The 55,895-nt window shown below is 69.9% G+C and carries 58 protein-coding genes (2 of these 58 cut by a window edge); 19 read left to right on the forward strand and 39 right to left on the reverse strand.

The genetic code is table 11. The features are described from left to right. Nucleotides 1-16, forward strand: partial view of a GMC family oxidoreductase gene (locus SKC42_RS13695; RefSeq protein ID WP_330964843.1) — the end only. The gene continues 1,421 nt to the left of window position 1, outside the view; only the last 16 of its 1,437 coding nucleotides appear in the window; the start codon falls outside the window, past its left edge; the stop codon is at nucleotides 14-16. A 16-nt stretch (nucleotides 17-32) separates the two neighbouring features. Here SKC42_RS13695 and SKC42_RS13700 read toward each other — a convergent pair whose 3' ends face one another. The 7 genes from SKC42_RS13700 to SKC42_RS13730 form a co-directional block, all read right to left on the reverse strand. Continuing rightward, a complete protein-coding gene (locus tag SKC42_RS13700; RefSeq protein ID WP_330964844.1) occupies nucleotides 33-2,708 on the reverse strand; it encodes a fumarate reductase/succinate dehydrogenase flavoprotein subunit in 2,676 nt (891 codons plus the stop codon). Continuing rightward, complete coding sequence (locus tag SKC42_RS13705) at nucleotides 2,705-3,442, reverse strand: ABC transporter ATP-binding protein (RefSeq protein WP_330964845.1); 738 nt, start codon at nucleotides 3,440-3,442, stop codon at nucleotides 2,705-2,707. The genes SKC42_RS13700 and SKC42_RS13705 overlap by 4 nt, the downstream gene beginning before the upstream one ends. Continuing rightward, nucleotides 3,439-4,296 carry an ABC transporter permease gene (locus tag SKC42_RS13710; protein WP_330964846.1) on the reverse strand — a complete coding sequence of 286 codons (858 nt, stop codon included), beginning with the start codon at nucleotides 4,294-4,296 and terminating at the stop codon, nucleotides 3,439-3,441. Before SKC42_RS13710 ends, SKC42_RS13705 begins: the two co-directional genes overlap by 4 nt. Beyond that, complete coding sequence (locus SKC42_RS13715; protein WP_442932132.1) at nucleotides 4,293-5,729, reverse strand: ABC transporter substrate-binding protein; 1,437 nt, start codon at nucleotides 5,727-5,729, stop codon at nucleotides 4,293-4,295. Before SKC42_RS13715 ends, SKC42_RS13710 begins: the two co-directional genes overlap by 4 nt. A 10-nt stretch (nucleotides 5,730-5,739) precedes the next feature. Next, complete coding sequence (locus tag SKC42_RS13720; RefSeq protein ID WP_330964848.1) at nucleotides 5,740-5,967, reverse strand: 4Fe-4S dicluster domain-containing protein; 228 nt, start codon at nucleotides 5,965-5,967, stop codon at nucleotides 5,740-5,742. Further along, nucleotides 5,964-6,719: a GntR family transcriptional regulator gene (locus SKC42_RS13725; protein WP_330964849.1), complete on the reverse strand. Its 756-nt coding sequence runs from the start codon at nucleotides 6,717-6,719 to the stop codon at nucleotides 5,964-5,966. The genes SKC42_RS13720 and SKC42_RS13725 overlap by 4 nt, the downstream gene beginning before the upstream one ends. A gap of 115 nt (nucleotides 6,720-6,834) precedes the next feature. Next, entirely contained in the window at nucleotides 6,835-8,085 is a 1,251-nt protein-coding gene (locus tag SKC42_RS13730) for an MFS transporter (protein ID WP_330964850.1), read from the reverse strand. Between the two features lie 189 nt (nucleotides 8,086-8,274). Here SKC42_RS13730 and SKC42_RS13735 point away from each other — a divergent pair, with 189 nt between their 5' ends. Together SKC42_RS13735 and SKC42_RS13740 are read left to right on the forward strand one after the other, a co-directional pair. After that, on the forward strand, nucleotides 8,275-9,069 hold the full coding sequence (locus SKC42_RS13735; RefSeq protein WP_330964851.1) for a COG4705 family protein: 795 nt from the start codon (nucleotides 8,275-8,277) through the stop codon (nucleotides 9,067-9,069). Between the two features lie 63 nt (nucleotides 9,070-9,132). After that, nucleotides 9,133-9,384, forward strand: a complete 252-nt coding sequence (locus tag SKC42_RS13740) for a hypothetical protein (protein ID WP_330964852.1) — start codon at nucleotides 9,133-9,135, stop codon at nucleotides 9,382-9,384. A 7-nt stretch (nucleotides 9,385-9,391) separates the two neighbouring features. Here SKC42_RS13740 and SKC42_RS13745 read toward each other — a convergent pair whose 3' ends face one another. The 6 genes from SKC42_RS13745 to SKC42_RS13770 all read right to left on the reverse strand — a co-directional run bounded on the left by SKC42_RS13745 (nucleotide 9,392) and on the right by SKC42_RS13770 (nucleotide 15,328). Beyond that, on the reverse strand, nucleotides 9,392-12,238 hold the full coding sequence (locus tag SKC42_RS13745) for an aminotransferase class I/II-fold pyridoxal phosphate-dependent enzyme (RefSeq protein WP_330964853.1): 2,847 nt from the start codon (nucleotides 12,236-12,238) through the stop codon (nucleotides 9,392-9,394). An 84-nt stretch (nucleotides 12,239-12,322) separates the two neighbouring features. Next, nucleotides 12,323-12,706 (reverse strand): antitermination protein NusB, encoded by a 384-nt coding sequence (locus tag SKC42_RS13750; RefSeq protein WP_330964854.1) that lies wholly within the window; start codon nucleotides 12,704-12,706, stop codon nucleotides 12,323-12,325. Then, nucleotides 12,703-13,176: a transcription antitermination factor NusB gene (nusB, locus tag SKC42_RS13755; RefSeq protein WP_330964855.1), complete on the reverse strand. Its 474-nt coding sequence runs from the start codon at nucleotides 13,174-13,176 to the stop codon at nucleotides 12,703-12,705. The genes SKC42_RS13750 and nusB overlap by 4 nt, the downstream gene beginning before the upstream one ends. 2 nt (nucleotides 13,177-13,178) lie before the next feature. After that, complete coding sequence (efp, locus tag SKC42_RS13760; RefSeq protein WP_330964856.1) at nucleotides 13,179-13,742, reverse strand: elongation factor P; 564 nt, start codon at nucleotides 13,740-13,742, stop codon at nucleotides 13,179-13,181. 131 nt (nucleotides 13,743-13,873) lie between these two features. Then, nucleotides 13,874-14,134: a hypothetical protein gene (locus SKC42_RS13765; protein WP_330964857.1), complete on the reverse strand. Its 261-nt coding sequence runs from the start codon at nucleotides 14,132-14,134 to the stop codon at nucleotides 13,874-13,876. An 84-nt stretch (nucleotides 14,135-14,218) separates the two neighbouring features. Then, complete coding sequence (locus SKC42_RS13770; RefSeq protein ID WP_330964858.1) at nucleotides 14,219-15,328, reverse strand: M24 family metallopeptidase; 1,110 nt, start codon at nucleotides 15,326-15,328, stop codon at nucleotides 14,219-14,221. 34 nt (nucleotides 15,329-15,362) lie between these two features. On the opposite strand from SKC42_RS13770, the gene SKC42_RS13775 reads away from it, so the two are divergent. Then, nucleotides 15,363-16,043, forward strand: coding sequence for a B-4DMT family transporter (locus SKC42_RS13775; RefSeq protein ID WP_330964859.1), 681 nt, complete (start codon nucleotides 15,363-15,365; stop codon nucleotides 16,041-16,043). Here the strand turns inward: SKC42_RS13775 and aroQ are convergent. The 10 genes from aroQ to SKC42_RS13825 form a co-directional block, all read right to left on the reverse strand. Further along, nucleotides 16,040-16,468, reverse strand: coding sequence for a type II 3-dehydroquinate dehydratase (gene aroQ / locus SKC42_RS13780; RefSeq protein WP_330964860.1), 429 nt, complete (start codon nucleotides 16,466-16,468; stop codon nucleotides 16,040-16,042). The genes SKC42_RS13775 and aroQ overlap by 4 nt on opposite strands. Next, nucleotides 16,465-17,553, reverse strand: coding sequence for a 3-dehydroquinate synthase (gene aroB, locus SKC42_RS13785; protein ID WP_330964861.1), 1,089 nt, complete (start codon nucleotides 17,551-17,553; stop codon nucleotides 16,465-16,467). Before aroB ends, aroQ begins: the two co-directional genes overlap by 4 nt. Beyond that, a complete protein-coding gene (locus SKC42_RS13790; protein WP_330964862.1) occupies nucleotides 17,550-18,074 on the reverse strand; it encodes a shikimate kinase in 525 nt (174 codons plus the stop codon). The genes aroB and SKC42_RS13790 overlap by 4 nt, the downstream gene beginning before the upstream one ends. Continuing rightward, nucleotides 18,074-19,279 carry a chorismate synthase gene (gene aroC, locus SKC42_RS13795; RefSeq protein WP_330964863.1) on the reverse strand — a complete coding sequence of 402 codons (1,206 nt, stop codon included), beginning with the start codon at nucleotides 19,277-19,279 and terminating at the stop codon, nucleotides 18,074-18,076. Before aroC ends, SKC42_RS13790 begins: the two co-directional genes overlap by 1 nt. A gap of 66 nt (nucleotides 19,280-19,345) precedes the next feature. Then, nucleotides 19,346-19,774 (reverse strand): A24 family peptidase, encoded by a 429-nt coding sequence (locus SKC42_RS13800; protein ID WP_330965002.1) that lies wholly within the window; start codon nucleotides 19,772-19,774, stop codon nucleotides 19,346-19,348. A gap of 20 nt (nucleotides 19,775-19,794) precedes the next feature. Next, nucleotides 19,795-20,613 (reverse strand): shikimate dehydrogenase, encoded by an 819-nt coding sequence (locus SKC42_RS13805; protein WP_330964864.1) that lies wholly within the window; start codon nucleotides 20,611-20,613, stop codon nucleotides 19,795-19,797. After that, nucleotides 20,591-21,829, reverse strand: coding sequence for an endolytic transglycosylase MltG (locus tag SKC42_RS13810; protein ID WP_330964865.1), 1,239 nt, complete (start codon nucleotides 21,827-21,829; stop codon nucleotides 20,591-20,593). Before SKC42_RS13810 ends, SKC42_RS13805 begins: the two co-directional genes overlap by 23 nt. After that, a complete protein-coding gene (ruvX, locus tag SKC42_RS13815) occupies nucleotides 21,822-22,343 on the reverse strand; it encodes a Holliday junction resolvase RuvX (RefSeq protein WP_330964866.1) in 522 nt (173 codons plus the stop codon). Before ruvX ends, SKC42_RS13810 begins: the two co-directional genes overlap by 8 nt. After that, nucleotides 22,344-25,043 carry an alanine--tRNA ligase gene (gene alaS / locus SKC42_RS13820; protein WP_330964867.1) on the reverse strand — a complete coding sequence of 900 codons (2,700 nt, stop codon included), beginning with the start codon at nucleotides 25,041-25,043 and terminating at the stop codon, nucleotides 22,344-22,346. A 107-nt stretch (nucleotides 25,044-25,150) separates the two neighbouring features. Further along, nucleotides 25,151-25,540, reverse strand: a complete 390-nt coding sequence (locus SKC42_RS13825; RefSeq protein WP_330965003.1) for a secondary thiamine-phosphate synthase enzyme YjbQ — start codon at nucleotides 25,538-25,540, stop codon at nucleotides 25,151-25,153. A gap of 177 nt (nucleotides 25,541-25,717) precedes the next feature. On the opposite strand from SKC42_RS13825, the gene SKC42_RS13830 reads away from it, so the two are divergent. Next, on the forward strand, nucleotides 25,718-26,341 hold the full coding sequence (locus SKC42_RS13830) for a hypothetical protein (RefSeq protein WP_330964868.1): 624 nt from the start codon (nucleotides 25,718-25,720) through the stop codon (nucleotides 26,339-26,341). Here SKC42_RS13830 and SKC42_RS13835 read toward each other — a convergent pair. Next, a complete protein-coding gene (locus tag SKC42_RS13835) occupies nucleotides 26,338-27,711 on the reverse strand; it encodes a replication-associated recombination protein A (protein WP_330964869.1) in 1,374 nt (457 codons plus the stop codon). The genes SKC42_RS13830 and SKC42_RS13835 overlap by 4 nt on opposite strands. Before the next feature lie 91 nt (nucleotides 27,712-27,802). On the opposite strand from SKC42_RS13835, the gene SKC42_RS13840 reads away from it, so the two are divergent. The 3 genes from SKC42_RS13840 to SKC42_RS13850 all read left to right on the forward strand — a co-directional run bounded on the left by SKC42_RS13840 (nucleotide 27,803) and on the right by SKC42_RS13850 (nucleotide 34,871). Beyond that, nucleotides 27,803-28,807: a hypothetical protein gene (locus SKC42_RS13840; RefSeq protein ID WP_330964870.1), complete on the forward strand. Its 1,005-nt coding sequence runs from the start codon at nucleotides 27,803-27,805 to the stop codon at nucleotides 28,805-28,807. Between the two features lie 71 nt (nucleotides 28,808-28,878). Further along, nucleotides 28,879-32,199, forward strand: coding sequence for a transglutaminase family protein (locus SKC42_RS13845; RefSeq protein ID WP_330964871.1), 3,321 nt, complete (start codon nucleotides 28,879-28,881; stop codon nucleotides 32,197-32,199). 14 nt (nucleotides 32,200-32,213) lie between these two features. After that, nucleotides 32,214-34,871 carry a circularly permuted type 2 ATP-grasp protein gene (locus SKC42_RS13850; RefSeq protein WP_330964872.1) on the forward strand — a complete coding sequence of 886 codons (2,658 nt, stop codon included), beginning with the start codon at nucleotides 32,214-32,216 and terminating at the stop codon, nucleotides 34,869-34,871. Between the two features lie 58 nt (nucleotides 34,872-34,929). On the opposite strand, the gene SKC42_RS13855 is transcribed toward SKC42_RS13850, so the two are convergent. Then, nucleotides 34,930-35,343: a hypothetical protein gene (locus SKC42_RS13855; protein WP_330964873.1), complete on the reverse strand. Its 414-nt coding sequence runs from the start codon at nucleotides 35,341-35,343 to the stop codon at nucleotides 34,930-34,932. An 8-nt stretch (nucleotides 35,344-35,351) separates the two neighbouring features. On the opposite strand from SKC42_RS13855, the gene SKC42_RS13860 reads away from it, so the two are divergent. After that, nucleotides 35,352-35,600, forward strand: coding sequence for a hypothetical protein (locus SKC42_RS13860; RefSeq protein ID WP_330964874.1), 249 nt, complete (start codon nucleotides 35,352-35,354; stop codon nucleotides 35,598-35,600). Nucleotides 35,601-35,833: 233 nt separating this feature from the next. On the opposite strand, the gene SKC42_RS13865 is transcribed toward SKC42_RS13860, so the two are convergent. Then, complete coding sequence (locus SKC42_RS13865; RefSeq protein ID WP_330964875.1) at nucleotides 35,834-37,195, reverse strand: HNH endonuclease signature motif containing protein; 1,362 nt, start codon at nucleotides 37,193-37,195, stop codon at nucleotides 35,834-35,836. 340 nt (nucleotides 37,196-37,535) lie between these two features. Here SKC42_RS13865 and SKC42_RS13870 point away from each other — a divergent pair, with 340 nt between their 5' ends. After that, entirely contained in the window at nucleotides 37,536-38,030 is a 495-nt protein-coding gene (locus SKC42_RS13870) for a barstar family protein (protein WP_330964876.1), read from the forward strand. Here SKC42_RS13870 and SKC42_RS13875 read toward each other — a convergent pair. From SKC42_RS13875 to SKC42_RS13885, 3 genes are read right to left on the reverse strand one after another with little or no spacing between them, the layout of a single operon-like run. Next, nucleotides 37,970-38,668: a DUF6629 family protein gene (locus SKC42_RS13875; RefSeq protein WP_330964877.1), complete on the reverse strand. Its 699-nt coding sequence runs from the start codon at nucleotides 38,666-38,668 to the stop codon at nucleotides 37,970-37,972. The two genes, SKC42_RS13870 and SKC42_RS13875, sit on opposite strands and share 61 nt — an antisense overlap. Nucleotides 38,669-38,709: 41 nt before the next feature. Further along, nucleotides 38,710-39,765, reverse strand: coding sequence for a zinc-binding metallopeptidase family protein (locus SKC42_RS13880; protein WP_330964878.1), 1,056 nt, complete (start codon nucleotides 39,763-39,765; stop codon nucleotides 38,710-38,712). Next, complete coding sequence (locus tag SKC42_RS13885) at nucleotides 39,758-40,699, reverse strand: transglutaminase family protein (protein WP_330964879.1); 942 nt, start codon at nucleotides 40,697-40,699, stop codon at nucleotides 39,758-39,760. The genes SKC42_RS13880 and SKC42_RS13885 overlap by 8 nt, the downstream gene beginning before the upstream one ends. Nucleotides 40,700-40,779: 80 nt before the next feature. On the opposite strand from SKC42_RS13885, the gene SKC42_RS13890 reads away from it, so the two are divergent. Then, complete coding sequence (locus SKC42_RS13890) at nucleotides 40,780-41,169, forward strand: MmcQ/YjbR family DNA-binding protein (protein ID WP_330964880.1); 390 nt, start codon at nucleotides 40,780-40,782, stop codon at nucleotides 41,167-41,169. A 5-nt stretch (nucleotides 41,170-41,174) separates the two neighbouring features. Here SKC42_RS13890 and SKC42_RS13895 read toward each other — a convergent pair whose 3' ends face one another. Together SKC42_RS13895 and SKC42_RS13900 are read right to left on the reverse strand one after the other, a co-directional pair. Then, complete coding sequence (locus SKC42_RS13895) at nucleotides 41,175-42,209, reverse strand: FUSC family protein (protein ID WP_330964881.1); 1,035 nt, start codon at nucleotides 42,207-42,209, stop codon at nucleotides 41,175-41,177. Nucleotides 42,210-42,214: 5 nt separating this feature from the next. Continuing rightward, nucleotides 42,215-42,661, reverse strand: a complete 447-nt coding sequence (locus SKC42_RS13900; RefSeq protein ID WP_330964882.1) for a nitroreductase family deazaflavin-dependent oxidoreductase — start codon at nucleotides 42,659-42,661, stop codon at nucleotides 42,215-42,217. 286 nt (nucleotides 42,662-42,947) lie between these two features. Here SKC42_RS13900 and SKC42_RS13905 point away from each other — a divergent pair, with 286 nt between their 5' ends. After that, nucleotides 42,948-43,247 (forward strand): hypothetical protein, encoded by a 300-nt coding sequence (locus tag SKC42_RS13905; protein WP_330964883.1) that lies wholly within the window; start codon nucleotides 42,948-42,950, stop codon nucleotides 43,245-43,247. On the opposite strand, the gene SKC42_RS13910 is transcribed toward SKC42_RS13905, so the two are convergent. From SKC42_RS13910 to SKC42_RS13920, 3 genes are all read right to left on the reverse strand, one after another. Further along, complete coding sequence (locus SKC42_RS13910) at nucleotides 43,244-43,747, reverse strand: hypothetical protein (protein ID WP_330964884.1); 504 nt, start codon at nucleotides 43,745-43,747, stop codon at nucleotides 43,244-43,246. The genes SKC42_RS13905 and SKC42_RS13910 overlap by 4 nt on opposite strands. 181 nt (nucleotides 43,748-43,928) lie before the next feature. Further along, on the reverse strand, nucleotides 43,929-44,885 hold the full coding sequence (locus SKC42_RS13915) for a hypothetical protein (RefSeq protein ID WP_330964885.1): 957 nt from the start codon (nucleotides 44,883-44,885) through the stop codon (nucleotides 43,929-43,931). Between the two features lie 116 nt (nucleotides 44,886-45,001). Next, on the reverse strand, nucleotides 45,002-45,640 hold the full coding sequence (locus SKC42_RS13920; protein ID WP_330964886.1) for a hypothetical protein: 639 nt from the start codon (nucleotides 45,638-45,640) through the stop codon (nucleotides 45,002-45,004). 267 nt (nucleotides 45,641-45,907) lie between these two features. On the opposite strand from SKC42_RS13920, the gene SKC42_RS13925 reads away from it, so the two are divergent. After that, a complete protein-coding gene (locus SKC42_RS13925; RefSeq protein ID WP_330964887.1) occupies nucleotides 45,908-46,333 on the forward strand; it encodes a tyrosine-type recombinase/integrase in 426 nt (141 codons plus the stop codon). 27 nt (nucleotides 46,334-46,360) lie between these two features. On the opposite strand, the gene aspS is transcribed toward SKC42_RS13925, so the two are convergent. After that, nucleotides 46,361-48,163 (reverse strand): aspartate--tRNA ligase, encoded by a 1,803-nt coding sequence (gene aspS / locus SKC42_RS13930; RefSeq protein ID WP_330964888.1) that lies wholly within the window; start codon nucleotides 48,161-48,163, stop codon nucleotides 46,361-46,363. 46 nt (nucleotides 48,164-48,209) lie between these two features. Here aspS and SKC42_RS13935 point away from each other — a divergent pair, with 46 nt between their 5' ends. The 5 genes from SKC42_RS13935 (at nucleotide 48,210) to SKC42_RS13955 (ending at nucleotide 53,274) form a co-directional block, all read left to right on the forward strand. After that, nucleotides 48,210-49,097: an oxidoreductase gene (locus SKC42_RS13935; protein WP_330965004.1), complete on the forward strand. Its 888-nt coding sequence runs from the start codon at nucleotides 48,210-48,212 to the stop codon at nucleotides 49,095-49,097. Between the two features lie 9 nt (nucleotides 49,098-49,106). Next, nucleotides 49,107-49,985, forward strand: coding sequence for a KPN_02809 family neutral zinc metallopeptidase (ypfJ, locus tag SKC42_RS13940; RefSeq protein WP_330964889.1), 879 nt, complete (start codon nucleotides 49,107-49,109; stop codon nucleotides 49,983-49,985). Nucleotides 49,986-50,041: 56 nt separating this feature from the next. Beyond that, nucleotides 50,042-50,917: a formylglycine-generating enzyme family protein gene (locus tag SKC42_RS13945; protein ID WP_330964890.1), complete on the forward strand. Its 876-nt coding sequence runs from the start codon at nucleotides 50,042-50,044 to the stop codon at nucleotides 50,915-50,917. 129 nt (nucleotides 50,918-51,046) lie between these two features. Continuing rightward, a complete protein-coding gene (locus tag SKC42_RS13950; protein WP_330964891.1) occupies nucleotides 51,047-51,850 on the forward strand; it encodes a GntR family transcriptional regulator in 804 nt (267 codons plus the stop codon). 68 nt (nucleotides 51,851-51,918) lie between these two features. Next, nucleotides 51,919-53,274, forward strand: a complete 1,356-nt coding sequence (locus tag SKC42_RS13955; RefSeq protein WP_330964892.1) for an arylsulfatase — start codon at nucleotides 51,919-51,921, stop codon at nucleotides 53,272-53,274. A gap of 29 nt (nucleotides 53,275-53,303) precedes the next feature. Here the strand turns inward: SKC42_RS13955 and SKC42_RS13960 are convergent, their stop codons facing one another. From SKC42_RS13960 to SKC42_RS13975, 4 genes are all read right to left on the reverse strand, one after another. Further along, nucleotides 53,304-53,513 carry a hypothetical protein gene (locus tag SKC42_RS13960; RefSeq protein ID WP_330964893.1) on the reverse strand — a complete coding sequence of 70 codons (210 nt, stop codon included), beginning with the start codon at nucleotides 53,511-53,513 and terminating at the stop codon, nucleotides 53,304-53,306. Beyond that, the gene (locus SKC42_RS13965; RefSeq protein WP_330964894.1) at nucleotides 53,510-54,376 is read right to left on the reverse strand and encodes an SPFH domain-containing protein; all 867 of its coding nucleotides are present in this window, start codon (nucleotides 54,374-54,376) and stop codon (nucleotides 53,510-53,512) included. The genes SKC42_RS13960 and SKC42_RS13965 overlap by 4 nt, the downstream gene beginning before the upstream one ends. A 70-nt stretch (nucleotides 54,377-54,446) precedes the next feature. Continuing rightward, the gene (locus SKC42_RS13970) at nucleotides 54,447-54,761 is read right to left on the reverse strand and encodes a DUF202 domain-containing protein (protein ID WP_330964895.1); all 315 of its coding nucleotides are present in this window, start codon (nucleotides 54,759-54,761) and stop codon (nucleotides 54,447-54,449) included. Then, a complete protein-coding gene (locus SKC42_RS13975) occupies nucleotides 54,761-55,114 on the reverse strand; it encodes a YidH family protein (protein ID WP_330964896.1) in 354 nt (117 codons plus the stop codon). The genes SKC42_RS13970 and SKC42_RS13975 overlap by 1 nt, the downstream gene beginning before the upstream one ends. A gap of 225 nt (nucleotides 55,115-55,339) precedes the next feature. On the opposite strand from SKC42_RS13975, the gene SKC42_RS13980 reads away from it, so the two are divergent. Then, nucleotides 55,340-55,895: the start of an ABC transporter substrate-binding protein gene (locus SKC42_RS13980; protein WP_330964897.1), read on the forward strand. Its footprint extends 857 nt past the window's final position; 556 of the gene's 1,413 nt are visible here — the first part of the coding sequence; the start codon lies at nucleotides 55,340-55,342; its stop codon lies off the right edge, out of view.

The raw sequence follows: 55,895 nt of genomic DNA on the forward strand, positions 1-55,895 counted from the left end.
CGAGACGCTGGGATAGAACCTGCGAATCCCCATTAGCCCAACGCCCGGCGCGCGTAGGCCCGCACATCGGCGTCGCTGTCCTTCAGCGCGACGCCGAGCGCGTCCCGGGCCGCCGGGTGTTCCGCCCAACGCGTGAGGCTGAGCACCGCCGCCTTGCGCACGTCGAGGTGCGCGTCGTCCAGCGCCTCGGCCAGCCGAGGCACGGCGAGGTCCGCGGGTGCTCCCGCCAGCGCCCGGGCCGCCCCCTCCCGGATTTGCCAGGCGGGCGCCCGCAGCGCCGACTCGATCGAGGCGATGTCCGCAGCGTCGCAACCCAATTGGCCCAGGGCGGTGAGCGCGGCCGCGCGCACCAGGGGGTCGGGATCGGCGATCAGCGCCCGCACCGCGTCCTTACCCCCACCCAGCGTCGCCAGGCCGCCGGCCGCGGCGATGCGGACCTCGCGGTTCTCGTCCTCGCCGGCCGCGACGACGCCCGCCACGTCGTCGACCGACACCAGCGCACGCACGCCCTCGAGCCGCACCCGGGGGTCGGGATCGGCGACGGCGCGCCGGTAGTCCTCGGGGGCGCCGGCCCGGCGGGCGGCCAGCAGGTAGACGGCCGCCGCCCGCACCACGGAGTCCGGTGACCCCAGGTGACGCCGCGCGCTGGAGGGTTCGGGCAGCACCTCCACCAGCTCGCGGATCCCGCCGGCGGCCGTGCGCCGCACCGCGGCGGCGTCGTCGTTCAGCGTGGCGAACAGCGCGGACGCGTAGCCGTCCGGGATGTGCTCGGTCAGCGTCGCCACCGCGGTTTGGCGCACCCCCGGATCGGCGTCGGTCAGGTAGGGCCGCAGACCGGCAATGCTCGGCTCCTCGAGGGCGAGCACCTCGGCGATGCGCGGCGAAGGTGGCTCGAATGCCGTTGCGGACGAGGATATCCGGGACTTGGTGTTGGCCGGTGCCTGTCCACCGATCAGCGGCGGCTGCTCCACCTCTTGCACGGTCTGGTCGGCCGGTGGCAGTCCGTCCAGCTCCGGCACGGCAACGAAGTAGGGCGCCACCGGTCGCTTGAGGAACACCATCTGACCGTCGGCACCCTTGCGCAGGTTGAGGTGATAGCCCCACTGGCTGTCGTCGCGCCCGGGCAGGTCGGCGCGGTCGTGATAGAGCCCCCACCGCGATTCGGTGCGGGTCAGGGAGGACCGCGCGGCCATGTCGGCGCAGTCCCGGATGAAGGAGACCTCGACGGCACGCATCAGCTCGTGCGGGTCCCGGGCGCCCATCTCGGCGATCTCGCCCCGCATCCGGTCGAAGGTGCGCACCGCGATCGACAGCTTGGCCGCGGTCTTCGGCGGCGCGACGTAGTCATTGACGAACCGGCGCAGCTTGTACTCGACCTGGGGTTGCGGCGGCCCGTCCGGATGCCGCAACGGGCGGTAGATCAGTTCGTGCGCTTCGCGCAGCTGATCCGCCGGGAGTTGTTGCGGCGCCGCGATGTCGGCACAGGTCGACGCGGCGTCCGTGCCCGCGAGGTCGCCGAAGACGAACGCCCCGATCATGTAGTTGTGCGGCACGCACGCCAGGTCGCCCGCCGCGTACAGCCCGGGAACCGTGGTGCGGGCGTGCTCGTCGACCCAGACCCCCGAAGCCGAATGCCCGCCGCACAGGCCGATTTCGGAGATGTGCATCTCGATATCGTGGGTGCGGTAGTCGTGGCCGCGGTTGGCGTGGAAGGTGCCCCGGGTGGGCCGCTCGGTGGTGTGCAGGATGCCCTCGAGCGCGCTCAGCGTCTCGTCGGGCAAGTGGGACAGCTTGAGGTAGATCGGCCCGCGCGCGGAGTCGATCTCGTTTTTGACCTCGGCCATCATCTGTCCCGACCAATAGTCGGAGTCGACGAAGCGTTCGCCGTGCGCGTTGACCTGGTAGCCGCCGAACGGATTGGCCACATAGGCGCAGGCGGGCCCGTTGTAGTCCTTGATCAGTGGGTTGACCTGGAAGCACTCGATTCCGGACAGCTCCGCGCCCGCGTGGTAGGCCATGGAATACCCGTCACCGGCGTTGGTCGGGTTCTCGTAGGTGCCGTATAGATAACCGGACGCGGGCAGGCCAAGCCGCCCGCACGCCCCCGTCGCCAGGATCACCGCCTTGGCGCCAACGGCGACGAATTCGCCGGTGCGCGTGTGCAGCGCGGCGGCGCCCACGGCCCGCCCGTCCTGCACGAGGACCCGCACCGGCATCAAACGGTTCTCGATGCGGATCCTTTCCCGCATCGATTTCTGCCGCAGCACCCGGTACAGCGCCTTCTTGACGTCCTTGCCCTCGGGCATGGGCAACACGTACGAGCCTGAGCGGTGCACGCGGCGCACCGCGTACTCGCCGTGCTCGTCCTTCTCGAACTTGACCCCATAGCGCTCCAGCCGCTGCACCATCGCAAAGCCGCGGGTCGCGGTCTGATAGATGGTGCGCTGATTGACGATTCCGTCGTTGGCTCGCGTGATCTCGGCGACGTAGGCCTCGGGTTCGGCCTTGCCCGGTATGACGGCGTTGTTGACCCCGTCCATGCCCATCGCCAGCGCGCCGGAGTGCCGCACGTGGGCCTTCTCCAGCAGCAGGACCCGCGCGCCGTGCTCCGCGGCCGACAGGGCCGCCATCGTGCCGGCGGTGCCGCCGCCGATGACGAGCACGTCGCAGTCGAGGCGGACCGGTGTCACATCGGGCGCCTGCATCATGCGGCCTCCGAATGGTCCAGCGCGGCAATGATTTCGGCGCGCAGCGCGGCACGCGGCAGATCGGCGCGCGGATCCGGCACGTCCAGCAGCGCGCGCAGCGGCCGCCCCGCGCGTCCCAACACAGCGATCCGGTCCCCCAGCACCAGCGCCTCGTCGACATCGTGGGTGACGAAGACGATGGTGGTCGGGTGCGCACGCCAGGTGTCGATCAGCAGCCGCTGCATGGCGGCGCGGGTCTGGGTGTCCAGCGCCCCGAACGGCTCGTCCATCATCACCGCGCGCGGCGCCCCCGCCAGGCCGCGGGCCAGCTGGACGCGCTGGCGCATCCCGCCGGACAGGCTCTTGGGCAGGTAGTGGCCGAAGCCGCCGAGCCCGAGTTCGTCGATCCACCGCTCGGCCTGGATTCGCCGGGTGGCGCGCGGTTCGCCCCGCAACCGCAACGCCAGTTCGATGTTGGACCGCACGGTGCGCCACGGCAGCAGCGCGTTGTCCTGGAAGACCATGCCGCGATCACCCGACGTGGTGGTGACATCGTCGCCGTCGGCCAGCACCCGCCCGCCCTCGGGAGGCAGTAGGCCCGCCAGCGCGCGCAGCACCGTCGACTTCCCGCAGCCCGACGGGCCGGTCAATATCAAGATCTCCCCCGGCCGCACGGCCAGGCTCAGTCCGCCGATCACCGGAATCCCGGTGTACGACAGCGAAACCCGGTCCAATTCGAGGCTCATCGCCGTCATCGCCGGCCCTCCTCCGCCCGCGGGAGCCAGCGGGTCACCCGCCGGCCCACCAGCTCGACGGACGCCGACGTGACGAAGCCCAGCACCCCGATGGTGATGATGCCGACGAAGACCTGCGGGTAGGCCAGCACCGTGTAGTCCTGCCAGGTGCGGTAGCCGATCCCGAGCCGGCCGGAGATCATCTCCGCGGAGATCACGCAGATCCACGCGACCCCCATCCCGACCGACAGGCCGCCGAAGACGCCCGGCAGGATGCCGGGCAGCACCACCTGGGTGAGCACGTCGGCCCGGCCGCCGCCCAGGGTGCGCACGGAGTCCTCCCACAGCGTGGGCAGCGCGCGCACGGCGTGCCGGGTGCTGACCATGATCGGGAAGACGGCCGCCAGGAAGGTGATGAAGACGATGCCCGCCTCGTCGGTCGGGAACAGCAGGATGGCCACCGGCACAATCGCGATTGCGGGGACGGGCCGGGCCAGCTCGGTCAGCGGACCGACGATGTCGGCGAACAGCCGGGACCGCCCCAGCAGCGTGCCCGTGGCCACGCCGACCACGGCGGCCAGCCCGAAGCCGGTGAGGATCCGCAGTAACGACTGCGCCACGTCGAGCCAGTACTCGTGGGCGCCGAGCCGGTGCTGCAGCGTGGCGACGATCTGGGTCACGGTGGGCAGCGTGTCGAACCGCAGCAGCAGCCGCACCTTGCCGACGGTGAGCAGCTGCCACAGCCCGATCGCCGCGGCCACCGACGCCAGCCGCAGCAGCCGTGACCGCCACGGTGAGTCCAGTCGCCGCGGCGTCGCCGGTGCGGGCGCCGAGATGCCGCCGAGGACCTGCCCGGACACCGCGTGCGCCGTCATACCGAACCTCCCAGTGCCTGTTGATAGTTCATGGCGACGCTGCCCGGATGCCCCGTCGTGTAGCGGTGCGCGCCGGCGGGCGTGTCGAACGGAAGGTAATCGGGTCCGTCCTTGACCCATGTCGCCTTGTCGGCGAACCATCGGGTGCCCAGTTCCGCGTCGGGAACGTAGGCCGCGCGGATCTTGGCGCCGCGGCCGGTCGCCGCCCGGATCGCCTCCAGCAGGGCGGTCGGACTGGCGACGGGTTGCGTGGTGTCGGATCCCTCGACCCACAGCTCCCCGGCCAGGGCGGGGTCCCGCGGAAGCGTGTCGGGGTTGGCCTTCGCGTCTCGGGCCGAATCGTAGTCGCGGCCGCGGGCGGCGAATACCGCGCGCAGCGGCTCGTCCACGACGAAGCTTCCGATGTCGAGGTCGGCGAAGTCGCCGATCGACTTCAGGTACGGCACATCGCCTTTCAGCGCGTCGACCAGCGAGGGCTTCAGCGTGGTGTCGAACGACGTGCCGCCGGGGCCGTTGTACAGGTAGACCACCTCCTGCGGCAGCCCGCTGGCCTGGGCCACGACGCGGGACGCCTCCAGGGGCTTGGAGTCAAGGAAGTCGGTGGCGTCCAGCTGCGCCTGCAGGAAGGCAGCGAGCACCTCGGGGTGGCTCTTCGCGTACGACCGCCGGACCACGACGCCGTGCAGGGTGGGGAAGTTCAGCTCGGCGCCGTCGTAGAGCAACTTTGCCTTGCCCTGGTAGACCAGCAACGCTGGCCAGGCGACGAATTGCGAAAGCCCTTGAACCTGTCCGGATTCCAGCGCGGAAGCGCCGATCTGCGGTTGCTGGTTGAACACCTCGACGCCGGTGACGCCGCTTTTGGCCAAGGCTCGCACCAGGGTGCCGTGCCCGGCCGAGCCGACGCTGGCCGAGACCTTGGAGCCGGTCAGGTCGGCCAGCCCGGTCGCCGGCGAATCCGGCTTCACCACCACCATGTTGAGCGCGCCCCGCGGGTTGTACCCGGTAACCGACACCATCTCGGTTTTGGCCAGCGGGTTGGCCTGAGTCTTGGAGCCGTTGATGAGCAGCGGGTAATCGCCCATCGACCCGATGTCGATCTTCTCGGCGAGCATCTGGGCGGTGATGGGAGCGCCGGTGTCGTAGTCCTGCCAGCGCACGGCGTATTTGGTGCCCGTGCGGGCGGTGATATCGGCGAGCCGGTGCTCCAGGTACCCCTGGGCGCGCAGCAGCGTGCCCGCGGTGACGGTGTTGATCGTCTTGGACTGATAGCCCACCACGACGTCGACCACGCCGGAGGACTGAGACAGCGATTCGAGCGAGCACCCGGAGATCAGCCCGGTGATCGCGCAGACGATCACGAGCGTAACGCCAGCGCGAATTCTGGCCCCAGCTTTCGCCGTGACGTTACGCTCACGACCCGACCAAAAGTCCATGAAACGCCCTTCAGCGCAGGAGATACGGCATGTTGACGGTGACGGCGCCGGTCGGACAGCGGGCCGCGCACGGACCGCAGTACCAGCACTCATCGACGTGCATGTAGGCCTTGCCGGTGTCGGGGTTGATGACCAGCGCGTCGAGCGGGCAGACCTCGACACACAGGGTGCAGCCCTCGATGCAGAGCGACTCGTCGATGGTGACCGGCACGTCGGCACGCTGGGATATCAGCGTCATAGCTTGCCCCTTATCAGGCTGCCGCGCATGGTGATTCGATCGCCCCGCATCCGGATATACTCCAAGTCAACGGGTCTGCCGTCGTCGAGGCTGGTGAGCCGCTCCAACATGAGCAGCGCCGCCCCGTCGGGCACCTGCAGCGTGGCCGCCGAATGCGCGTCGGCGGAGATGGCCTCGAGCGCCAACGATGCCGAGCCCAGCCGCTGCCCGCTCACCTGCTCGATGAGCGCAAAGAGGTCGTTGGTCTCCAGTGAATGGTCGAGGATCTTCGCGCCGATGTCCGGGGCCAGGTACGTCAGGTCCAGGCTGAGCGGCAGGTCGCCGAGGTAGCGCAGCCGCTCGACGAACACCGCCCGCTCGCCGGGCGCCAGGCGCAGCCGCCGCGCCACCGACGGCGGCGCGGTGACCGCCATGGCGGCGCGCACCTCGTTGCGCACCTCGCTGAGGTGCTTGAACGTTTCCTTCAGGCCGAGCAACGCGTCCAGGCCGTGGTCGTACTTGCGTTGCGCGACATGGGTTCCGACCTTGGGCCCGCGGTCGATCAACCCCTCGTGCTTGAGGGCGGCGAGGGCTTCGCGAACGGTGTTGCGGGACACCGAGAATTCCGCCGCCAACTCCTGTTCGGGCGGCAACCCGTGTGGGTAGTTGTCGGCGTGGATCTGCTGGCGCAGCACGTCGACGACCCGGCGGGCGCGGTCGGCCCGGGGTCCCCGGGATGACGAGATCGGTACTGGTTGCGCCACGGGGGTCACGCTAACGCAGCTCAGGGGCACTTTCGGGGTGCCAGCGGGCAGGCCGCGCGGGCCCGTCAGCGCATTCCGCCGGTTTGGGTTCAGCGTCGACCAGCGAGAATTCCCGCCCGTCGCGCTATTGCGCCACCCCGGAGCGGACGGTCTCTTTCCGATCCTCGTGAGCGGAATCTTCCGCGAGCCCTAGGTCGGTCGGCACCAGCGGCACCGCGGCCAGCGGGAATAACCCGCACAGCGCCCACGCCGACGAGTACCCCGACCCCAGGATCAGCGCGCCGAACAGCGGGGGCCCGGCACCGGCCATCAGCCGCTGCGCCGTGTTCTGCATCCCCAGCGCGCGTCCGCTCCAGAACGGTCCGGCGAACTCGGTGATCGCGGTGGCCTCCAATCCGTTGTCGAGCACCGCGACGACGGACAGCGAAAGCATCAGCAGCACGGCGAATCCCGACCGTGGGCCGTCGGTGGACGCCAGCAGAAACAGGATCAGCGCCGCGGCCAGCGCGATCGTGCGGACGGGCCGCATCCGCGAGCCGACGCGATCGGACCAGCGGCCGACCACGATTCGGCCCGCGGCCCCGAGTGCCTGGGAGAGGGTCACGAGACCGCCGGCGGCCGCCACCGACCAGCCGTGGTGATTCGTCAGCCATACGAGCATGAAGGTGACGGTGATCGTCTGCGGCACCATCAGCAGCCCGGCGACGGCATGGATTCGCCACAGCACCGACGATCCGCGATAGGGACTCGCCAGTTCCTGCGCGGTGGCCGCCCGGCGTGCCTTACGCGGCGGATCGACGATCCCGATCGCGCTGGCGACGGTCGCCACCGCGCACATCACCCCGAGGAACATCAACCCCCGGTGCGGGCCACGTTCCGACAACTCGGGCACCACCAGGGCACCCAGAGCGATACCCAGGGGTTGCGCCGTCTGGCGGATACCCATGGCCAATCCGCGTTGCCGCGGCGGAAACCACGCGGAGACCAGCCGACCCCCGGCGGCGTTGCAGCTGGCCGCGGCCATGCCGCCGAGGAACAGGTATACGCCGATCATCGCCATCGAATGGGCCGCTGCGGCCGCGTAGGCGGCGGCCGCCGTCAGCGCCGAACCCACCGTCAGCACGGCCCGCTCGCCCACCCGGTCGAGCAGATAGCCCCACAGAAATAGGGTGGCCACCATCCCCCAGCTGGGCATCGACGCCATCAGGCCGGCCTCGGTCAGCGAAATGCCACGTCGGGCCTGCAGTGACGGGATGAGGAATGCCACCCCGTTGATGAAGAGAAAGGATGTCGCCGTAACGCCCAGCGAGACAACCATGATCGACCATCGCGCCCCGGACCCGAGTCGCGGGGCGGTATCCGATTGCCCGGGCATTCATCCATGTTGGCACGGCCCAACGCGGGCAACGGTTCCCGTGACCACCTTGAATCGGTTATCTCATTGAAGGCAAAGGCGATTCCTAAGTTCCTCTCAGTTAATGGCGTGAATCGCCTTCACTCGCGACCGAATTCACAAAGGTGGTGGCGGTGGACACGGGGCCGGGTGGGACCGGAAGATGGGTGTGTGACTGACGACTGGGCACGTCGCGCCACCACGAAGGTGCCCGCGGTCACGCTGGGCTTCTGGGTGATCAAGATCCTTGCGACGACGCTGGGCGAGACCGGCGGCGACACGGTCACCATGACCTTGAACTGGGGGTACCTCGCGGGCGTCACGCTTTTCGGGGTGGCGCTGGTCGCCCTGGTGTCGGCGCAGATTCTCGCCAACCGCTTCCACGCGATTCTGTACTGGGCGACCATCGTGGGGTCTACGACGTTCGGCACCGTGCTGGCCGATTTCGCCGACCGCTCGCTGGGCATCGGGTACACCGGGGGTTCGCTGCTGCTCTTGGCGTGCCTCGCGGCCACCTTGGGGCTGTGGCGCTGGTCGGAGGGAACCGTCTCGGTGAGCACCGTCGCGACGCCGAGGGTCGAGGCGTTCTACTGGTCCACCATCACCTTTTCGCAGACGCTGGGCACCGCGCTGGGCGACTGGCTCGCCGACACCCGCGGAATCGGCTACGAACGCGGCGCCCTGGTCTTCGCCGCCGCGCTGGGCGCCGTCATCGCCCTGTACTACCTGACCCCGGTGTCGCGCGTGGCCCTGTTCTGGGTCGCGTTCATCCTGACGCGCCCCCTGGGCGCGACCGTCGGCGACTTCCTCGACAAGCCGGTCGCCGACGGCGGACTGGCGCTGAGCCGGCCTCTGGCCACGGCGGCCCTCGCGGCGCTGATCGTCGCGCTGGTCATCTTCCTGCCGCAACGCCCGGGACGTCACCCCGGCAACGCGAGGGGCGACACGCCGGCGGACCGCGCCTGACCACAAACGCCGCCGAGCCCGTGTCCACAGCGGATTTCCAGCGATCGCTCATACGCTGGGGGTGTGAGAGACGACGAACCGCCGAGACCCCACCGCCTCGTCGCCGCAACGCTGATCGGCTTGGCCGCCGCCTTCAGCGTGGGCGTGGCGGGAGCCCCCAGCGCGAGCGCCGATCCCAGCGCCTTCGGCGCACTCAGCTGCAACTGCCAGGAGACGGCCGCGCCCGGCAGCCCGGCCCGCAAGAACGAGGTGGCGCGGGGAATCCAACAGAGCCTGGCGGGCCCGTCGTCGCAGCCGGGACAGGCGCTCGGTTAGCGCAACCTCAGGCGCCCTCGGTGACCACCCGCGTTGCGCCGTCGCCGTTGGACGCGCCGTTCAGGCCGGCGGGTAGCTCGAACGGCGGGTACGCCGAACCCACCGCGGCCGTCGCCGCGTTCCGCTGGGCCTCCATGCGCGCCAGCGCCTCCTCGGTGAAGACCGACAACCCGAGGTCGGGGTTGTATCCGTGGATCTCCTTCACATCGAGCTGGGCGAGAAAGTAGACGATCTCCTTGGACACCACCTGGCCGGGGACCAGTACCGGGAACCCGGGCGGGTAGGGCACCACGAACGTGGTGGACACCAGGGTCTTGCCCTCGACCAGCCGGCGCCCGGCCATGCCGATCAGCACGTGCTCGCGGTCCGACTCCTCGTACCCGGCGTAGAACGCCGACCGCATGTCGCCGAACATGCACCCGTCGACGGGCTGGAAGGCGACGTCGAACTCGCTGAAGTCGGGGAGGTGCGGCAGGTCCTCGGTGACCTCCTCGACGTGGCGTCGCTGCAACGCCCGGTCCGCCACGCTGGCCGCGCTCTCAGTGCGGTCCAAATCCGTTGCGATGCGCCGCAACACGTCGAGCAGGTAGTGCACGCTCGACCAGGTGACGCCGATGGTGAAGATGAGCAGCACGCTGTTGATCGACGTCTTGTTGATCTGGATGCCGAACCGCTCCATCAGGATCTTCTCGCGGAAGTCGTAGCCGTTCATCCCGGTCTTGCCGATGAACAGGGTGACCCGCGTCGCGTCCAGCACGAACTGGTCGGACCGCCACGCCTCGTTCCACTCGGCCAGCGCGCCCTGCCGGACCTCGCGGTACGAGCTCACCGAAGACGCCCGGAACTCCTCGGGCACCAGGTCGGACTCGTCGAGGATGCGGAACCACTTGCTGATCAGCCGGTCCTTGCGGACCCGGTGCCGGAACACCAGCGCCATGTCGTAGGTCTGCCGAACCAGCTGGAAGCCCTCGATGTCGACCTGCCGGCGCGCCAAGTCGAGCGAGGCCAGCAGCTGCTGGTTGGGCGACGTCGAGGTGTGCGTCAGGAACGCCTCGCCGAAGGCGTCGCGCGCGAGCGCGTTGAAGTCCTGGTCGCGAACGTGGATCATCGACGCCTGCCGCAGCGCCGACAGCGACTTGTGGGTGGAGTGCGTCGCATAGACCCGCACCCGCGCGGTGGCGGGGTCCGGCAGCAGCCGCCGGTCGAGCCACTCCGACCGCTCGACACCTTCCATGCCCGCGGCCCAATCCCGGTATTCCTCTGCGTATTTCGGCGCGGCCAGCATCTGCTCGAGGTGCTGCGCGGACACCATCGCCGTCCGCTGCCGGGCCCAGGGCACGGCGGTGGCGAACGCGTACCACGCCTCGTCCCAGAGGAAGCAGATGTCCGGCTTGATGGCCAGCACCTCCTGCATCACCCGCAGGGGGTTGTAGACCACGCCGTCGAAGGTGCAGTTGGTCAGCAGCAGCATCCGCACCCGGTGCAGCTGTCCCGCCGCCTCGAGGTCGAGCAACGTCTTCTTGATCGTGTGCAGGGACACCGCACCGTAGATCGCGAACTCGGGCAACGGGTACGCGTCCAGGTACAGCGGGTAAGCCCCGGCCAGCACCAGCCCGTAGTGGTGCGACTTGTGGCAGTTGCGGTCGATCAGCACGATGTCGCCCGGCCGCGTCAGCGACTGCACGACGATCTTGTTGGCGGTGGACGTCCCGTTGGTGACGAAGTAGGTGTGGTCGGAGTTCCAGGTGCGCGCGGCCTTGACCATCGCCTTCTTGATGTTGCCGTGCGGGTCGAGCAGCGAGTCCAGCCCGCCCGAGGTGGTCGAGGTTTCCGCCATGAAGATGTTGCGCCCGTAGAACTCCCCCATGTCCTGCAGCGACTTCGAGTTGAAGATGCTGGCGCCGCGGGCGACGGGCAGGGCGTGGAATTGGCCGACCGGGGCCGCCGCGTAGGCGCGCAACGCGTCGAAAAACGGTGTGGAGAACCGGTTTCGCAAGCCCGCCAGCACGGTGCTGTGCAGGTCGGTCACGTCGTTGAGCCGGTAGAACGTCCGGTCGTAGACGTCGGGCTCGGTGTCGTCGCCGGCCGCGATCGACTCGTCGGTGAGCAGGTAGAGGTCGATGTGGGGCCGCAGCTCACGGATCCATTCGCCGCACTCGACCCAGTCGTTGGCGCGATCGGGAATGACCACGCCTTCAGCGTTCTCGTTGGGCCCCAACAGCGTGTTCATCAGCGGCACCCGGTCGCGGGACCGCAGCGGCAGGTCGTCGCGGATGATCGCGGCCTGGATCTCGCCGTTCAGCGCGACCGCGGTGATCGCGTCCTCCACGCTCGGCACGATGAGGAACTCGAACTGCACGTCGTCGGACGGGTCACGGAGCTCGCGCAGGCACTCGGCCAGGCTCTCCGGGGCGGTTTCGGGGGCGTCGTCGGCCAGCAGCACGGTGTAGAACTGCTGCTGGCGGGCGCGGGCCACCAGCTCCTGGTCCGCCAACGGCGCAGAGGTGTCGAAAAGCCCTGCGCGATCGCCGTATTCGGACAGCAGACGCACGGCCAGCGACACCTCTTCGGTGAGCCGCACGGTGGACAGGGCCTCCAGGTGCGCGCGGAAGGTGGCCAGGTTGTGGGCGCCCGGGTAGAGCCAGTACCGCTCGTAGGCGGCGATGCGGTCCATCAGGCGCTTCACGCGGGCGACCTCGTGAGCCTTCTCCAGCCCGGCCAGGTCGACCTCGGCGAGGTGGCGGCAGGCGTCGTCGAGCATGTTCCAGGTGTCGATCCGGGCGTACGACGGGTTGGCGACGGCCGCGAGGGCGGAGACCCGAAGTCGTCGCGGCTGGGCACTGTAAGGGTTCATCACGTCACCTGTCCTGCGTCATTGCAGCGCGTAGCAGCAGCCATTCTGTCCCGCGCGCGCCCGGCGCGGGATCGTTTCGCGAACCTAGCGCTCCGGCCGGTCCTCGGCGCCATCCCGATTGACGCGCGTGCTGTCCACCCACCGCAGCACCGGAAGCTCCCAGCGGCGCGCCGGCAGCTCGGTGACATCAGAGAGCGACCGGACCACGGACTGCGTCAGCCCCATGATGGCGGCCATCACGGGCAGCAGCGGCTGCAGCGGCTTGGCCGCCTGCCGGACCGTGCTGATGCGGTTGGCCACGACCAGGCGCTCGACACAGTGGTACAACCAGGCGCCGACGCCCAGCGCATAGATCGCCAGCGCCGAGGCGACGATGGTCAGCCCGTAGGCGGCGCACACGACTGCGCCGAGCACCACCGTCGCGGCCAGCACGGCGGCGACGACGGCGCGCAGTTCCAGCCGGCTCACGACTCGGGCCCGCGAAGAGCCTGGGCAGCGGCCCGGATCTGCGGGGTCACCAGCATGACCTGGCCCAACACCCCGTTGATGAAGCTGGGCGATTCGTCGGTGGACAGCTCCTTGGCCAGCTGCACGGCCTCGTCGACGGCGACCGGCTCCGGCACGTCGTCCGCGTAGAGCAGCTCCCAGACCGCGACCCGCAGGATGGCGCGGTCGACCGCCGGCAACCGGTCCAGCGTCCAGCCCTGCAGGTGCGAGCCGATGAGGTCGTCGATGTGGGCGGAGTGCTCGCCCACCCCGCGAGCCGCCGCCACCGTGTAGGGCTGCAACGGCGTTACGTCGGGATTCGCCTCGGCCAGCGCGGTCCGCACGTCGACGATCTCCCCCGCGCTCAGCCCGCGCGCCTCCGCCTCGAACAACAGGTCGACGGCGCGCTTGCGGGCGTGATGGCGTCCCTTGCCGGGCTTTCCGTCCGCCATGATCAGGCGTTGACCCGCCCCAGGTAGCTGCCGTCGCGCGAGTCGACCTTCAGCTTGTCGCCGGCATTGATGAACAGGGGCACCTGGATCTCCGCCCCGGTCTCCAGGGTGGCGGGCTTGGTGCCGGCATTCGAGCGGTCGCCCTGCAGGCCGGGCTCGGTGTGGGTGACCTCCAGCTCGACCGACACCGGCAGCTCGAGGTACAGCGGGGCGCCGTTGTGGAACGCCACCTGCACCGGCAGGCCCTCGAGCAGGAATCGGGCGGCGTCGCCGACCAGCGATTCCGGCAGCGGGTGCTGCTCGTAGTCCTGGCTATCCATGAACACGAAGTCCGAGCCGTCGCGGTAGAGGTAGGTGGCGTCGCGCCGGTCCACGGTGGCGGTCTCCACCTTCACCCCGGCGTTGTAGGTCTTGTCGACAACCTTGCCGGACAGCACGTTCTTCAGCTTCGTGCGCACGAACGCCGGGCCCTTACCGGGCTTGACGTGCTGGAACTCGACGATCTGCCACAGTTGGCCGTCGATGACCAGGACGAGCCCGTTCTTGAAGTCGGCAGTGCTTGGCACGGTCGGTATATCTCCTCGATGATGGCCGGTTGACGTCCGGGGATGGTCTTGGAGGCCTCACGAAGATGTCACGGAGCCCGCGGCCAGTGTACCGGCGGACGTGGGAGCCGATTGCCGGCCCAAGCCGCGCGTCAGCTAGCCGCGTGCGGCCGCCCGTCGCTGAGGTAGCAGCGCCGAAGCCGATCGATGTGGAACTGCGCCTCCCGCATGTCCCGGCGCAACGACATTGCTTCCGCCCGCAGCGCGCCGGCGCCGCCGGTCAATCCGGCGCGGTGCTGCCGTTCCACCCGGCCCAACTGCGCGGCCATCTCCCGCAGTTGGTCGTGCAGCGCGCGGATCAACTCGAGTGCCTGGGCGGCCTCATAGCCCACGACCTCATCGCCGTCCCCCATCCCGCGATGGTCGCACCCCGCCCCCGTGCGCAGAACCGGATTCGAGACCGGTCGAATAAGTGACAACGCACGAAGTGAAAATTGCTAGCCGAGCTCGGCCAGTTCCTTGGGGAACCGGGTCAGCAATTCCGGGCCGTGCCCGTCGGCTTCGTCCGGCACGGCCAGGGTGTCCTCGATGCGCACGCCGCCGCGGCCCGGTAGGTAGACGCCGGGCTCCACGGTCACCACGGAGCCCGCGAGCAAGGTGCCGGCGGACGTCGCGCCGATGCCCGGTGCTTCATGGATCTGCAGACCCACGCCGTGCCCCAACCCGTGGCCGAAGTTGTCGGCGTAGCCCGCGTCGGCGATGAGCCGCCGCGCCGCGCCGTCCACCTCGCGCAGTGAGGCCCCCGCGCGCAACGCCTCCCGGCCGGCGCGCTGGGCGTCGGCGACCAGCTGGTAGATCTCCAATTGCCAATCGGCGGCCTTGCCCAACACGAAGGTGCGCGTCATGTCCGAGTGGTAGCCGGCGACCAGGGCGCCGAAGTCGATCTTGACGAAGTCGCCATCGGCGAGCGCCGCGTCCGTCGGCCGGTGGTGCGGGATCGCAGAGTTCGCCCCGGCCGCCACGATCGTCTCGAACGAGATGGCGTCCGCGCCGTGGTCGAGCATCAGCGACTCCAGCTCGCGGGCCACCTCGCGTTCGGTCCGGCCCGGGCGCAGGCCACCACGCCCCACCAGGTCGGTCAGCGCCGCGTCGGCCGCCTCGCAGGCCAGCCGCAGCAGCGCCACCTCCCCCGCGTCCTTGATCTCCCGCAACGCCTCGACGGTCCCGGCCGCCCGCACCAGCTCGGTGCCGGCCTGCTGCCCCTCGAGCTCGCCCGTCAGCGCGTCGAAGCCGTCGACGGTGACCACGTGGCTCTCGAAGCCGAGTTTCCGGACGCCCGCCTCGGCCGCACGACCCGCCAGGTGGCGCGCCACCGCCCGCTCGATCGCGATCTCCAGCCCGTGCGCCTGCTCGGCGGCCTGGGTGCGGTATCGCCCGTCGGTGGCCAGCACCGCCTCGCGCTCGTCGCCGAACACCAGCAACGCGCCGTTGGATCCGGTGAATCCGGACAGATAGCGAACGTTGTTCAGGTCTGTGACCAGCATCGCATCCAGTCCGCTGGCGCCGATGCTGGCTTTCAGGTTGTCTCGCCGCTGGGAATGTGTCACGGCTCTTGACGGTACTCGCTACGCTCTTTAGCTCATGAGGAGCTGGATGCTGCGCGGATTGGTGTATGCCGCGGCGATGACCGTCGTCCGTTTGATCCAGGGGACGCTGATCAACGCCTGGCAAACGCAGGCCGGACTGATCAGCGTGGTGCTGCTGGTGTTGTTCGTCATCGGGGTGGTGGTGTGGGGCGTGATCGACGGCCGCGCCGATGCCCGCGCCAACCCGGACCCGGACCGCCGCGACGACCTGGCGATGACGTGGCTGCTGGCCGGCCTGGTGGCCGGCGTGCTGTCCGGCGCGGTCTGCTGGCTCATCGCCCTGGTCTACAAGGGCCTGTACACCGGTGGCCTGATCAACGAGATCACGACGTTCGCGGCGTTCACCGCGCTCATCGTCTTCCTGCCCGGCATCATCGGCGTGACCGTCGGCCGCTGGCGGGTCGACCGCAACCCCGACGCGCACCGGCCCGCCGGAGCCGAGGACGAGCGCGCCGACACCGACGTGTTCTCCGCCGTCCGCGGCGACGACGCACCCACCGGGGAGATCCCCACGGGGGCGGCCACCGCCCAGCACGAGCAGCAGACGTCGGCGGTGGCGACGGCGGAACGCGAGGCGCCCACCGAGACGCTGTCCACGACGGACGACGCGAAAACCGAGGTGATCCGCACGGATGCCGAGTCCGGGGAGACGCAGCCGGAACCGAAGCGGGACTAGCCGCCGCCGGCCAGGTAGCGCAGCGCCAGCAGATAGCCCTGGATTCCCAGCCCCACGATCACGCCGGTGGCCACCGGGCTCAGGTAAGAGTGGCGCCGAAACTCCTCGCGCGCATGCACGTTGGAGATGTGGACCTCGATCAGGGGCGCGCTGAGTTCGGCGCACGCGTCGCGGAGCGCCACCGACGTGTGGGTGAGACCCCCGGCGTTGAGGATCACCGGCTCCCGCGTGTCGGCGGCCTGGTGGATCCACGCCAGCAGCTGGGCCTCGCTGTCGCTCTGCCGAACCACCGCCTTCAGGCCCAGGTCCGCGGCCTCGCGCTCGATGAGAGCGGCCAGCTCCTCGTGCGTGGTATCGCCGTACACCTCGGGCTGGCGGCGGCCCAGCCGGCCCAGGTTGGGGCCGTTGAGAACCTGCACGGTCACGAGGCGGCCACCTCCGTGTACGCCGCGGCGAGCAGCGACGGGTCCGGTCCGTTCAGGCGGCCGGGCTTGGCCAGGCCGTCAAGCACCACGAACCGCAGCACGCCGGCCCGGGCCTTCTTGTCCCCGGCCATGTACTCCAGCAACTGCGGGAACGCGCCGGCGTCGTAGCTGACCGGCAGGCCGATCGCGGACAGCACGGTGCGGTGACGAGCGGCGATCGCGTCGTCGAGACGGCCGGCCAGCCTGGCCAGCTCCGCGGCGAACACCAGGCCCACCGACACGGCGGCGCCGTGCCGCCACTCGTAGCGCTCACGGCGCTCGATGGCGTGCCCCAGCGTGTGGCCGTAGTTCAGGATCTCGCGGAGCTCGGACTCCTTCTCGTCCGCGGCGACGACCTCGGCCTTGACCGCGATCGAGCGCCGGACCAGCTCCGGCAGCACGTCACCGGCCGGGTCCAACGCGGCCTGCGGGTCGGCCTCGATGAGGTCGAGAATCACCGGGTCGGCGATGAATCCGGCCTTGACCACCTCCGCCATCCCGGACACCAGCTCGTTGCGCGGCAGGGTCTGCAGCGTGGCCAGGTCGACGAGGACGGCGAGCGGCTGATGGAACGCGCCCACCAGGTTCTTGCCCGCGTCGGTGTTGATGCCGGTCTTGCCGCCGACCGCCGCATCCACCATGCCGAGCAGCGTGGTGGGCACGTGCACGATCGACACGCCCCGCAGCCAGGTGGCGGCCGCGAAACCGGCGACGTCGGTGGCCGCGCCGCCGCCCAGGCTGACCAGGGCGTCCTTGCGGCCGATGCCGATGCGGCCCAGCACCTCCCAGAGGTAGCCCAGCACCGGCAGATCCTTGCCCGCCTCGGCGTCGGGGATCTCGATGCGGTGGGCGTCGACACCGTTGGCGGCCAGGTGGGCCCGGATCGACTCGGCCGTCTCGGCGAGCACCGGTTGATGCACGATCGCGACACGGTGCCGGCCGGCGAGGAGCTCTTGCAGCTCGGCCAGCAGGCCCGTGCCGATGATCACGGGGTACGGCGGGTCGACGGCCACCGTCACGGTGACCGGGTCCCGCTTGTCGGTCATGTCGCCGCCCCGGCGGGTTCTTGCAGCTGCAACACGATGTGTCGGACCACCGCACCCGGGTTTCGCCGGTTGGTGTCGACCCGGAGGGTAGCCACCTGCTGGTACAGGGGCGCCCGCTGCGTCATCAGGGCGCGATACTTCTCGGCGCGGTCCGGCCCGGCCAACAGGGGCCGCACGGCGCCGCCGCCGGTGCGCCGCACCCCCTCGGTGGCGCCGATCTCCAGGTAGATGACCATGTGGCCGGCAAGCGCGTCGCGCACCCCCGGGGTGGTTACGGCGCCGCCGCCCAGCGACAGCACACCGTCGTGGTGGGCCAGCGCGTCGCGGACCACCTCCTCCTCGAGGCGACGGAACTCCGGCTCGCCGTCGGTGGCGAAGATGTCGGCGATGGTGCGGCCGGCCCGCTCCTCGACCGCGGCGTCGGTGTCGAGCATGCTGACGCCCAGCGCCTTGGCCAGCCGCTTGCCGATCGTGGACTTGCCCGAGCCGGGCAGGCCGACCAGCACCGCCCTCGGCGCCATCACGCGGTCCCCCGCGCCGCCGGCGAGTCCCGCTCGGCGACCGCCCGACGGTACGACTCGACGTTGCGGCGGGTCTCGGCGAGCGAGTCGCCGCCGAACTTCTCCAGCACCGCGCGGGCCAGCACCAGCGCCACCATGGCCTCCACGACCACCCCGGCCGCCGGCACCGCGCAGACATCCGAGCGCTGGTGGATGGCGACCGCCTCGTCTCCGGTGGCCATGTCCACGGTGGCCAGCGCCCGCGGCACCGTGGAGATTGGCTTCATCGCGGCGCGCACCCGCAGCGGCTGTCCGTTGGTCATCCCGCCCTCTAGGCCGCCGGCGCGGTTGGTCGAGCGCACGACGCCGTCGGGGCCGGGATACATCTCGTCGTGGGCGAGGCTGCCCCGGCGGCGCGCCGTCTCGAAGCCGTCGCCGATCTCGACGCCTTTGATGGCCTGGATGCCCATGACGGCGGCGGCGAGCTGGCTGTCGAGCCGGGTGTCGCCGCTGGTAAACGAGCCCAGGCCCACCGGCAGCCCCGTGACCACGACCTCGACCACACCTCCCAGGGTGTCGCCGTCCTTCTTGGCGGCCTCGATCTCGGCGATCATCGCGTCCTCGGCCGCCTTGTCGAACGCCCGCACCGGGCTGGCGTCGATCGCGGGCAGGTCGGCCGGCCCCGGCGGCGGGCCGTCGTACGGCGTCGACGGGCCGATGGAGACGACGTGCGAGAGCACCTCCACGCCGAGCGCCTGCCGAAGGAACGACCGCGCGATGGCCCCCGCCGCGACGCGGGCGGCGGTTTCCCGGGCGCTGGCGCGCTCCAGCACGGGGCGTGCGTCGTCGAACCCGTACTTGAGCATGCCGGCGTAGTCCGCGTGGCCGGGCCGCGGACGGGTGAGCGGGGCGTTGCGGGCGGAGTCTTCGAGCTCCTTGGCGTCGACCGGGTCGGCGGCCATCACGGTTTCCCATTTGGGCCATTCGGTGTTGCCGATCTCGACGGCGATGGGGCCGCCGAGGGTGACCCCGTGGCGCACCCCGGAGAGCACGGTCACAGCGTCGCGCTCGAACTTCATCCGCGCGCCGCGGCCGTACCCGAGCCGGCGGCGGGCCAGCTGGTCGGAGACTTCGGTGGACGTGACTTCGACACCGGCGACCATGCCCTCGAGCAGCGCAATCAGCGCGCGGCCATGCGATTCCCCGGCGGTAATCCAGCGCAACACCCGATCATCATCCCACGCATGCCCGCATCGACTTAAATCCGCGCAGCCCGCGGCGAGACCGACCAGTCAGATGACGGCCAGGCCCACCGCGGTCGCGGTCGCCAGGCACATCGAAGGACCATGCGGCACGACACGCACGCCGCCCGCCAGGGCGGCCAGACCGGTCAGCAGGGGCGCGGCCAGGGCCGCGAGGAGCCAGACCTCGACGCCGCACCAGCCGGCCAGCGCGCCACAGCCGATCGCGAGCTTGACGTCGCCGGCCCCCATCGCGGCCGGGGCGACAAGGTGGACGAGCAGATAGATCCCGGTCAGCGCCGCCGCCCCGGCCAGCGCCGGCAGCCCACGCCCGGCCGCCGCGGCGGTCAGCAGGATCACAGCCGCGCCGGGCAGCGTCAGCGCATTCGGCAGCCGCCGGTGCCGGATGTCGCAGACGCTAAGGGCTGTCATCCACAACACCACCATCCACAGCGAAACGACCATCCACAGCGAAACCATGGCGGCCATGACGCCGCACCCTAGCCCAGGGCGGCCGCCATGGCCTCCCGCGGCGCGGGGAGCCCTGTGAATTGCTCCACCTGTGCGAAAGCCTGGTGCAGCAGCATCTGCACGCCGCTGATCACCCGGCCGCCGGCCTCCGACACCGCGGCGGCCAGCGGCGTGGGCCACGGGTCATAGATCGCGTCCAGCAGGACTGGGATGGGGGCGAACGTCCCGGCATACCCCGCGGCCACCTCGGCCGGGATCGTGCTGACCAGCAGCTCCGCGGCCGCCACCGCGTCGGCGAGCCGGCCGCCGTCCAGAGCACAGAACTGGGTCTGGATTCCCAGGCGCGCGCCCAAGTCCACCAGTCGCGAGGCCTTGCCCGCGTCGCGGGCGACGACGGTGATCGCGGTGACGCCGAGCGCGGCAAGCCCGACAACCGCCGCGGGCGCGGTGCCGCCCGAACCGCAGACCATTGCGTGCCCCGACGCGGCCCCGAGCGCCCCCGTGATCCCGTCGATGTCGGTGTTGTCGGCCCGCCATCCCGTCGCGGTGCGGACCAGGGTGTTGGCCGACCCGACCAGCACGGCCCGTTCGCTGCGCTCGCCGGCGAACCGAAGCGCGGCGAACTTGCCCGGCATGGTCACCGACACGCCGACCCATTCGGGGCCGAACCCACCGACCACGGCGGGCAGCTCCTCGGCGCCGCAATCGATCCGCTCGTAGGTCCAGTCGCGCAGGCCCAGCGCGCGGTAGGCGGCGCGGTGCAGCTGCGGCGACTTGGAATGGGCGATCGGCCTTCCGAGAACGCCGGCCTTTCTGGGGGCCGTTCTAGCGCGCGGAGTCGAGAACACCGTTGCGCTTAGCCAGCTCGATGTTGGCCAGGTGCTGCTGATAGTCCTTCGTGAACAGCGTCGTCCCCTGGGCGTCGATGGTGACGAAGTACAGCCAGTCCCCCGGTTCGGGGTGCTCGGCGGCGCGCAGCGCGTCGGTGCCCGGCGAGCAGATGGCGGTGGCCGGCAGACCCTGCGAGACGTAGGTGTTCCAAGGCGTCCGCTGGGCCCGGTCGGCGTCGGTGGTGGCCACCTCGCGGCGATCCAGCGGGTAGTTCACGGTCGAGTCGAATTCCAGCGTGTGGTGCGCGTGCAGGCGGTTGTAGATCACCTGCGCCACCTTCGGGAAGTCCTGCGCATTCGACTCCCGTTCGACCAGCGACGCCACCACCAGGATGTCGTAGGGCGACAGGCCCATGGACTGTGCGGTGTCCACCAGCCCGGACTTCATGTACTCGACGGACCCCGCAGCGATCAGGCCCGCCAGGATCGCCTCGGGCGGGGCGGACGGGTCGACGTTGAACGTCCCCGGCGCGATGAGGCCCTCGATGCGGCGATGGTCCTTGCCCAGCTCGGTGACGGGCTCAAGGGCCCACGGCGGCACCGCCAACGCGGCCGGGGCGCTGTTGGTCGCCGCCGCGCGCAGGTCCTCCGCCCGCACGCACCGGTGGTCGCCGTCGAGGTCCACGCAGGTGGCCCTGGAGATCAGCGTCAGAATGCCCGGGTTGACCACGTTGGTCTTCATGTCGGTGGTGTCGTCGAGCTGCCGGCCCTCGGGGATGACGAGCCGCCCAACCCTGCTGCTCGGGTCGGCCAGCCGGGCGACCGCGGCGGCGGCGGGGATCTCGGTACGCATCCGGTAGTAGCCGGGCTGGATCGAGTCGATCTTGCTGTTGCCGTGCGCGGCGTTGACGAACGCCCGCACCGTGCGCACAACGCCCTGGTTGTGCAGGGTCTCGCCCACCATGGTGGTCGAGTCGCCGGGCTGGATCTCGATGACGATGTCCCGCTTGCCGCCCCCGCTGTAGTCGTCGCCGGAGCCGAACATGGAGTGCCAGAACTTGGTGCCGACGAACACACCCGCCACGACGACGACCACGAGGATCGCCAGCACGATCTTGCCGGCGAAGCGGCGGCGCCGCTTGCCCCGCTCGGCGCGGTTCCGGTCGACGCGGCTCAGCCTGCGCCGGGGCGGGCCGACCGCTTCCGGTTCGGCCCGGCGTGCGCTGTCAACCATCGGTGGCCCCCCGCGCCACCGCCGCGCGGCGCTGGTCGAGCCAGCTCTGCAGGATGGCCACCGCCGCCGCCTGGTCGATCACGGCCCGCTGCTCCTTGGCCCGCACGCCGGCCGCGCGCAGCGACCGCTGCGCGCTGACGGTGGTCAGCCGCTCGTCGGCCAGGCGCACCGGGACCGGGGCGATCCGTGCGGCCAGCGCCTCGGCGAGTTCGATGGCGTCGAGGGCCGATGGCCCCGTCCGGTCGGCCAGCGTGCGCGGCAACCCGACGATCACCTCCACCGCGTCCAGTTCGGCTGCCAGCTCGGCGAGCCGGCGCACGTGCTTGCCCGACCGGTCCCGGCGCACCGTCTCCACCGGGGTGGCGAGGATGCCGTCGGGGTCGCTGCAGGCCACGCCGATCCGCACGCTGCCGGCGTCGACACCCAAGCTTCTTCCACGCCGGGGCCCCTGCCCCGGCTGATCGTGTTCAGGATCGCCAGGCCGGTCGGGCAGGCGGTGCTGTACCGAAGCCACTCAGCCGACCTGCGCTATCGCGGCGATCCCCGAGCGCACCGCGTCGAGCGCCGCGTCGAGGCCGGCGGTGTTCTTTCCGGAGCCCTGCGCAAGGTCGGCCTTGCCGCCGCCGCGCCCGTCGACCGCCGCGGCCATCCGCTTGACCAGGTCGTCGGCGCGGATTCCGAGCTCCTGGGCGCCCGCGTTGGTGGCGACGGCGTAGGGCACGGTCCCGTCGTTGTCGGCGATCAGGGCGACCACCGCCGGGTCGGTGCCCAACTTGCCGCGGATGTCGCCGACCAGCGACCGCAGGTCGGCCGCCGTCGTCCCGCCGGACATCCGCTGCGCCACCAGACGCACGCTACCGATCCGCTGCGCGCCGGCCGCCGCGTTGGTCGCCGCGGCCCGCGCGCCGGCCTGCCGGGCGCGTTCGAGCTCCTTCTCCGCGGCCTTGAGCCGTTCCACCAGGCCGGCCACCCGCGCCGGCACCTCCTCGGACGGCACCTTGAGCGACGACGCCAGCCCGGCCATCAGCGCGCGTTCCTTGGCCAGGTGGCGGAACGAGTCCAGGCCCACGTAGGCCTCGACGCGGCGCACCCCGGAACCGACCGAGGACTCGCCCAGGATCGTCACCGGCCCGATCTGCGCGGAGTTGTGTACGTGGGTCCCTCCGCAGAGCTCGATCGAGAACGGGCCGCCGATCTCCACCACCCGCACCTCGTCGGGATAGGCCTCGCCGAACAGGGCCATCGCGCCCATCGCCTTGGCCTTTTCGAGCTGCTCGGTGAACGTGTGCACCTCGAAGTCGGCCTGCACCGCTTCGTTGGTCACCGCTTCGATCCGGCTGCGCTGGTCCTCGGTCAGCGCCCCCTGCCAGTTGAAGTCGAACCGCAGGTAGCCCGGCCGGTTCAGCGACCCCGCCTGGACGGCGTTGGGGCCCAGCACCTGGCGCAGCGCGGCGTGCACCATGTGGGTGCCGGAGTGCCCCTGGGTGGCACCGCGGCGCCATTCCGGATCGACCGCCGCGACGACGGTGTCGCCCTCCACGAACTCGCCGGATTCCACGTTGACCCGGTGCACCCACAGCGTTTTGGCGATCTTCTGCACGTCGGTGACGGCCGCGCGGGCGCTCTCCCCCGAGCCCGTCCCGCTGATGAAGCCGGCGTCGGCGATCTGCCCACCGGACTCCGCGTACAGCGGGGTGCGGTCCAGCACCAACTCGACGCGCTGCCCACCGTCGGTGCCGTGCGCGATCACCGGAACCCGTTTCCCGTCCACGAAGATGCCGAGAATCCTTGCCTCCGACGACAACTCGTCGAAGCCAGTGAACTCGGTGGGCCCGGCGTCGACGAGCTCGCGGTACGCGGTCAGGTCGGCGTGCGCGTGCTTGCGCGCGGCGGCGTCCGCCTTGGCGCGACGGCGCTGCTCGGCCATCAGCTCCCGAAAGCCGATCTCGTCGACCTGCAGGCCGGCCTCCGAGGCCATCTCGAGGGTGAGCTCGATCGGGAAGCCGTAGGTATCGTGCAGGGTGAAGGCGTCCGAGCCGGAGATCGCCTTGGCGCCCGACGCTTTCGTCGCGCCGGCCACCTCATCGAACAGCCGCGACCCCGAGGCCAGCGTGCGGTTGAACGCGGTCTCCTCGGCGACGGCGATGCGCCGGATCCGGTCGAAGTCGGCGACCAGCTCCGGGTACGAGGGGCCCATCGCGTCGCGCACGGTATCCATCAAGTCGCCGACGATCGGGCCCTCAATGTCCAGCAGCTTGGCCGAGCGGATCACCCGGCGCAGCAGCCGGCGCAGCACGTAGCCGCGCCCGTCGTTGCCCGGGCTGACCCCGTCGCCGATCAGGATGGTCGCGGTGCGGCTGTGGTCGGCGATAACGCGGTAGCGGACGTCATCGTCGTGGTTGCCCACGTCGTAGCGGCGCGGGGCGCGCGCGGCGACGGTGTCGATCACCGGCCGCAGCAGGTCCGTTTCGTAAACGTTGTGGACGCCCTGCAAGATGCACGCGACCCGCTCGACGCCCATCCCGGTGTCGATGTTCTTGCGCGGCAGCGGGCCCAGGATCTCGAAGTCGGTCTTGCCGGTGCCCTCGCCGCGCTCGTTCTGCATGAACACGAGGTTCCAGATCTCGATGAAGCGGTCCTCGTTGGCGATGGGGCCGCCGCCCACGCCGAATTCCTCGCCGCGGTCGTAGTAGATCTCCGACGACGGGCCGCACGGCCCGGGAATGCCCATGGACCAGTAGTTGTCCTCCATGCCGCGGCGCTGAATCCGCTCGGCGGGCAGCCCCGCGATCTCCTGCCACAGCTGCTCGGCCTCGTCGTCGTCGAAATAGACTGTGGTCCAAAGTTTTTCGGGATCGAGACCGTAGCCGCCGTCCTCGAGGGGGCTGGTGAGCAGCGCCCAGGCCAGCTCGATGGCCTCGCGCTTGAAGTAGTCGCCGAACGAGAAGTTGCCGGCCATCTGGAAGAACGTGTTGTGCCGGGTGGTGATCCCGACCTCGTCGATGTCGGGCGTGCGGATGCACTTTTGGATGCTGGTGGCACGCGGGTATGGCGGGGTGCGCGCCCCCAGGAAGAACGGCACGAACTGGACCATGCCCGCGTTGACGAACAGCAGGTTGGGGTCGTCAAGGATCACCGACGCGCTCGGCACCTCGGTGTGGCCCGCCTTCACGAAGTGATCATGGAACCTCTTCCTGATCTCGTGTGTCTGCACTCTCGTTAGCTTCTTCCTATTAGCCCGCTGTCGACCCCACCGGCCAGGGGTGCACCTTCCCAGCCTATTCGGCCGTCGGGCGGACCCCCGCTAGCCCTCCGGAAAGCTCAACCCTCCAGGAAGCTCAGCCGGACCGAACGCCGCGGGTTGTCCCGGTTGAGGTCGACCAGCACGACGCTTTGCCACGTGCCCAGCTGCGGCTCCCCACCCGTGACGGGCACCGTCACCGACGGCGCGACGATCGCCGGCAGCACGTGGTCGGCGCCGTGGCCCTCCGAGCCGTGCGAGTGCCGGTAGCGGCCGTCGCGCGGCAGCAGCCGTTCCAGCGTGTCCACCAGGTCGTCGTCCGACCCCGCGCCGGTCTCGATGATCGCCACGCCTGCCGTCGCGTGCGGCACGAACACGTTGCACAACCCATCGCCGCGCGACCAGCAGAACCCGCGCACCGCCGCCGTGAGGTCCACGATGCGGCGACGCGAGGTGTCCACGTCAAGCACGTCGGTATGCACCCGGACAAGCCTACGGCGCGGCTGCGCCGATCAGCATCAGCCAACCCAATGTGAGGGTTGCCACAGCCGGGCATTGCGGCCGGTTACGGGCAGGAGGAAGGTGATTGGTGGGCCCGGTGGCTCCGCGGGGCCCGTTCGAGGCAAGCCCCGACACAGGAGGCGATCGTGTACGCACGCTCCACCACCATCCAGGCGCAACCGTTGTCGATCGACATCGGGATCGCGCACGTCCGCGACGTCGTCACACCCGCGCTGAGGCAGATCGACGGGTTCGTGGGGTTGTCGCTGCTGGTCGACCGGCAGTCGGGCAAATGCGTCGCCACCAGCGCCTGGGACAGCGTGCAGGCGATGCGCTCCGGCGCCGAGCGGGTGGCGCCCATCCGCGACCGGGCCGCCCTGATGTTCGACGGCAGCGCGCGGGTCGAGGAGTGGGAGATCGCTTTGCTGCACCGCGACCACCACACCCGCGAGGGCGCCTGCGTGCGGGCCACCTGGCTCAAGGTGGTGCCGGACCAGCTCGGCCGCTCGTTGGATTTCTATCGGACGGCGGTGCTCCCGGAGATGGCGGCCCTCGACGGGTTCTGCAGCGCCAGCCTGCTGGTCGACCACCCCGCGTGCCGGCGGGCGGTGTCGTGCTCGACGTTCGACAGCGTGGACGCCATGGCCCGCAACCGCGACCAAGCGACCGAGCTGCGCAGCCGGCGGGTGCGCGACCTGGGCGCCGAGGTGATCGACGTGGCCGAATTCGAGCTGGCCATCGCGGACCTGCGGGTGCCCGAGCTGGTTTAGGGTCGGCGGCGGCGGATGATCGCCCGCAGCCGCTCGAGCCGCCCGGCCATGTCGCGCTCACCGCCGCGGCCGGTGGGCCGATAGTAATCGACCCCCACCAACTCGTCCGGTGGATATTGTTGCGCCACAACCCCGTCCGGGTGGTCGTGGGCGTACCGGTAGCCCTGCGCGTTGCCCAGCGCCGAGGCGCCCGAGTAGTGGCCGTCGCGCAAGTGCGGCGGCACCAGCCCGGCCTTGCCGGCCTTGATGTCCGCCATGGCGGCGCCGAGCGCGGTGGTCACGGCGTTCGACTTCGGCGCCGTCGCCAAATAGATGGTGGCGTGGGCCAGCGTGAGCTGCGCCTCGGGCATGCCGATCAGCGCCACCGTCTGCGCGGCGGCGGCCGCCACCTGCAGGGCGTTGGGGTCGGCCATGCCGATGTCCTCGCTGGCGAGGATCATCAGCCGGCGGGCGACGAACCGCGGGTCCTCCCCCGCCACGAGCATGCGCGCCAGGTAATGCACGGCGGCGTCGACGTCGGAGCCGCGCACCGACTTGATGAAGGCGCTGATGACGTCGTAGTGCTGATCGCCGTCGCGGTCGTAGCGCACGGCGGCCCGGTCCAGGGACTGCTCGACGGTCTCGACGGTTACCTCGCTGCCGGCGTCCTGGGCCCCCTCGGCGGCGACCTCGAGGGCGGTCAGCGCGCGTCGGGCGTCGCCCGCCGCCAACTGCACGAGCAGGTCGACGGCCTCGGCCCCCACCGCGACCCGGCCGCCCAGCCCCCGGGGGTCGTCGATCGCCCGCCGCACCACGGTCCGGATGTCGTCGGGCGTGAGGGGGCGCAGCTGCAGGATGACCGACCGCGACAGCAGCGGGGCGACCACCGAGAACGACGGGTTCTCGGTGGTCGCCGCCACCAGCAGCACCACCCGGTTCTCCACCGCCGACAGCAGGGCGTCCTGCTGCGTCTTGGAGAACCGGTGCACCTCGTCGATGAACAGCACCGTCTGCTCGCCGGACAGCAGCGCCCTGCGCGCCACATCGATGACGGCGCGAACCTCTTTCACGCCGGCCGACAACGCCGACAGGGCCTCAAACCGCCGGCCGGTCGCCTGCGAGATCAGCGAGGCCAGGGTCGTCTTGCCGCTTCCGGGCGGGCCGTAGAGGATGACCGACGCCACGCCCGAACCCTCGACCAGGCGGCGCAGCGGCGACCCCGCCGCCAACAGGTGGCCCTGGCCGACGACCTCGTCCAGCGACGCCGGCCGCATCCGGACCGCCAGCGGCGCACCGGCCGACACGCCAAGGCCGCCGCCGGGGCCCGCCTGCGGCTCGCCGGGCAGGTCGCCGGGCACGTCAAACAGACCGTCGGACACGGCTTCAGGCATACCACGCCAAGTCAATCCGGGCGGCGTGCCGGCATCTTTGCTAAGTTCCGTGTGCGCGTGCCCACGAAGTTGAGCAACAGCTAGGACGGACATGAGCCAGCCTCCCGAGTATCCAGGCACTCCGGCCGACCCGCAGGGCGGAAGTCACAACCCTCCCGGCTACCCGCCACCACCGCCCGGCTACGGCGCTCCCCCGCCCGGTCCCGGCTACGGCGCACCCCCGCCCCCGCCCGGCTACGGCCCACCGCCCGGGTATGGCGCGCCACCCCCGCCGCCACCCGGATACGGCCCACCGCCGGGATACGGCCCCCCTCCGGGCGGTTACCCGCCGCCCGGATACGGCGCCGCCCCCGGACCGCAGTACAGCATCGGCACCGCGATCAGCTGGGCCTGGAGGAAGTTCACCTCCAACGCCATGCCGCTGGTCGTCGCCACGCTGGTGTACGGGGTGCTGTTCGGCATCGTCAGCGGCGTGATCGGGTTGGGCCAGAGCATGGGGACCACGACCACCTCCTCCGATGACGACTCGTTCAGCTTCAACACCAACGTCGGCCCCGCCGGGCTGGCGGTCATGGCGCTCGGCTACCTCCTCGCCTACGTCGTCGGGGCGTTCGCCCAGGCCGGCTTCCTGTCGGGCTGTTTCGACATCGCCGATGGACGGGCGGTCACGATCGGCTCGTTCTTCAAGCCCCGCAACCTCGGGATGGTGTTCCTGGCCGCCCTGATCGTCGGCGTGCTGACCAGCATCGCCTCGGCGCTCTGCTTCCTGCCCGGTCTGATCCTGAGCATCTTCGTCCAGTTCACAATCCCGTTCGTCATCGACCGCTCGCAGTCGGCGATCAACGGGCTGACGTCCAGCTTCTCGACCGTGACGTCGAACTTCGCCAACGCGCTGCTGGCGTGGCTGGTCCAGTTCGCCCTGATCATCGTCGGCGCAATCGCGTGCGGCGTGGGGCTGCTGGTCGCCGCCCCGGTGGCCGCGCTCGTCCTCGCATACACCTTCCGCAAGCTGACGGGCGGTCAGGTCGCGCCGCTCGAGCAGCCGGGCTACCAGGCGGGACCGCCGCCGGGTATGCCGCCTTATCCCGCCGGCTGAGGCGTCCGGGCGCGCGAGGCGCAATTGCGGTGCGCTGCAGCCTCGCCGCGCTCGTGATTTGATCGGCGGTTATGAGCATCAAAGTGGCGCTGGAGCACCGCACCAGCTACACCTTTGACCGGCTGGTCGGCGTGTACCCGCACGTGGTCCGGCTGCGTCCGGCGCCGCACTGCCGCACCCCGATCGAGGCCTACTCGCTGCGTGTCGAGCCGGCCGAGCATTTCATCAACTGGCAGCAGGACGCGCTGGGCAATTTCCTTGCCCGCCTGGTCTTCCCGAATCCCATGCGCCGGCTGACCATCACGGTCGGCCTCATCGCCGACCTGAAGGTGATCAACCCGTTCGACTTCTTCATCGAGGACTGGGCCGAAACCTGGCCGTCCGGCGGAATGGCGTACCCGAAGGAGCTTGCCGAAGACCTCAAGCCGTACCTGCGGCCCGTCGACGAGGGTGACGAGGGGTCCGGCCCCGGCGGCCTGGTGCGGGCGTGGGTGCGGAACTTTTCGGTGCCCGACGGCACCCGCACCATCGACATGCTGGTCAAGCTGAACCGCGCGGTCAACGCTGACGTCGCCTACAGCCTGCGGATGGAACCCGGGGTGCAGACACCGGACTACACGGTGCGCGCCGGCGTCGGCTCCTGCCGGGACTCGGCGTGGCTGCTGGTGTCGATCCTGCGCCAGCTGGGGCTGGCCGCACGCTTCGTGTCCGGCTACCTGGTGCAGCTGGCCTCCGACGTCGCGGCCCTCGACGGCCCGTCTGGGCCGGCGGCCGACTTCACCGACCTGCACGCCTGGGCCGAGGTGTACATCCCCGGCGCGGGCTGGATCGGGATGGACCCGACGTCGGGGCTGTTCGCCGGGGAGGGCCACATCCCGCTGGCCGCCACCCCGCACCCATCGTCCGCGGCGCCGATCACCGGCGGCACCGAGCCCTGCGAGGCGTCGCTGGAGTTCTCCAACACCGTGACCCGCGTCCACGAAGACCCGCGCGTGACGCGGCCCTACACCGACGAGGCGTGGCACGCGATCTGCGAGGTGGGCCGCGGCGTCGACGAGCGGATGACGGCCGCCGACGTGCGCCTGACCGTCGGCGGCGAGCCAACCTTCGTCTCGGTGGACGACCAGGTTTCCGAGGAGTGGACGACGGCCGCCGACGGCCCGCACAAGCGGCAACGCGCCTCGGACCTGGCCGCGCGCCTCAAGGCCATGTGGGCGCCGCAGGGCCTGGTCCAGCGCGGCCAGGGCAAGTGGTATCCCGGGGAACCGTTGCCGCGCTGGCAGATCTCCCTCTATTGGCGCACCGACGGCCGGCCGGTGTGGAACGACGAGGCCCTCCTCGCCGACCCGTGGGCCACCGATGCCGCCGATCCCGTCGACGGCGCGGCGGCGTACGAGGTGCTCGCCGGCGTGGCCGAAGGCTTCGGGCTGCCGCTCACGCAGGTGCGGCCGGCCTACGAGGACCCGCTGCAGCGACTTGCGGCCAAAGCCCGCCTGCCCGAGGGCGATCCGGTGGGACCGGCCGACGACCTCGCTCCCGAAACCGACACCCCGGCTGGCCGCGCCGCCCTGCTCGCCCGCCTCGACGAATCCACCGCCACCCCAAAGGCGTTCGTGCTGCCGCTGCACCGCACCGACGACAACCTCGGGTGGGCCAGCGCCGACTGGCGGCTACGCCGCGGGCGCGTCGTGCTGCTCCCCGGCGACTCGCCGGCGGGGCTGCGGCTGCCGCTCGACTCGATCAGCTGGAAGCCCCCGCGGTCCTCCTTCGAGGCCGACCCCCTGGCCGTGCCGGACACGCTGTCGACGGAGTCGGGCGCGGCGGTGGTCACCGACCCCGACGGCGCGCCGCCCACCGCCATGGTCGCCGAGGTCCGCGACGGGCTGGTGTACGTCTTCATGCCGCCCACCGAGGCGCTCGAGCACTTCCTCGACCTCATCGCCCGCGTCGAGGCCGCGACCGCGAAGGCCGGCTGCGCCGTCGTCATCGAAGGCTACGATCCCCCGCCCGACGCGCGGCTGCGCTCGACGACGATCACCCCTGATCCCGGCGTCATCGAGGTCAACGTGGCGCCCAGCGCCGGATTCGCGGAGCAGCACCGACTGCTCGAAACGCTGTATGAGCAGGCCCGCCTCGCCCGACTGTCGACGGAATCGTTCGACGTCGACGGCACCCACGGGGGCACCGGCGGCGGCAACCACATCACGCTCGGTGGCGCGACGCCCGCGGACTCGCCGCTGCTGCGCCGCCCGGACCTGCTGGTCTCGCTGCTCACCTACTGGCAGCGGCACCCCTCGCTGTCCTACCTGTTCGCCGGGCGGTTCGTCGGCACCACCTCGCAGGCGCCGCGGGTGGACGAGGGCCGCGCCGAGGCGCTCTACGAGCTCGAGATCGCCTTCGCCGAGATCGCCCGGCTGTGCGCGGACGGGGCGCCCAAGCCGTGGGTGACCGACCGTGCGCTGCGGCACCTGCTCACCGACATCACCGGCAATACCCACCGCGCCGAGTTCTGCATCGACAAGCTGTACAGCCCCGACAGCCCCCGCGGCCGGCTCGGCCTGCTCGAGCTGCGTGGGTTCGAGATGCCGCCCCACCTGCGCATGGCGATGGTGCAGTCACTGCTGGTGCGGTCGCTGGTGGCGTGGTTCTGGGACGAACCGCTGCGCGCCCCGCTGATTCGGCATGGGGCGAACCTGCATGGGCGACACCTGTTGCCGCACTTCCTGATTCACGACATCGCCGATGTCGCCGCCGACCTGCGCTCGCACGGCATCAGATTCGAGACGAGCTGGCTGGACCCGTTCACCGAATTCCGCTTCCCGCGCATCGGTACCGCCGTGTTCGACGGCGTGGAGATCGAGCTGCGCGGCGCGATCGAGCCGTGGACCACGCTCGGCGAGGAGTCCACCGCGGCGGGCACCGCCCGCTACGTCGACTCGTCGGTCGAGCGCATCCAGGTGCGCATCATCGGCGCCGACCGCCACCGCTACGTGGTGACGGTCAACGGCTACCCGGTTCCGCTGCTGGCCACCGACAATCCCGACATCCACGTGGGCGGTGTGCGGTTCAAAGCCTGGCAGCCGCCGAGCGCTCTGCACCCGAGCATCTCGGCGGACGGCCCGCTGCAATTCGAGCTGATCGACCTCAGCAGCGGCACCTCGTGCGGCGGCTGCACCTACCACGTCGCCCACCCCGGCGGCCGCGCCTACGACGAGCCGCCGGTGAATGCCGTCGAGGCGGAGGCCCGCCGGGCCCGCCGCTTCGAGGCCACCGGCTTCACCCCCGGCAAGCTGGACCTGGCCGGCATCCGGGAGAAGCAGGCCAGGATCTTCACCGACATCGGCGCGCCGGGCATCCTCGATCTGCGGCGCGTGCGTACCGTGCAGCGGTAATGACATTCGCGGACATGACATTCGGAGCCGGCGGGGCCACCAGCACGTCCCCGACGGCCCGCGGCGGCCGCTACGACGCCGATCGCCTGCTGGCCGGGTACCGCACCGCCCGCGCCCAGGAGGCGCTGTTCGATCTGCGGCACGGCCCGGGGATTGGGTACGACGAGTTCGTCGACCGCGACGGGAACGTCCGGCCGGCCTGGTCCGAGCTGGCCGACGCGGTCGCCGAGCGGGGCCGGGCCGGGCTGGACCGGCTGCGGTCGGTGGTGCACGGGCTCGTGGACAACGACGGCATCAGCTACACCGAGGTGGACCCGGCCCGCGACGTGCCGGGGCTGGAGCCCAGGCCGTGGAGCCTGGACACCCTGCCGATCGTGCTGTCCGCCGCCGACTGGGAGGTGCTGGAGGCGGGGCTGGTGCAGCGCTCGCGCCTGCTCGACGCCGTGCTCGCCGACCTGTACGGGCCGCGCAGCATGCTCACCGAGGGCGTCCTGCCGCCGGAACTGCTGTTCGGCCACCCCGGTTACGTGCGCGCCGCCAACGGCATCGAGGTGCCCGGGCACCACCAGCTCTTCATGCACGCCTGCGACCTGGGCCGGCTGCCCGACGGCAGCTTCGCCGTGAACGCCGACTGGACGCAGGCGCCGTCGGGCGCCGGCTACGCGCTGGCCGACCGCCGCGTCGTCGCCCACGCGATCCCGGACCTCTACGAGCGGATCGCCCCGCGGCCCACCACGCCGTTCGCCCAGGCGCTGCGGCTGGCGCTCATCGACGCGGCGCCCGACGTCGCCCAGGACCCGGTGGTGGTCGTGCTGACCCCGGGCATCTACTCCGAGACGGCGTTCGACCAGGCCTACCTCGCCACCCTGCTGGGCTTTCCGCTGGTGGAGAGCGCCGACCTGGTGGTCCGCGACGGCAAGCTGTGGATGCGCTCGCTGGGCACGCTCAAGCGGGTCGACGTGGTGTTGCGCCGCGTCGACGCCCAATACGTGGATCCCCTTGACCTGCGCGCGGATTCGATGCTCGGGGTGGTGGGCCTGGTGGAGGCTCAGCACCGCGGCACGGTGACCGTGGTCAACACGCTGGGCAGCGGCATCCTGGAAAGCCCCGGACTGCTGCGGTTCCTGCCCGAGCTGGCCAAGCGGCTGCTCGGCGGGGAGCCGCTGCTGCAGACAGCTCCGACGTACTGGGCCGGCATCGCCGCCGAGCGCTCCCACCTGCTGACGAACCTCTCGTCGCTGCTGGTGAAATCCACCGTCGGCGGGAAAACGTATGTGGGGCCCACGCTTTCGTCTCAGCAGTTGGCCGATCTGGCCGCCCGGATCGAGAAGATGCCGTGGCAGTGGGTCGGCCAGGAACCGCCGCAGTTCTCGTCGGCGCCCACCGACCACGCCGGCGTGCTGTCGTCGGCCGGTGTCGGCATGCGGCTGTTCACCGTCGCCCAGCGCAGCGGGTATGCGCCGATGATCGGCGGCGTCGGCTACGTGCTGGCGCCCGGCCCCGACGCATACCTGCTGAAAACCGTTGCTGCCAAGGATATCTGGGTGCGTCCGACGGAGCGCGCGCGGACCGAGACCGTGAGCCTGCCGCTGGCCGAGCCGCCGGCGAAGACTGCGGCGGGCACCTGGGGCGTCAGCTCGCCGCGCGTGCTGTCCGACCTGTTCTGGATCGGGCGGTACGGCGAGCGCGCGGAGAACATGGCCCGGCTGCTGATCGTCGCCCGCGACCGCTTCCACGTGTACCGGCACCACCAGCACACCGAGGAAAGCGAGTGTGTGCCCGTGCTCCTGGCGGCCCTGGCCGACATCACCGGCACCGACACCGACCTCGACGGCGGCATCGACGGCGCCGAGATGATCGCCGTCGCCCCGTCGACGCTGTGGTCGCTGACCGTCGACCCCGCGCGGCCGGGGTCGCTGATCCAGTCGGTGGAGGGGCTGGCGCTGGCCGCGCGCGCGGTGCGCGATCAGCTGTCCAACGACACGTGGATGGTGCTCGCCGGCATCGAGCGCGCGATCGCGCAGCGGGCCGAACCGCCCGACTCGCTCGCCGAGGCCGACGAGCTGCTGGCCCATGCCCAGGCCCAGACGCTGGCGGGGATGCTGACGCTGTCGGGGGTGGCCGGCGAGTCGATGGTGCGCGACGTCGGCTGGACGATGATGGACATCGGCAAGCGGATTGAGCGGGCCCTGTGGCTCACCGCGCTGCTGAGGTCCACGCTGATCACGGTGCGCGGCGCGGCCGCCGAGCAGACCGTTATCGAGGCCACTCTGGTCGCGTGCGAGTCGTCCGTCATCTACCGGCGCCGCACCGTCGGCAACGTGAGCGTCGCCGCGGTGACCGAGCTGATGCTGTTCGATGCGCAGAACCCGCGCTCGCTGCTGTTCCAGGTGGAGCGGCTGCGCGCCCGCCTCAAGGACCTACCGGGCGCGTCCGGGTCGTCGCGGCCGGAGCGGCTGGTGGACGAGATCGGCACGCTGCTGCGCCGGTCGCATCCCGGCGAGCTGGAAGCGGTCGCCGACGGGCGGCGGGCGGAGCTGGCGGAGCTGCTCGGCGCCGTGCACGCCGCGCTGCGCGACCTCGCCGAGGCCATCACCACCACGCAGCTGGCGCTGCCCGGCGGAATGCAACCACTGTGGGGTCCCGACGAGCGCCGGGTGATGCCGGCGTAGTGGTGGTGCCGAGCGCGGTGGACCGGATCACCCGAGATGACAAAGCGGTGCGGCGAGGTCAGCCTGACTGGCTTGTGGCGAGGCTGGTGATGCCGCCGGCGACAAAGCGCAGCAGCGCGTGATGGCGCTCGGTGATGTCGCGGGCGTGCATGCGTCCTTGGCTGAGGCTGTCGAGACGCAAGTTGTTGGAGTAGGTGTGCAGCGTAGCGGCGACCATATGTAGATATGCGTCGTGGATGGCGGGGTCCCCGGCCTCTGGGAACAGGTCGTGCAGTGCATGGATGAACTCGCCGGCGATTGAGTTGAATTCGTCGGCGATAAGCGCCCGGATGGGATGTCCGGAGTTTGCGCTTTGGGCAATGAGGCGAAAGTAGTTGTCCCAGCAGGGTTCACCGGCCCGTTGACGCATTGGTTCGCTGAACGCTTCGATGAGCGCATGCAGACGCCGGCCTCGGCTGCCGCGAGCCGGCAACGCTGCGAGTGGTCTCGGCGCTCACGATTCGTGATCGATTGCCGCACATCACGATTCCGCTGCTCGCTATCAATGGCGACCACGACACGCTCCTCAGCACCCAAGACACCGTCGACCTCGCCAACGAAGCCCCCGACGCCACCTTGTTGCTCTACCCCGACGACGACCATTGCGCCATGCGCCACTACCGCGAGTGGCTCGACTGCTCCCAGGAATGGCTCAGGAGGCAACTCGTGGATACCGTCGGCACCGAGTAAGAACCCGACCTCGGCCCCGAACAGCGTCGAACCACGCTACTAAGTTGTGATGGACCAGCTTCGACAAATCGGGAAATGCATGACCCCGGGCTGAGCGGGCTTGCACGATTGGCACCGCTCCGCCTCCCTTCGCCCCGGTAGCGAATCTCATCCGTGTTCGGACGATCCCGCGGAGCCCGATACGCCAAGACCGGTACGCCACGGATCGCGGCGATCAGGGCTGGACCACGGCGTCAAACGGGTTCGTCGTCGGTGTCGCGAAGGAATCGTTCGGGGTGATGGTAGGCATTGGTGCGGGGTTGGCCGCGATCGAGGTGTGGCGGCGGGATCCATTCAGTTTCGCCACGGGCGTTGGTGCGGGTGGTCCAGCCTTGTTCAGCGAGGCGGTTGTCGGGGCCGCAGGCCAGGGTGAGGTCGTCGATGTCGGTGCGGCCGGTTTTGGTCCAGCCTTTGATGTGGTGGACCTGGCTGTGGTAGGCGGGGGCGTCGCAGCCCGGTTTGGTGCAGCCACGGTCCTTGGCGTACAACATGATTCGTTGCCCGGGGGAAGCGAACCGCTTGGTGTGATGCAGCGCCAACGACCTGCTCTGGTCGAAGATCGCCAGATAGTGGTGAGCGTGGCCGGCCCAGCGGATCACATCCGACATCGGCACCAGGGTGCCGCCGGCGGTCAACGCCTTACCCGCGGCGGCCTCCAAGTCCTGCAGCGTGGTGGTCACCACGATCGACACCGGCAACCCGTTGTGCTGACCCAGCTCTCCCGACGCTAAGAGGCCACGCAGCCCGGCCAGAAACGCGTCGTGATTGCGCTGGGCCGCCGATCGGGTGTCGCGGCACACCGCGTCCGCATCCGGGGTTGCGTCCACGATCGGGGCGTGGTCGTCGGGGTTGCACGCCCCAGGCGCGGCCAGCTTAGCCAGCATGACCTCGATCGCCGCACGCAGCTCCGGGGTGACCAGGCCGCTCAGGCGCGACATGCCGTCGCAGTCCTGGGCTCCCAGGGTAATCCCGCGCTTGCGGGCGCGTTCGGCGTCGCTGAAGTCTCCGTCGGGGTGCAACCAATCCATCAGCCGCTTGGCGTAGGCGGCCAACTCGTCGGGCCGATACCCGGCGGCCTTGCCGGCCAGGTCGGCCTCGGCGGCTTGGCGGGTCAACACGTCGATGACATCCGGCAGATGGGCCAAAAAGCTACGTATCACCTTGATGTGCCCCTCACCGATGAGCCCTGCGCGTTGACCGGCCGCGGTCGCACTCAATTGCGGCGCCAACGGCTGACCGGTCAACGCCCGTCGCTCCCCGAGGTCGGCGGCTTCTTCGATGCGCCGGCTGGCCTCGACCTTGGTGATGCGCAACCGGTCGGCCAGCCCCACCCGCAGCGAACCGCCCAGCTCTTCGGGACTGGCCTGCGCGGACAGCTGATTGATCAACGCATGCTGAGGCGTGCGCAGCCGGCGGGCCACGCGTTCCACCCGCTCCAAGGCGCGCAGCCGCTCCGGGGTGGTCAATGCGTCAAAAGACAACTCACACAAGCGGTCAGCCTCGTCGTCGAGTGCATCGATGGCCTCGACGATCTCCTCACGACTGCTGACACCCATGCCTCAAAGCGTAGGAACACCTACCGACAAGACAGCCAGCATTGTGACCACTGAAGCTAAAGTGACACAAGGGATTCCGTTGAATCGAGCCGGCGGCCGGTCATACGCTTGATCTCGCCAAGATGTCCGTCGCATCGTCACCGGGAGTGACGGTTCAGCGTGGTATACGGCCGCTCAGTACGGGCACTTCCAACAGATTCGATAGCGACGGGTGCACAGTGAATTTAGCGGAGTTTCTTTTGCAGGTCGCCGCTCATGAGCCGTGAGTGGGCGTACGAGCAGCTACCCCGTCGCCGTTGACCCCGCCGGCGGGAGTCGAGGTGCGCACCGTCGATGGCGCATGCTGCACAACCTCGACACCCTCTACGACGCCTTCGCCGCGGTCTGGCACTTCCCGCCGTGGTTCGGGCGCAATTACGCGGCCTTTGACGACTTCATACGCGACTTGGACAACATGATCGATGCTGCTCTCGGAAAGCCACCTGCCGGCGGTTACCTCACCGAGGTCGTCGATGCGGATCAGCTTCTGGTTGACGAACCGCAAGTTTTTCCGTGGTTCGTCGAAAGGGTTGACTTCTATCGCGGTTACTATCGCGACGAGGCCGACCCGCCCGCTGCGTTCGGCCTGTTGCTATCTGGCTCCCTCCGACGAACTGAACCACGTTCGTCAACACTGGCTATCGGCCGGTGCCGAAGTCGCGACGGTCGATGTCTAGGGCTGGGTCGCGCTATCTCGCTTATCGAGGTCGACGTGAGCGTGGTGTCCACCTCGCACTATTTCGCGTTAGCCTCGATCTCGACAGCCGCCGCCTCGTCCATGGGAACGCCTTCGTAGCGATGCGGATCGGGCAGCCGCCGACGGCGCCGCATGTGCACCAGCACCAGGAACGACAGCATGGCGGCGTACGCGCACCACAGCGAGGCAAACGCCCGGAAGTAGAGAGCGGCCACCGCGATCAGCCCCACCAGGTTCGCCAGCCCGAACACCACGATCGAGCGGTAGCCCGACAGCAACGTCGGCCCGATGACGGCGATGATGTACAGCGCCGCCCACACATAGGGATGGCTGACCTCGGTGTGGTACTCCAGCGCGTGGGCGCACCTCGCCATCCCGACCGGCCTGGTGAGCACGACGACGGCCAGGTAGGCCGACACCACGGCGCCGAGCACCACAAACGGTGCTATCCGCAGTCGCGCGCCGCGCGGTTCGAGCATCAGCACCGCCGGCGGAACCCAGGCCGGCAGCAACGGCAACGCGATGAAGATGTACGCGTACATCGCCACCTGCGCCAGCCCGGCGGGGACGACGCCGTTTGGCCACACCAGCGCTTCGATGAGCTGGTGGAACGCGAAAATGGTGGGCAGCAGGGCGAACGGCAGCTCCCGCCAATGCCGCACTTCGCGCAGGGTCGCGACCGCGACCGGGATCAGCGCGGTGCCCATCACCACGTCCGCCGTCATCGAGAAGCACACCGCCATAGTGTGCCTGGTGGCTAAGCCACCAAAGCGAACGGCTATCCCGCTATCGCCGCCGGCCCCCTCGCCTGCGTGGTCACCTCCTCGACCACGGTGTGGATGAACTGCATCTTCTCCAGCACCTTCGCGGGCAGCACGAACGGGTAGAGATCGTCGTGGCCCATCGACCGGTTCACCATGTTCAGCGACCACGACAGCGGCAGCCACAGGTCGATGATCGTCTGGAACGCGCTGGGGCCCATCGGCGGCCGGTCGAACGTCGCCGTCGCCGGCGCCAGGCCACACCACGCGCAGGTGTCCAGGGTGTCGCGGATGTGCAGGTAGTGGGCGAACGTCTCGGCCCAGTCCTCGGCGGCGTGCATGGTCGCGTAGGAGGACACGAAGTTCTCCTGCCAGCCCTCCGGCGCACCGTCGCGGTAATGCCGGTCCAGCGCCTCCTGGTAGTCGGCGTCGGGATCGCCGAACAGCTCGTTGAACCGGGCGACGTAGTCGCCCGACGGGTCGATCAGCCGGTAGTAGTAGTAATGGCCGATCTCGTGCCGGAAATGCCCCAGGAGCGTCCGGTACGGCTCCTCCATCTCGACGCGCAACTGCTCGCGATGCACGTCGTCGCCCTCGGCCAGATCGAGCGTGATGACGCCGTTCTCGTGCCCCGTGAACACCTTCTCGTGCGCGCTGGACAGCAGCCGGAAACCCAGGCCGTAGTCGGGGTCCTGGTCGCGCCCGATGATCGGCAGCCGCAGCTCGTGCAGCTCCACGATGAGCCGCCGCTTGGCCGCCTCGGCGCGGGCGAAGGCCGCCAGCCCCTCGGTGTCGGCGTCGTTGGGCCGCTCGCACGTGAGCGCGCACGACACGCACAGGCCCCCGCGGTCGCTTTTGGGGACCAGCCAGTTGCATTCGGCCAAATACAGATTGCCGCACAGCTGGTATTCCTCGGCGGGCACCGCACCCGCGTGCTCGCCTTCGTCGCCCTTGGCGATGACCAGCAACGCCATCTGCTCGAGGGAGAAGCCCAGCGCGCTGCCGCACGACAGGCACTCCGAGTTCTCGAACGTCAGGCGCTGGCCGCAGTTGGGGCAGTGGAAGTCACGCATCGAAGGACTCCCCCTCGAACGGCACGACGTCGACGGCGACGTCGATCTTGCTGTGTTCGGAGTTGGTGTAGATGATGCCGCGCAGCGGCGGGACGTCCGCGTAGTCGCGGCCGCGCCCGACAATGATGTAGCGCTGGTCAACCAGCTGGTCGTTGGTGGGATCGAGCCCAAGCCACTCGAACTGGCCGGGCTCCTGCGGTGTCCATACCGCGGCCCAGGCGTGGGTGGCGTCGATGCCGATCATGCGGTCCTTTCCGGGGGGCGGGTCAGTCGCCAGATACCCGGAGACGTAGCTGGCTGCAAGACCGTTGGCGCGGAGGCAGGCGATCGCCAGCCTCGCAAAGTCTTGACATACCCCTTCGCGGGCCGCCAGAACCTCGTTGACCCCAGTGGAAATCGTCGTCGACCCCGAGCGGTAGGTGAAATCGGCGAAGATCCTCGACGTGAGGTCCCGCAGCACCTCCACCAGTGGCCGCCCCGGCGGGAAACTGGGCGCGGCATAGTCGCGGACCGCGTCGGTGATCTCCGGCGGGTCGAGGTCAAGGGTGAACTCGGCGGCGAGCGCTCCCCTGGCGCCGGCCGGCCGGGCCGCCTCCCACGGCTGCGTCGCCGGCCCGCTGCTGTACCGCTCGGGCGGCGGCGGGTAGACGTCGACGATCGAGTCGCTGGTGATCGTCAGCGCACGGTGCGGTTGGGTGACGTGGAAGTAGTTGCTGATGTTGCCGTACACGTCGCGGCTGGTGGAGCTGTCGGCGGGTGCGGGGTCGATGATCAGCCGGTGGGCGATGCAGCGCTGGCGCAGCGAGTCACGCGGGGTGAGGAAGCCGCGGCCGTAGGAGCTGGTCACCACGTCGGAGTAGCGGTACTCGGTGCGGTGGGTGACGCGGTGGCGGGCGGCGGGGGCCTCATCCGGCTGCGGGCCGGCTCCGGACAAGCGCACCTCCTGGACGTTTCTGGGGCGACCTATTTCTACTACTGTCCGCCATGCGCCGCCTGCGGGAGCACAATCAGCATGTGGCCACGTGGGACGACGTCGCTCGCATCGTTGGTGGGCTGGCACTCACCTCGGAGCCGTCACCGCATGACTGGCGGGTCGGCAAGAAGCTGCTGGTGTGGGAGCGGCCGCTGCGCCCGTCGGACCGCGAAGCGCTGACGCGCAGCGGGGTGGAGCCGCCCGAGGGCGACATCCTGGGCGTCCGGGTGTCCGACGAGGGCGTCAAGTTCGCATTGATCGACGACGAGCCGGACATCTACTTCACGACCCCGCATTTCGACGGTTACCCCGCGGTCCTGGTCCGGCTGGCCGAGGCGTCGGTGCGCGGGCTCGAGGAGCTGATCACCGAGGCCTGGCTGACGCAGGCGCCCAAGAAGCTGGTGCAGGAGTTTCTGGCCGACTCGATGTGAGGCCATCACACCTTGCGCACCCGCCGCAGCTCGATCACCCGCTGCAGGTCGTCGACGCAGGCGACGACGACGTCGGCCAGCACCACCTCGGTCCTCTCCCTGGCCTGTGACTGCAGCTGGTGCGCGTGGTGGCGCGCGGCGGCGGTGTACGCCGACGCGCCCGCCGGGTCCGGGTCGACGAGGGCGGTCGCGGCGGCAAGCTCGACCAGCAGGGTGGGCACCTGCGGTGGGAACCCGTCGCGGCAGCCGTCGACCGCGAGGGCGCGCGCCAGTTCCAGGACCGAGCCGGCCAGCAGCGCCACGTGTACGGCCTGGCTTTCGGCGGCCTCGACGGAGTCGCGCAGACCCCACCGTCGCGGCGCGATGCGCACCACCTGGCGGGCGGTGGTGCGCGCCTCCACCAGCCCGCCGAGCTCGGCGTGCACCCGGTCGACGGCCGACAGCGGCCAGTCGGGCGGGGCGGCCCGCCGTCCGGCGGCGACGTCCGAGGCGCGCGTCAGGACGCCGTGCAGGACGCCGAGGACCCCGATGCGCGCGGCGCTAAGCACCCGCAACGGGTCGGCCGGGAACAGCAGCACGGCGAACACGATCGCGACGACGCCCCCGAGCAGCGCGTCGAAGAGGCGCTCGAAGCCGACGCCGCTGCGGTAGAGCGCCAGCACCAGGATCGCGGAGACGGCGGTCTGGTTGGCGAACATCATCCCCTGACCGATGTAGCCGTGACCGATGAAGACCGCCACAGACAGCGCCAGCAGCGCGGCCACCCCGATGGCCACCGAACCGGGACCGAGCACCGCCTGGACCGCGGTGCCCACCCCGATTCCCACGGTCACGCCGATCATCATCTGGATGGCCCGCTGTGCGCGCAGCACGTTGCTGATCGACAGCGAGACCGCGGCCGCGATGGGCGCGAAGAACGGCTGCGGATGGCCGAACGCCTCGTGGGCGACGTACCAGGACAGACCCGCGGCGACCGAGGTCTGCACGAGCGTGAACCACACGCCGCGCAGCCGCCTGAGGCCCGCGCGCGCCGCTCTCACGGCACCTACGCCGCCGGCTGCAGCTCGAACAGCGGGATGACCCGGCTCGTGTTGGCCTGGTACTCGGCGACCACCGGGGCCGCGGCGACGACCTTCGGCAGGATGTCCTCCCGCTCGGCGGGTGAAAGCTCGCGGGCGGCGACGTCTAGCGCCTGGACACCCGTGTCGGCGCCGACCTCCACCCGCGCCCGCGGGTTGGCCCGCAGGTTGTGCACCCAGGCCGGGTCCTTGGGGGAGCCGGCGAAGGAGCCGATGATGATCAGCCTGCCGTCGATGCGGAAGTAGGCCAGCGGGGACACCCGCGCCTGCCCGGACCGGGCGCCGGTCGTGGTGAGCAGCAATAGGTTCGCGCTTGCGAACTGCCCCGTGACCTTCCCGCCGTTCGCCCGGAATTCCTCGATGAGGGCGCTGTTGAACTCTTTTACGTCGCCGATGTCCGGTCTGTCAGTCATTGGCGCCGCTCCTCCTCATCGCTTCCGCTCTGCATCGTCGCCGGCGGTCGTACCTGCTCAAACCTGTTTGGGCTTGGCGTCTATTCCGGACTGCGTACCTGGCGTTGGTATCGCGTAGCCGCGATGGTCCCGCGACGGAAGCCCTGGTCACAGCGTTGAGACTGTTGGCCCCCGGAAACTTTGAAAAATAGCGTTGCGTACCCGCTGCGTACCCGCACACCCGAAGCGCGTCCAGCGGCCGCCGAATCTTCACACCACGATCCAAGCATCAAACAGGGGGCAGAGCATGACCGAAATTGACATTCCCGACCTACCCATTCCAGCCGGCGCGGTCGCCGGCGACTGGTGCGACACCGAGTGTGTCGCCCTCGAGGACGCGTTCCGATTTCTGACGTGGTCACGTCACGACGCGTCCGGCGTCGTCGTCGCGGTCGGCGGCATGCAGTTCGGCGACGGCCACGTCGAACGCAATGTGACGCTCCTGGCCGAGAGCCGCGACGTCGACCTCACCGCGGCCGGTGCGCGCTGGCTCGCCGCCGCGCTGCTCAACGCCGCCGACGCCCTCGAACGCCCTGGGCGACTCTAGGGACGCAGGTTTCCCCAGGCCCATGCAGTGATGTCGGCTAGCCGCAAGCGCAGGTAGTCGTGGCGGAAGGGCTGCGGAAACCCGCCGATCCAGCAGAGCGCGTCCTTCAGATTTACGAACGACGTCAGATCAAAGCCATCTTGGAAAGTCGTTCGGTCCGAGTAGGGGATTTCGGCGAACCTGTCGAAGTTGTTCTTAGCGAAATTGTCAATGACTTCGGCTGAGCCTTCGGGCATTCCGGGCGCTAGTTCGCCGCCGCGGGCGCGCTCGGCCAGGTGCTTGTAGTACTCGTTGTACGGCGCCGTGTGACCCGATGCGATGCCCCACGGCATGTACAGCGTGACTGGAAATCCCAGAAAGTATGAGGCGTCCGCTATTGCAGCGAGGTTGCCGTCGGGTACCTGGTGGATCGGCGCCACTGGCCAGATGGGCCGATGCTCGGGTGGCGTGTCGGAGGCTTCGGTGTTTGCGGTTTGGTCGTCATCGCTGGGCGTTGTCACGCGGGGAATCGTAGGACGCGCGATGCGACGGGGAGCGAGAACTTGCGTGCTCGCCGCCTCGCGTGTCGTAGCGCGTCACCCGCTCGCCTGTGTGGGCGGCCCACGATCGAGCGGTGCACAGCGGTCGACGACGAGTTACGGGCGGCCGAGACGGCCGCCATGAGCGGCGAGTAGCTCGGCGTCACCGCGGGCCCGGGGGCAGTGGCGGCCAGTCAGGGTCGCGCTCGCCAACTAGCCATTCCCCGTTCTCGTCCAGGGCTATGAGCCGCCAGCCGCGCGTGCCAAACGCCGCCCGTTCCAGCCGCGCCGCGGCCAATCTTGGCCGCAGCACGCTGCGGCCGTCTGGGCCAAATTGCGTCAATGTCGAATCGACCTGCAAGTAGAGGCCGAATTCCATGGCCTTGTCGCGATATTCGTGAATGTCGACGCGCGCCGAGTCCTCGATCTGCTGCCAGAACCACCCAAAAAATTCACGCACGCGCGTCGAGTAGGTGGCGATCGGCGTCATTACGTCGACGCTGTCATTGGGCTGTAATTTGATGTATACCCGGCCTTTTGACCGCCAGCCGTCCCACTTGAGCAGCTCGGCGCGGTCAAGAGAGATGGTGTTGGTTGTGGCCATCGAACTACCAGGGCCTGCGGAGGACCAGTTGGTGGCCACGGAAGTGACTGGAATGGCGTAGTGCAGTGAGTAGTTCCGCAGATCGACCAGGAACGTGGTGGGCTCGTCGCTCAATAGTTCACTAATCTTCGGCGTCCACACCTCCACCTCCCACTTCGTGCGCTTGTCGTCAGTGTCCGGCGCATACCGCTCCGGCCACACCCGACGATGGACACCGCGCATGACGTCGCGGAGTGTCGCAAGGGCGGCGAGGTAGTTATGCAGCAGCCGGGCGGCCTCAGTACCGAAGTCGTCGGGCAATTCGTTGACGAACATCTGTGATCCGACGAACTGGGTGAAGTGCTTCTCGAGTTCAACGCTATTACCGCCGAACACCATCGATGCACGGTTGAGCTGCTCAAACCAGTCGCGATAAATCCTGCCCGGCAGCGACTCGAGGTGCGCATTCCGGGCGTCCATCATCCGACCGAATGGGGTCTGGTAACTGGTCGTCTCGGCGTCGTCACGGCTGTCCACGTCATCGAAGTTACGCCGAGGGGAAGGGCAATATCGGCGACCGCACATGGCCTTTGATGTCGCGCGTTAGCCACTCACCTGTGTGGACACCTCGCTCGGCAATTTGACCCATGCTGTCAGTAGTGCGGTTGCGGCGTATCGGTCTGTGGCGGTTGCTGGTACCGCCGTCCGAGCCGGCGCCGGGCGCTGCGGCGCCCCCAGCGGTTGGTCAGTGCCTCGGCAGGAGACAGCCGGTTAATCGCCGATCGCACAAGCGCGCTCACGGCCGAGTTGACCTTTGCAGCCTGATCCTCCAGGGTCGTGAGATAGCTCGTTACGTCCTCGGCGTTCTGCATGAGGGGTGCCTCGGCCTTCAACTTACGGAAACGGTCGAACTCAACGTAGGCCGCACCCAGGGCTTCCCAGCATGGCGGCTCGACGATGGTCAGTGTGCCGACTGCAAGCGCCTTGTCGAGGGCGTGCCCGGCGCTGCCCGCCGCCTTGGCGGCCGCCATTGACTCACCGCCGCCCTGCTCGATAACAGACTGCGGCTGAGTGGCTCTTTCGGCCAGCTCGGCGATGGCATTTCGGTAATCGAGCTCGCGGGCCATGAACTCGAAATTGGCCGCGAGAATTTCGCCTATGGCTTGCCGCTGAGGTGCCCGGTAAGCGTCGAGGCTGCGCCGGTGTTCACGCAGCCACGTGAGCCCATACGTGATCAAGCCACCGGCGGCCGTGGTGCCGACGTACTTGAGGACCTCTGCGAGCGACGTCATCGGCAGGCGAGCCTACCGCGGCGTAGCACTTTAGCCGCTCATATGTGTGGACACCTGGGCGGGTTTTGTCGCACGCACCGTGCCACCGAGCGCGACGGCGCAGGCGATGACCTGGTCGGCCAGTCCAGCTCGCTCGGTCGGCATGGCGGTATAGATGCGGGCCGCCAGGCCGAGTGTCCGGGCTTCGGACCGCCGACGTTGATTTCATCCGCGGCGTAGTGCACCCGAAACAGCAGTGGACGAACAGCGGGTGGTCCCGCGCGTTGGGTGCCACTGAAGACTGAGGGCAGCAGTCAGCCGATACCGATTCCGCAAGACCTGGCGCTGCTGCTGTCGGCGTCGGTGCAGAAGCACCCATCCGAGATGATGGTCACCGCGGGCCCCGGCACCGACCGATGCAGCATCTGGGTGCTCGAGAAGGCCATTCGTAACGCTCGCGACAAGATCGAGGGCCTGCCGGACACCTTCAGCTTCCATGATCTGCGGCATTACCTGGCGTCGCTGCTGATCTCATCAGGCGCCGACATAAAGACGGTGCAGGCTCGGATGCGCCACGCGAGCGCCACCACCACGCTCGACACCTATGGGCACCTGTGGCCAGACGCCGGCGAGTCCACCCGCACCGCCATTAGCAAGGTGATCGCGAAGCGGATGAACACGACTGCGTACCAACTGCGTACCGAGAGCACGTGATCGCGATGTTTTTGCAGTTCAGCGGCGTTAGCTGGGCTTCAGTTTGGCGTCTATTCCGGATTCCTTGCGCTGCTGGGCGGTGATGGGCGCGGGCGCGTTGGTCAGCGGGTCGACGCCGCCGCCGGTCTTGGGGAACGCGATCACGTCGCGAATGGAGTCGACGCCGGAGAGCAGCGCGTTGATCCGGTCCCAGCCGAAGGCAATGCCCCCGTGCGGCGGGGCGCCAAACGTGAACGCCTCCAAGAGGAAGCCAAACTTCTCCTCGGCCTCGGCCCGGTCCAGGCCCATCACGGCGAACACCCGCTCCTGAACGTCGCGGCGGTGGATACGGATCGAGCCGCCGCCGATCTCGTTGCCGTTGCAGACGATGTCGTAGGCGTCGGCGAGCACCGCGCCGGGATCGGTGTCGACCGAGTTCTCGTACTGCGGCTTGGGCGAGGTGAACGCGTGATGCACGGCAGTCCACGCCCCCGCGCCGACGGCCACGTCGCCGGCGGCGGTCGCCTCCTCGGCGGGCTCGAACAACGGCGGGTCGACCACCCACACGAACGCCCACGCGGCGGGGTCGATCAGCCCCAGCCGGTTGGCGATCTCGTTGCGGGCCGCCCCGAGCAGCGCCCGCGACGACTTCGGCGGGCCGGCCGAGAAGAAGATGCAGTCCCCCGGCTCGGCGCCGACGTGCGCGGCCAGGCCGTCGCGCTCGGCATCGGTCAGGTTCTTGGCCACCGGGCCGCCGAGCGTGCCCCCAGAGGACTCGTCGCCGACCAGCACGTAGGCCAGTCCCCGGTGCCCGCGCTGCTTGGCCCACTCCTGCCAGCCGTCCAGGGCGCGCCGGGGCTGCGACGCCCCGCCGGGCATCACGACGGCCCCGACGTACGGGGCCTGGAAAACCCGAAAAGTGGTGTCTTTGAAGAACTCCGTGCACTCGACGAGCTCGAGCCCGAACCGCATGTCGGGCTTGTCCGAGCCGAACCGCCGCATCGCGTCGGCATAGGTGATCCGCGGGATGGGCGTCGGAACGCGGTAGCCGATCAAGGCCCACAGCGCGGTCAGGATCTCCTCGGAGATCGCGATGATGTCCTCGGCGTCGACGAAGCTCATCTCCATGTCGAGCTGGGTGAACTCCGGCTGCCGGTCGGCGCGGAAGTCCTCGTCGCGGTAGCACCGGGCGATTTGGTAGTACCGCTCCATCCCGGCGACCATCAGCAGCTGCTTGAACAGCTGCGGGCTCTGCGGCAGGGCGTAGAACGAGCCGGGGTGCAGCCGGGCGGGCACCAGGAAGTCACGCGCCCCCTCCGGCGTCGAGCGGGTGATCGTCGGCGTCTCGATCTCGACGAAGTCGTGGCCGGCCAGCACCGAACGCGCGGCCGCGTTGACGTTGGAGCGCAACCGAATCGCCGCGGCCGGGGCGCCCCGGCGCAGGTCCAGGTAGCGGTACTTGAGCCGCAGCTCCTCCCCGGCGGGCTCGTCCAGCTGGAACGGCAGCGGCGCGCTGTCCCCGAGCACGGTCAGCGAGGTGGCGTTGACCTCGATGTCGCCGGTGGCGATCTCCGGGTTGGCGTTGCCTTCGGGGCGGGTCTCGACGACACCGGTGACGGCGATGCAGAACTCGGCCCGAAGGCGGTGCGCCTGGTCGAGCGCCTGGCCTTTCTCCAAGGACGCGCGGAACACGACCTGGGCGACGCCCGAGGCGTCCCGCAGGTCGATGAAGATGACGCCGCCGTGGTCGCGGCGGCGGGCCACCCAACCGGCCAACGTGACCTGCTGGCCGGCGTCGCTCTTGCGGAGCGACCCGGCCCCGTGGCTGCGCAGCACGAAACTCCCTTTCACCCGGTTGGAACGAGTGCCCAGTGTAGAGGCAGGTAATTTCGCTCCTATCGTCACCAACATCGCACTCGTGGGTCCGGGCGCCGTCGGCACGACGGTCGCCGCGCTGCTACACCGGGCCGGGCACCCCGTGCTGGTCTGCGGCCGCACCCCGCGCGACGCCATCGAACTGCGCCCCGACGGCGAGGACCCGATCGTGGTGCCCGGCCCGGTCCTCGTCGACCCCGCCGACGTGTCCGGCCCGGTCGACGTCGTGGTGCTCGCCGTCAAGGCCACCCAGAACGCCGACGCCGGGCCCTGGCTGGCCCGCCTGTGCGACGAGCAGACCATCGTCGTCGTGCTGCAGAACGGCGTGGAGCAGGTCGAGCAGGTGCGCCCGCACTGCCCGTCCTCGCCGGTGATTCCCGGCATCGTGTGGTACTCCGCCGAAGCCCAGCCCGAGGGCTGGATCAGGCTGCGCACCGAGGCGGCGCTGGTGCTGCCGAGCGGCCCGTCCGCGCAGGCGGTCGCCGATCTGCTGCGTGACGCCGGCTGCCGCGTGGACTGCGACCCGGACATCGTCACCGCGGCCTGGCGCAAGCTGCTGACCAACGCGCTGGCCGGCTTCATGGCGCTCGCCGGCCGGCGGTCGGGGATGTTCCGCCGCGACGACGTGGCCGCGCTGGCGCGCCCCTATGTCGTCGAGTGCCTGGCCGTCGCGCGGGCCGAGGGCGCCCGCCTCGATGACGCGGTGGTCGACGAGGTGGTCGGGCTCTTCCGCCGGGCCCCGGAGGACATGGGGACGTCGATCCTGGCCGACCGCGAACACCGCCGGCCGATGGAGTGGGACATCCGCAACGGCGTGATCGCCCGCAAGGGCCGCGCCCACGGGCTGGCGACCCCGATCAGCGACGTCCTGGTGCCGCTATTAGCCGCGGCCAGCGACGGGCCCGGATAGATTGGTGCGATGTTCAACGACGGAATGCAGATCGACACCAGCACCGCGTCGAGCTCCGGCGGCCGCGGGATGCGGATGGCCCTCGGGGGCGGCGCCGGCGGGCTGCTGATCATCTTCCTGGCGTTGTTCTTCGGCGTCGATCCCGGCGGGATCGTCAGCCAGCAACCGATCGACACCAGCGGCGACGTGGCGCCCGGGTTCGACCTCGGCGTGTGCAAGACCGGCGCCGACGCCAACAAGTACGTGCAGTGCCGGGTGGTGGCCACGGGCAACTCCGTCGACGCGGTGTGGCACCAGCTGATGCCCAAGACCTACACCCGCCCGCACATGCGGTTGTTCACCGGATCCGTCGACACCGGCTGCGGGCCGGCCACCACCGCCGTGGGGCCGTTCTACTGCCCGGTGGACCAGACGGCGTACTTCGACACCGACTTCTTCCAGGAGCTGGTCGACAAATTCGGTTCCAGCGGTGGACCGTTCGCGCAGGAGTACGTCGTCGCCCACGAGTACGGCCACCACGTCCAGCAGCTGCGGGGCGTCCTCGGCCGTTCGCAGCAGGGCGCGCAGGGCGCCGGCGGCAACGGGGTGCGCACCGAGCTGCAGGCCGACTGCTATGCCGGCATCTGGGCGCATTACGCCTCGACCGTCAAGCAGGAGAGCACCGGCGTGCCCTATCTGGAACCGTTGAGCGACAAGGACATTGCCGACGCGCTGTCGGCCGCGGCCTCGGTGGGCGACGACCGCATCCAGAAGGAGTCGACCGGGCGCGTCAATCCCGAGTCGTGGACGCACGGCTCGTCGGCGCAGCGGCAGCATTGGTTCACCGTCGGCTACCAGACCGGCGACCCGAACAAGTGCGACACGTTCAGCGCGACCAGCCTCGGCTAGACCCGGCTCGTTCGCCGCTCGGTGCGCCCGGGCACCGGGCCGGTTAGCCTGGCGTCGTGCTCACAGAATTGGTAGACCTGCCGGGCGGCTCATACCAGATGGGGTCGGCGTCGTTCTATCCCGAGGAGATGCCGGTCCACACGGAGTCCGTGGGGCCCTTGGCGATCGAACGCCACCCCGTCACCAACGCCCAGTTCGCCGAATTCGTGGCGGCCACCGGCTACGTCACGGTCGCCGAACGAGCCCTGGACCCGGCGCAGTACCCGGGCATCGACCCGAACGACTGCGCGCCGGGCGCGCTGGTGTTTCGCCCCACGTCCGGTCCGGTGGACCTGCGGGACTGGCGGCAGTGGTGGACGTGGGTTCCCGGCGCGCACTGGCGGCGCCCGTTCGGGCCCGATTCGTCGATCGACGACCGCCCCGACCACCCCGTGGTGCAGGTCGCCTATCCCGACGCGTCGGCGTACGCCCGGTGGGCCGGCCGTCGGCTGCCGACCGAGGCCGAATGGGAATACGCGGCCCGGGCCGGAACGACGACGGTCTACCCGTGGGGCGACACGGTCGCCCCGGACGGGCAGCTGATGGCGAACACGTGGCAGGGGAACTTCCCCTACCGCAACACCGGTGCCCTCGGCTGGGTCGGCACGTCGCCGGTGGAATCGTTCCCCCCCAACGGGTTCGGCCTCTTCGACATGATCGGCAACGTCTGGGAGTGGACCGTCACGCGGTATCAGGTCCGGCACCGGCCCGACGGCCCGGCCAACACGTGCTGCCCGCCGCCGGACACGGGCGACCCGGCGGTCATGCAGACGCTCAAGGGCGGCTCCCACCTGTGCGCCCCGGAGTACTGCCACCGGTATCGGGCCGCCGCGCGGTCGTCGCAGTCACAGGACAGCGCGACCTCCCACATCGGATTCCGCTGCGCGGCCTAGCGCCGCGCCGGTGGCGCAGCGCCCGCGTTAACGCCGCGTCGAACCCGCTGGCCTAGCCGTTAACACGAGGCGGGGTGGCGTAACATTCGGCGTACCGCCACCACCGCCTCCAGCTGGCACAGTGGTGCCATGCCCAGTCGGCCCCACATCCCCCCGAAGGACTTCCCGCGTCCGCAGACCCGGGAGTACGCCGGCACCCGGGCCGACGCGGCCCGCTGGGTCCGCGACGTCCTGCGCGGCCAGATCCTCGAGGGAGCGTTCGGCGGGCTGGCGGCGGCGCGCCCGGCCCTGCCGTCGGAGTCGGCGCTGGCCACCGAATTGGGCGTGAGCCGCAACGCCATTCGCGAAGCGCTGAAGCTGCTGCGCGCCGAGGGGCTCATCACGCGCGTCCAGGGGTCCGGCACGTTCGTGACGGGCGCCAAGCTCCGCCAGCACCTGGACCGGTTGGAGGGCCTCGCCGAATCCCTGGCGGGCCACCGCATTCCGGTGGAGAACCGGGTGCTGTCCGTGCGCGAATCGACCGCCACGCCGTTCGTGGCCGCCAAGCTGCAACTGCCGGAGAACGCGCCGATCCTGTTCATCGAACGGCTGCGCTCGGTGGGCGGGGTGCCGTTGTCGTTGGACACCACGTCGCTGCGCGCCGGCGCGGTCCCCCTCGACGCCAACTTCGACTCCGACGACGTCTTCACCATCATCGAGACCAAACTCGGCGTCCGCCTGGGCTGGGCGGAGATCACCGTGGAGTCCGTGCTGGCCGACGCCACCACCTCGGAGCTGTTGCGTGTCCGGCCCGGAGCCCCGCTGTTGCTGCTGCACCGGCTCACGCACCTCGAGGACGGGACGCCCTTCGACCTGGAAACAGTTCGCTACCGCGGGGACCGCTGCTCCCTGGTCACCACCACACCCCGCGGTACCCGCGACCAGCCACCGTAAGCCTGGCCGCAGTCACCACCCTCACCGAACCCCGAACCGAACGACATCGATTGCGAGGTAATACCGTCATGCCCGAACGACCCAACATCGTCTACTTTCACGTCGACAACCTCGGCCTGGGCGAGCTCGGCTGCTACGGCGGCGGCATCCTGCGCGGGGCCGACACCAAGCGCATCGACGAGTTCGCCACCGAGGCGCTCAAGCTCTCCCACTTCGTCGTCGAGCCGCAGTGCACGCCGACCCGTTCGGCGCTGATGACCGGGCGCTACCCGATCCGCTCCGGAAACCACACCATCGCCCTCGGCGGCAACGACGGCGGCATCGTCGCCTGGGAGCGCACCATCGCCGACATCCTCTCCGAGGCCGGCTACGCCACCGCCTGCTACGGCAAGTGGCACATCGGCGCCGAGGACGGCCGCTGGCCCACCGACCACGGATTCGACGAATGGTACGGCCCGGCACGGACGTACGACGAGTGCCTGTGGCCCGACGACCCCTGGTACGACGGTGAGCGGGACGGCTACTCGTACATGTACGAGGGCACCAAGCAGGACGGTGTCCGCACCACCGACCAGCAGCTCACGGTCAAGCTCAAGGGCGAGGTCGACGGCGAATACGACCGCCGGGCAAAGGCATTCATGAAGCGCAGCGTCGAGGCGGGCAAGCCGTTCTACCTCTACCACAACCACTCGCTCATGCACTTCCCGATGGTGGTCCGCGAAGAGTTCAAGGGTCAGAGCACCAATGGCGAATGGGGCGACTCCCTGCTGATGCTCGACCACGATTTCGGCAGCATCCTCGACGCGCTCAAGGAACTGGGCATCGACGACAACACCGTGGTGGTGTTCGCCGGCGACAACGGCCCGGAGGACCACCTGCTCGGCCGCGGCACCGCCGGCTTCTTCGACGGCTCCTACTTCAGCTCGGCCGAGGGCGGCATCCGCACGCCCTGCCTGATCCGCTACCCCGGCCAGGTGCCGGTGCGCGAGAGCAACGAGATGGTGCATGTCACCGACATGTTCCCGACCCTGCTGCGGTGGGCCGGCTGCAACCCGCCCACCGACCGGATCATCGACGGCATCGATCAGCACGAATTCTTCTCGGGCGCCGAGGAATCCAGCCGTGAGGGCTGCATGGTCTGGCTGAACGAGGAACTCCACGCCGTCAAGTGGTCGCAGTTCAAGATCAGCTTCAAGCGCCAGCAGCATTTCCACGACCCGGAGATCCCGCTGGGCTTCGCCCGCATCATCAACCTGCTCGAGGACCCGAAGGAACGCGAGGCCGTCAACCAGACCTTCGTGCGGTGGTGGGTGATGCAGCACGCCCGCCGGCTGATCCGGCAGTTCGAGGAGAGCGTCGAGACCGAGGACCTCATCCCGTCCGGCGCGCCCATCGATTACGTTCCGCGCCAACGCGCTTCCTGACGTCACCACCGCGAACGCTCCGCCGGAAATCACTCCGCCGGGGCGTTCGTGGTTCGGGGCCGGCCCCGCTTGGGCGGCGGCGCCACGTGTTTCGGCATCCGGCCGGCGTCGTCGAGCGCCCGGCGCAGGATCATTTCGATCTGCCCGTTGAGGCTGCGGAATTCGTCGTTGGCCCAGCGGCTCAGCGCCTCGTGGACGGCGGGGTCGATCCGGAGCAGGACCTGTCGGCGGTCGCTCACGTGTACAGCGTGCCGGTGTTGACCACGGGCGAGGGCGGTTGGTCCGCGCAGAGCACCACCATGAGGTTGCTGACCATGCTCGCCGTGCGTTCCTCGTCGAGGGTCACCATGCCGGTGTCGGCGAGCTGCTCCAGCGCCAGCTTCACCATGCCGACCGCGCCCTCCACGATGCGGGTGCGGGCGGCGACGACGGCGCCCGCCTGCTGGCGGCGCAGCATCGCCTGCGCGATCTCTTGGGCGTAGGCCAGGTGGGAGATGCGGACCTCGACGATCTGCACCCCGGCGATCTCGACGCGCCGCGCCAGCTCGTCGGCCAGGTCGGCGACCACCCGGTCGGTGGAGCCGCGCAGCGAGGTGCCGGCACCGGCGGGGTCGTCGTAGGGGTGGCTGGTGGCGACCAGCCGCAACGCCGATTCGGCCTGCGCGGACACGAAGCCCTGGTAGTGGTCGACCGCGTAGGTGGCCTTGGCCGTGTCGGCGACCCGCCAGACCACGATCGCGGCGATCTCCACGGGGCTTCCGTCGGCATCGTTGACCTTCAGGCGCGCGGTCTCGAAGTTGCGCACCCGCAGGCTGACCGCGCGGCGCACGGTCAGTGGCACCACCCACCAGAACCCCGGACGACTCACGGTGCCGATGTAGTTGCCGAAGAACTGGATCACCGCGCTCTGCCCCGGCGCGACGATCACCAGCGAGGTGGCCACCAGGACGAGGGCCACGACCGGAAGCCACAGCAGCGCGGGCATCTCGTTGGCCGCCAGGATGATTCCGCCGACGCTCGCGGCCAGCGCCAGCACGCCGAGCCAGCCGGTGACGGCGCCGGCCGGGCGCTGGCGGATACCGGAAGTTTCGGAGCTGTCCATGGCATCGACCTCCTGCAGAATTGTGATAAAAAATGCTATCACTTTTCTACGCCCGTGCGGAGGCGGTCGGTCAGAGCAGCGGCAGCACCAGGTAGGCCGCCGCCGCGGCGGTGAGTGCCAGCATGGCGGCACCGGCCACCGCCACCGCCGCCGGCGCGGTCCGCGGCGGGCGGGTACGGAGCGTGCGCTGGCGGGTCCGGCCGACGAGGCAGAACAGCGCCGCGGCGGCCGCGACGAGGCCCACCAGCGCGAGCTGTCCCGCGCTGCTGTCCTGCACCAGCGGATCCTTCAGCATGACCAGTATCCCGTTGCCCGCCAAAGCAATCGACGTGCGCCGCCACGACAGCACGGTGCGCTCCGACTGCAGGCCGGTGTCGGGCACCATCAGCCGGCGGCGGTCGCGGCGAGCGCGAGGCCGACGAGCAGGCCACCGAGGGAAAGCAGGCCGGCGGCCAGCATGCCCGGGCCGGCCGGCCGCGGCAGCGGACGACCGCGGCGCATCGCGTCGTCGACCTGGCGCCAGCGCGACCAGCCGGCGGCCGACGTCGCCATCGCCAGCACACCGATCGCGCCGGCCGCGATGTGCCGCAGTCCCGGCACGGCGACGGGCGGCATGAACTGCGCCACCGCAATCGCGGCGGCCAGCAAGCCGAGGGCGGTGCGCTGCCAGGCGAGGAAAGTCCGCTCGTTGGCCAGCGTGAACCGGTAATCGGGCTCGGTCAGGCACGGTCCTTCCACACCGGCCACATTCCCCGGTTCCGATCGCCATCGCTAGCGAAGGCCCGGTGGCGTAACTTCCGCGTCATCCACGCGGCCGGAATCGCCGCTCCGGATCTCGGCGCGCACCCGCACTGACCTGCGAAAATCCGCCGATGGGAATGGCGTAACTGGCAGGCAACCTTCATTGATCGGCAGGTAACAGATTCCTCGGAGTCTGTTCACGTGTCCCGCAAACGTCGTTCGATGGCCATCATCGCCGCCGGCGCCGTGCTGGCGGCCTCGTCGCTGACGGGCTGCGGCGCGCTCGGCGAACCGACCGACGTGATCAACGTCGGGTACCAGTCCAAGACCATCAACACCGTCAACGCCGGAACGCTGATGCGCGATCGCGGCGACTTCGAGAACGCGCTCAAGGCGCTCGGCGCCAGCACCGGCAAGAAGTATCGCGTGGTGTGGCAGGACTTCGCGTCCGGCGCACCGCTCACCGCGCAGATGATCGCCTCCCACGTCGACATCGGATCCATGGGCGACTACCCCCTGCTGACCAACGGGTCGAAGACGAAGAAGTACGCCGACGCCGAGACCGAAATGGTCGCCGTCACCGGCTACAGCCTGCGGGGTTCCCTCAACCAGGTCGTGGTGCCGGCGACGTCCCCGGCGACCAGGCTCACCGATCTGGTCGGCAAGCGGGTCTCGACCAGCCTCGGCTCCGCCGGCGACGGCATGCTCTCGACCGCCCTCAAGCGGTCCGGGGTGGCCCCGGGCGCCGTGCACATCGTCAACCAGGACCCGGCCGTCG

Source organism: Mycobacterium sp. 050134, assembly GCF_036409085.1.
Lineage (GTDB): Bacteria > Actinomycetota > Actinomycetes > Mycobacteriales > Mycobacteriaceae > Mycobacterium.

What these genes read in the sequence shown, in the direction of transcription:
- SKC42_RS13700 (WP_330964844.1), bottom strand. Translation starts at nt 2,708, where the DNA reads ATGATGCAGGCGCCCGATGTGACACCGGTCCGCCTCGACTGCGACGTG.
- SKC42_RS13705 (WP_330964845.1), bottom strand. Translation starts at nt 3,442, where the DNA reads ATGACGGCGATGAGCCTCGAATTGGACCGGGTTTCGCTGTCGTACACC.
- SKC42_RS13710 (WP_330964846.1), bottom strand. Translation starts at nt 4,296, where the DNA reads ATGACGGCGCACGCGGTGTCCGGGCAGGTCCTCGGCGGCATCTCGGCG.
- SKC42_RS13715 (WP_442932132.1), bottom strand. Translation starts at nt 5,729, where the DNA reads ATGGACTTTTGGTCGGGTCGTGAGCGTAACGTCACGGCGAAAGCTGGG.
- SKC42_RS13720 (WP_330964848.1), bottom strand. Translation starts at nt 5,967, where the DNA reads ATGACGCTGATATCCCAGCGTGCCGACGTGCCGGTCACCATCGACGAG.
- SKC42_RS13730 (WP_330964850.1), bottom strand. Translation starts at nt 8,085, where the DNA reads ATGCCCGGGCAATCGGATACCGCCCCGCGACTCGGGTCCGGGGCGCGA.
- SKC42_RS13745 (WP_330964853.1), bottom strand. Translation starts at nt 12,238, where the DNA reads ATGAACCCTTACAGTGCCCAGCCGCGACGACTTCGGGTCTCCGCCCTC.
- nusB (WP_330964855.1), bottom strand. Translation starts at nt 13,176, where the DNA reads ATGGCGGACGGAAAGCCCGGCAAGGGACGCCATCACGCCCGCAAGCGC.
- SKC42_RS13765 (WP_330964857.1), bottom strand. Translation starts at nt 14,134, where the DNA reads ATGGGGGACGGCGATGAGGTCGTGGGCTATGAGGCCGCCCAGGCACTC.
- SKC42_RS13775 (WP_330964859.1), top strand. Translation starts at nt 15,363, where the DNA reads ATGAGGAGCTGGATGCTGCGCGGATTGGTGTATGCCGCGGCGATGACC.
- aroB (WP_330964861.1), bottom strand. Translation starts at nt 17,553, where the DNA reads ATGACCGACAAGCGGGACCCGGTCACCGTGACGGTGGCCGTCGACCCG.
- SKC42_RS13790 (WP_330964862.1), bottom strand. Translation starts at nt 18,074, where the DNA reads ATGGCGCCGAGGGCGGTGCTGGTCGGCCTGCCCGGCTCGGGCAAGTCC.
- SKC42_RS13800 (WP_330965002.1), bottom strand. Translation starts at nt 19,774, where the DNA reads ATGGTTTCGCTGTGGATGGTCGTTTCGCTGTGGATGGTGGTGTTGTGG.
- SKC42_RS13810 (WP_330964865.1), bottom strand. Translation starts at nt 21,829, where the DNA reads ATGGTTGACAGCGCACGCCGGGCCGAACCGGAAGCGGTCGGCCCGCCC.
- SKC42_RS13835 (WP_330964869.1), bottom strand. Translation starts at nt 27,711, where the DNA reads ATGCCTGAAGCCGTGTCCGACGGTCTGTTTGACGTGCCCGGCGACCTG.
- SKC42_RS13840 (WP_330964870.1), top strand. Translation starts at nt 27,803, where the DNA reads ATGAGCCAGCCTCCCGAGTATCCAGGCACTCCGGCCGACCCGCAGGGC.
- SKC42_RS13845 (WP_330964871.1), top strand. Translation starts at nt 28,879, where the DNA reads ATGAGCATCAAAGTGGCGCTGGAGCACCGCACCAGCTACACCTTTGAC.
- SKC42_RS13850 (WP_330964872.1), top strand. Translation starts at nt 32,214, where the DNA reads ATGACATTCGGAGCCGGCGGGGCCACCAGCACGTCCCCGACGGCCCGC.
- SKC42_RS13865 (WP_330964875.1), bottom strand. Translation starts at nt 37,195, where the DNA reads ATGGGTGTCAGCAGTCGTGAGGAGATCGTCGAGGCCATCGATGCACTC.
- SKC42_RS13870 (WP_330964876.1), top strand. Translation starts at nt 37,536, where the DNA reads ATGCTGCACAACCTCGACACCCTCTACGACGCCTTCGCCGCGGTCTGG.
- SKC42_RS13880 (WP_330964878.1), bottom strand. Translation starts at nt 39,765, where the DNA reads ATGCGTGACTTCCACTGCCCCAACTGCGGCCAGCGCCTGACGTTCGAG.
- SKC42_RS13900 (WP_330964882.1), bottom strand. Translation starts at nt 42,661, where the DNA reads ATGACTGACAGACCGGACATCGGCGACGTAAAAGAGTTCAACAGCGCC.
- SKC42_RS13905 (WP_330964883.1), top strand. Translation starts at nt 42,948, where the DNA reads ATGACCGAAATTGACATTCCCGACCTACCCATTCCAGCCGGCGCGGTC.
- SKC42_RS13920 (WP_330964886.1), bottom strand. Translation starts at nt 45,640, where the DNA reads ATGACGTCGCTCGCAGAGGTCCTCAAGTACGTCGGCACCACGGCCGCC.
- ypfJ (WP_330964889.1), top strand. Translation starts at nt 49,107, where the DNA reads ATGTTCAACGACGGAATGCAGATCGACACCAGCACCGCGTCGAGCTCC.
- SKC42_RS13950 (WP_330964891.1), top strand. Translation starts at nt 51,047, where the DNA reads ATGCCCAGTCGGCCCCACATCCCCCCGAAGGACTTCCCGCGTCCGCAG.
- SKC42_RS13955 (WP_330964892.1), top strand. Translation starts at nt 51,919, where the DNA reads ATGCCCGAACGACCCAACATCGTCTACTTTCACGTCGACAACCTCGGC.
- SKC42_RS13965 (WP_330964894.1), bottom strand. Translation starts at nt 54,376, where the DNA reads ATGGACAGCTCCGAAACTTCCGGTATCCGCCAGCGCCCGGCCGGCGCC.
- SKC42_RS13970 (WP_330964895.1), bottom strand. Translation starts at nt 54,761, where the DNA reads ATGGTGCCCGACACCGGCCTGCAGTCGGAGCGCACCGTGCTGTCGTGG.